Origin of the sequence: Arthrobacter sp. 'calajunan' (assembly GCF_046940185.1) — a bacterium.
GTDB classification, from domain to species: Bacteria; Actinomycetota; Actinomycetes; order Actinomycetales; family Micrococcaceae; genus Glutamicibacter; species Glutamicibacter soli.
In genome coordinates, this window is sequence record NZ_JBKZDY010000007.1 from 168,464 (window position 1) to 214,180 (window position 45,717).

Here is a 45,717-nt window from a genome sequence, read left to right on the forward strand (position 1 = left end):
TGCCCTTGGCCTTGGCCAAGTAGTCCAGCTCGCTGCCGTCGTAGTGCTCGGGCAGGGTCGGATCCAACTGGTAGGCGTGCCAGTAGACATCGACGTCCTGGGCCAGGCCGGAGGATTCCAGACCGGATTCGAAGCGGCGCTTGCCGATGAAGCACCACGGGCAGGCGATGTCGGAGAAGATATCCACGCGCAGGCGCTTGGCGTCGGCGGGATTCTGGGAAGCAGTGGTTTCACTCATGCCCGTATAACGCGCCGCGGCGCGCAGGCATTCCTTCAACGGGGCGTTGCCCGCGGCACGGGATAATGGCTTCAGGCGGGAAACCGCAGTCGGGGACGGAAAGGACGGGACGGCGTTCGGTGGCCAGGAATCTGGGATGGCGCGGAATTTTCTTCGCGGGGACGATCACCGCGATGGCGGGGTTCGTCGACGGCGTGGGCTTCATCCACCTCGGCGGCTACTTCCTGTCCTTCATGTCCGGCAACTCGACGCGTTCCTCGGCAGCCCTGCTCACCGGCGATGCCGGCGGCTGGTCCATGGCCATGGGCTTCGTGGGCAGCTTCGTGGGCGGTGTGGTGGTGGCGACCGTGCTCACCGCGCGGGCCGCGCGCTACCGCCGTCCGATCGTGATGTACCTCAGCGGTGCGCTGCTGGTCACCGCGGCGCTGCTCGGTTCGCTGGGCGAGCTGGGATTCGGCGGGGCCTGCCTGCTGGCGGCCTCGATGGGCGCGGTCAACGTCTCCTACACGCGTTCGGGGGAGGTGTCGCTGGGCCTGACCTACATGACCGGCACGCTGGTCAAGCTCGGCCAACACCTGGGCGGCGCGATCCTGGGGCTGCTGACCGGCTCGGACCGCGGGTCCGGGCGGCTGCTCTGGGTCCGCTACGCGGTGCTGTGGGCGATGATCACCCTCGGCTCGCTGGCCGGGGTATTCTCCTACCTGCATCTGGGCCTGTCCAGCCTGTGGATCGCGGCCGGAGGCATGCTGCTGTGGGCCACGCTGGCGCTGGCGGCGGAACGGCGCACCGGGCCGGAGGTCCAAGCCCCCGCCCCGGCGCGCCGCGAGATCCATTAGCTGGGAGCCGGACCGTCTAGCGGCCGGTGGAGACAGCTTCCGAATCGCGCTCGCGGCCGTCCGCCGAAGGACCGCCGGAGGTGCCGCGCACCGCGAAGCGGTAGACCACGGCAAGGATGGCCAGCCACGCAACGCCGGTGTACAGGGCCACGCGGGTTTCGGCGCTCAGCGCCAGCAGCACCACGATGAAGACCATGAACGCCATGGCGATCCAGGCGGTGGCCGAACCGCCGGGAACCGCGTACTCGCGCGGGCCCTGCGAGGCCGCCGCGGCCTCCTTCTTCTCCGCCCGGCGCATGGCCAAGTAGGAGGCGAGGATCATGATCCAGACCCATACTGTCGCGAAGGTGGCGATCGAGGCGATGATGGTGAACAGCTTTTCGGGCAGCAGCGCGTTGAGCACCACGCCGACCAGCAGCACAATGGTCATGATGAGAACGGTCATCCACGGCACGCCGTTGGAGGAGACCTTCGCGAAGGACTTCGGGGCGTGGCCCTCGGCCGACATCGCGAAGAGCATGCGCCCGGCGCCGAAGGTGTCGGCGTTGATCGCGGACACGGCGGCGGTGATCACCACGGCGTTGAGCACGTGGGCCGCGGCCGGGATGCCCAGCGCGTCGAAGATCTGCACGAACGGGCTGGCGCTGCCGTCGATCTGGCGCCAGTCGAAGAGCATCATGATCACTGCCAGCGAGGCCACGTAGAACAGCAGGATGCGCCACGGCACGGTGTTGATCGCCGCAGGCACCGACCGCGAGGGGTCGTCCGCCTCGCCGGCGGTGATGCCGATGGTCTCGATGCCGCCGAAGGCGAACATCACCACGGCGAAGGACAGCAGCAGCCCGATGAAGCCGTTGGGGAACAGCGTTCCGGCGGCCATCAGGGTGTCGATGCCGGTCGCGGTCTGCGCGTCGGGGGCGTTGAAGCCGAAGATGATCAGCGCGATGCCGCCGCCGATCATCGCGATGATGGCGCTGACCTTGACGATCGCCAGCCAGAACTCGGTCTCGCCGAACACCTTGACCTTCATCAGGTTGATCGCCGCGATCAGCAGCACCACAGCCAGCACCCAGATCCAGGTGGCGACGTCGGGGAACCAGAAGCCCATGTAGACGCCGAAGGCTGTCACGTCGGCGATCGCCACGATCGCCATCTCGAAGGTGAAGGTCCACCCGGTGACGAATCCGGCGAAGCGGCCCAGGTAGCGGGAGGCGTAGTGCGCGAACGACCCGGAGACCGGATGCTTCACCGCCATCTCGCCCATGGCGCGCATGACGATGAAGACGGCGGCGCCGCCGATCATGTAGGCGAACAGCACGGCCGGGCCGGCGGCCTGGATGGCGGCGGACGAGCCGTAGAACAGGCCGGTTCCGATGGCCGAGCCCAGGGCCATGAAGCGGATGTGGCGGGCGGTGAGCCCGCGGGCGAGGGATGCCTTGATTTCGGTCACGATGAACTACTTGGATCCTCATATGGGGGATGGGGTGCGCGTGTCCCTGCGCCGCGCTGGGCGGGCGGAACATACCAAATCGTACGTGGGTCGGCAAGCAGATGGGGTAAAAATGTGTCTGGGCAAACCCGTGGGATTGCCCACACCCGCCGGGCGCGGACCCGTCGCGGTGGAAGAATGGTACGCATGAAGCTGGGATTCGTCCGCCATGGACAGACGCAATGGAACCTCGAAGGCCGCCTGCAGGGAAGCAGCAACATCCCGCTTAACGACACCGGGCGTGCCCAGGCTGCCGCGGCGGTACAGGTGCTCGCCGGCGGGAACTGGGACGTGGTCGTCTCCTCCCCGCTGGACCGCGCGCGGCAGACCGCGCAGATCATCGCCGACGGGCTGGGCCTTGAGCTGGGCCCGAGCTACGAGCTGCTGGTCGAGCGCGACTACGCGCAGGGCGAGGGCATGATCGAGGCCGAGGCGCTGCGCCGCTGGCCCGGGAAGCTCGGCGGCGGCATCGAGCCGCTGGAATCGGTGGTGGACCGCGGGCTGCGCGCCATCGGGCAGATCATGGAGGACTTCCCCGGGAAAAACGTCGCGGTCATCTGCCACGGCACGATCATCCGGTATACGCTGTCGGATTTCGCCGGCTACACGCTGGATACCATCCGCAACGGCTCGGTGGCGGTGCTCGAGCAGGACGAGCGCGGCCGGCTGCGCCTGGAACTGGTCAACGACCACGCGCCCGCCGCGCTGTAGCGCCCGAGGGCCGGGTTAGGCGCCCGGAACCACGCGCCGCACGCTGGCGGTCAGCTGCGAGTCGTGCTGCCGGTTCTTGATCACGGCCAGCCACGATCCCAGATCCAGGTAGGCCCGGGTGCGCACCGGCGGCGCGGAGAGGAAGACGTCGTGCAGGGCGTCGGCCAGCCGCACCAGGTGCAGCTCGCGGCCCAGGTCCAGGCTGCGCTCGGCGATCTGCTGCACGTTCAGCGCGACATCAGACTTGGAGGCCGCGTCCTGCCAGCGCGGCAGCAGGTAGTCCTTGGCCGAGAGCATCACCAGCACCGGCACCTGCAGGTCCAGGCCCTTCTTGACCTTCGCCTGCGCGTCGAAGACCGCGGAGATGAACCCGGTGGTGATCTTGAAGCCGTTGACCGGGCGCCAGGCCAGATCGTAGTCCCATTCGCCCTCGAACTGGCTGGAGACCGTGCGGGTGTAGAAACCGGGGTCGATGCTGGGCAGGAAGCGGTGCGGGTTGCGCGCGCTGGAGGCCTGGAACAGCCTGGACAGCGCGGTGCGCCCCAGCTCGCTGGCCTGGAATTCCAGCCACGGGCTGTTCAGCGCGAGCGCCTCGATCTTGTGCGGGTTCGCCGCCGCGTACAGCGACGCGCTCAGCCCGCCGGTCGAATGCCCCAGCAGCACCACCCGGGTGCCGGGGTGGGCGCTGGTGATGATGCGCAGCGCCGCGTCGAACTCTTCGAAGTACTGCTCCAGGTTGTTGGTGAATCCCGGCGGGGTCTGCCCGGCCGGGTCGCGCTCGGCGTCCAGCGGGAGGTTGCGTCCGTAGTGGCGCAGGTCCAGGGCGTAGAAGTCGGCCCCGGCATCGGTGAGGAACCGCGCCAGCTCGCTTTGGAAGAAGTAGTCCGACCAGCCGTGCACGTAGAGGATCGACAGCCCGCGCAGCGGCGGGGCCAGCCGCGGGACGCGGGACGGCCGGCGGTGGCGGACCAGCGTGGCGGTGGAGCCATCGAGCATCGGCAGCGTGCGCCGGGAGAAGCCCTCGCCCAACAGGTCGGGCTCCCACAGCTGCTCGGCCGGGTTTTTGAACTGGAACGCCATGTGTTCAGCCTACCCAACACCGCAGGGCGGCCGCAGGGCGCGAAAAACGGCATCCACCCGCGGGACTGGTTACCAACGGATGAATGCCGCAATTCGTGGCCGATTCACGAGGACGACTGGTTGACAATCGGCCGGGTCTCTAGGTGCTGCCTGCCTGCGGGGCTAGCCTGCCATTTCCAGTACTGGAACTGGCATGTCCAGGTAGCGCAGGTAGGCGTTGCGGGTCATGAAGGTCGGGAAGTCGTCGCGCAGTGCGCAGGCCTCGAAGATCTCCATGGCGGATTCGAAGCGGTCTCCCTCGAAGCGCTCCATGCGGTCCATGGTCTCCTCGGCGAGCTCCTGCACCCAGCGGCGGGTGACGATTTCGCCCTCGTCGGTGATGGCCGACTGGTGGATCCACTGCCACAGCTGCGAGCGGGAGATCTCGGCGGTGGCCGAATCCTCCATCAGGTTGCGCAGCACCACCGCGCCGTTGCCGCGCAGCCACGACTCGATGTAGCGGATGCCGATCTCGATGTTGTCGCGGATGCCCTGCTCGGTGATCTTGCCTTCCAGGCCGGCCACGTCCAGCAGCGCAGTGGCGGAAACCTGAACGTCTTCGCGGGTGCGGCCGATCTGGTTCGGGTTCTCGCCCAGCACCTCGGTGTACACCTCGCGGGCCACTGCCACCAGGTCCGGATGGGCCACCCACGAGCCGTCGAAACCGTCGGCTGCCTCGCGGGCCTTGTCCTCGCGCACCTTGGCCAGATTGAGCTCGTTGATCGAGGCGTCCTTGCGGCTTGGCACGAAGGTGCTCATGCCGCCAATGGCGGTGGCGCCGCGGCGGTGGCACGCACGCACCAGCTGCTCGGTGTAGGCCCGCATGAACGGTGCGGTCATGGTCACCGAATCGCGGTCCGGGAACACGAAGCGCGGTCCGCGGGAGCGGAAGTTCTTGATGATCGAGAAGATGTAGTCCCAGCGGCCGGCGTTCAGGCCCGAGGAGTGCTCACGCAGCTCGTAGAGGATCTCCTCCATCTCGAAGGCCGCGGTGATGCACTCGATGTGCACGGTGGCGCGGATGGTTCCGCGGTCGATGCCCAGCATGTCCTGCGCCATGTTGAACACGTCGTTCCACAGGCGTGCCTCCAGGTGGTTCTCCAGCTTCGGCAGGTAGTAGTACGGGCCGCGGCCGGCTGCCATCAGGCGCTTGGCGTTGTGGAAGAAGTGCAGTCCGAAGTCAACCAGCGAGGCCGACATCGGTGCGCCGTTCACCCGCAGGTGCTTCTCCGGCTGGTGCAGTGCGCGGGGGCGGACCACGATGGTCGGCAGCTGCTTCAGGTCGTGGGTGGCCAGCTTGTACTCGCGGCCGTCCGGTGCGGTGAAGTCCAGCTCGTTGTCGAGCACGCGGATCAGGTTCACCTGGTTCTTGATCACGTTCTGCCAGGTCGGGGAGCAGGCGTCCTCCATGTCGGCCAGCCAAACGTTGGCGCCGGAGTTCAGTGCGTTGATTGCTGCCTTGCGCTCGATCGGCCCGGTGATCTCCACGCGGCGGTCTTCCAGACCCGGTGCGATCGGGGCGACCTGCCATGAAGCGTCCTCGCGGATGTTCCGGGTTTCTTCCAGGAACTTCGGGTCGCGGCCGTTGGCGATGCGGGCCCGGTTGAGCTGGCGGCTCTGCATCAGCTCGTTGCGGCGGTGTTCGAAACCCTGGTGCAGTGCGGAGAGGAAGTCCAGTGCCTCGCTGGTGAGGATCTGTTCCTGGTAGCGCACTTCGGTGGCGGTGATGGTGATGTTGTTCAGGGTGATCGGGGTGTTCATGACAGCGTCCTTAAAGCTTAAAAATGGTGGTGGTGCCGGCTGACGTCATTGTCAGCCGGCACCATCGACCCGTCAGGGTCTAATGGAATTGGCCTTCTTCGGTGGAACCAACCAGCGCCAGGGTGGAGGCGTTCGGGTTCAGCGTGGTGGAGATGGCATCGAAGTAGCCGGTGCCGACTTCGCGCTGGTGCTTCGTGGCGGTGTAGCCGTCAGCCTCGGCAGCGAATTCGCGCTCCTGCAGTTCGACGTAGGCGCTCATGCCGTCCTTCGCGTAGCCCTTGGCCAGATCGAACATCGAGTGGTTCAGTGCGTGGAAGCCGGCCAGGGTGATGAACTGGAAGCTGAAGCCCATGGCGCCGAGTTCGCGCTGGAACTTTGCGATGGTTGCGTCGTCCAGGTGCTTCTTCCAGTTGAAGGAAGGGGAGCAGTTGTACGAAAGCATCTGGTCCGGGAAGTCCTTCTTGACTGCCTCGGCGAACTTGCGGGCAAGTTCCAGGTCCGGGGTGCCGGTCTCCATCCAGATCAGGTCCGAGTACGGGGCGTAGGCCTTGGCACGGGCGATGCATGGCTCGATGCCGTTGCGGACCTTGTAGAAGCCTTCCGCGGTGCGCTCGCCGGTGATGAATTCCTGGTCGCGCTCGTCGACGTCGGAGGTGATCAGGGTTGCTGCCTCGGCGTCGGTGCGGGCGATGACGACGGACGGGGTGCCGGCGACGTCAGCTGCCAGACGGGCTGCGTTCAGGGTGCGGATGTGCTGCTGGGTCGGGATCAGGACCTTGCCGCCCAGGTGGCCGCACTTCTTTTCCGAAGCCAGCTGGTCTTCCCAGTGGACGCCCGAAGCGCCGGCGGTGATCATGGACTTCATCAGCTCGTAGGCGTTCAGCGGGCCGCCGAAGCCGGCCTCGGCGTCTGCGACGATCGGGACCATCCAGTCCTCGACGGTCTGGATGCCTTCGGAGAACTCGATCTGGTCTGCACGCTGCAACGCGTTGTTGATGCGGCGGACAACCTGCGGAACCGAGTTAGCCGGGTACAGCGACTGGTCCGGGTAGGTCTGGCCCGAGAGGTTTGCGTCGGCTGCAACCTGCCAGCCGGAAAGGTAGATGGCTCGCAGGCCGGCCTTGACCTGCTGGACTGCCTGGTTGCCGGTCAGTGCGCCCAGTGCGTTGGTGTAGCCGCCGGTCGGGGTTTCCTCGGTGAGCTGCTTCCAGAGCTTCTGGGAACCGCGCTTGGCCAGGGTGTGCTCTTCCTGGACCCGACCCTGGAGCTTCACGACGTCTGCAGCGGAGTAATCGCGGGTGACGCCTTCCCAGCGGGGGTTGGTTGCCCAGTCGTTTTCGAGGGCTGCGACGCGGTTCTCGATCGAATTCTCGTTGGTAGTCATGTTGCTGGCTCCTTCGCACAAGCTCGGTGTTCGTTCGGACCGGTGAACCTGGCGGTTTCGATCCGGTGAACTTCTTCGTGACAACAACTATTCCCTGCCTGCAACCCCTCCAACAGGGGAATTTCAGATTAAGATTCGCCGTTCTTCGTTTTTCTGGAAGTTTTGCACTTCTTGATGCTGATTGTGATCCAAGAGGCAGAAAGTCGAGATTTTGGGTCGAAATCGATGTTAAGAAATTACAGAATTCCTTGTCTGGGTGATGATGAGCAGGTGCACTCTTCGCTGCAGGGAGCGTGACACTAGGTTGACATGGCAGGTGAGAGGCGTGCTTCAGGGCTGTATCCGGGAAATTTTTAGAGGATTCGGTGTGGGTTCGGGGGTTGTAGATTCGGGTGGTTCCCATGCGTCGCATGTTGTGCGCCATGTCACTATGGCATGGAAAGTAGAAGGAAAGCGTCATTGTGCGCGCGGTTGAAGAAGTGGAGTACTTTCAAAATGCCCTATTTGCGATTGCCGGGGGCGGGTGCCTTTTGCGTCAGTCCGGGAGTTGGAAGCGCCGCCGGCCCGCCTGGGCCTAGACAATCGTGGTCGAACCGGCCCTTTAGGGGCGGCTGTGCATTGGCTTGGCGCGGACGATGCGGAGTTGGGTCCCGGGGTTCGGGTCGAGGAAGTCGCGCAGCTGGTCCGCGAGGTTACCCTGTGGGTCATGGTGCTCTTCTCGTCGCGGGGCGCCGGCAGCCTCGTCTGATTGGGGTGCTGAATCATATCGCGGGAGGGGTTCGGGGTGTAAGAACGAGAGTCGGTGCTGGACAGTGGAGATGGTCATTTCTTTGTCAGCTTGGCCCGGCGCTGGAATTTCTTGGTCGGCAGGGGCTGCAACGCATACTGGGCGGGTAACCGGGTGGACTGTGTTGCACGGAGGGTTTTTAGCTAGCCGGAAGCCCGAAGTATCGCACTCTGATACGGTGCCCGCCGCCCGGACCCGACGTTTGAAGACTGCTGCACCTGAGTTGGTGCGTACGAACCGCAACTGGTGCCGGCCGCCGCCCGCGGGCGCGCAGGAGCCGTGCTGGCGGAGATTGTGGTCTCGCCTGCGGCCGACATGGTTTGAGCGTCATCGGATAAATATTCACCATAATTCGCGCCAGTAACGGCGAATCGCAGGCAACCAAAGGACATGTGCCGTATTTTGCTGGAAATTTTGCAACTTCTTCCTCTACTCTGGTTGTGTGACTGCTACCACATGGAATCGAGATGCTCGTCCCGAGGGACCGGGCGCTGGCGTCGATGAAGAGCTCGACGTCATCGCGCTGGGGCGGCGCATTCGCTACCTGCGCAAGGAAAAGGGCATGACCCTGGACGACATCTGCGCGCTGGTGGAAACCGCGCCGAGCCACCTGTCGCTGGTGGAGAACGGCAAGCGCGAGCCGAAGCTCTCGCTGCTCAAGTCGCTGGCCGCGGCGCTCGGCGTGAGTGTGGACGACCTGCTGGGAGCCGAGCCCCCCTCGCGGCGTGCCGCGCTGGAAATCGAGCTGGAGCGCGCCCAGCGTGGGCCGCTCTACGACTCGCTGGGTCTGCCGAAGGTGCGGATCTCCAGCCGGCTGCCCATGGACGTGCTTGAATCATTGGTCGGGCTGCAACGCGAGCTGGAGCATCGGCTCGATGAGCAGGCGGCCACCCCGGAGGAAGCCCGCCGGGCCAATACCAAGCTGCGCGAGGAAATGCGCCAGCGCAACAACTATTACCAGGAGATCGAACAGGAAGCAGAGCGCATCCTCAAGGCCTCCGGGCACACCGGCGGCCCGCTATCGCACCATCGTGCTGCGGACATCGCCGAGTACTTGGGATTCAGTCTTCGCTACGTGAGCAACCTTCCGCACTCCACCCGTTCAGTCACCGACTTGAAAAACCACCGGATCTATCTGACCCAATCCGGCCGCGCGGATCATGATCCGCGATCGGTGCTGCTGCAGGCGCTGGGCCACTACGTGCTGGGTCACCAGACCCCGGCGGATTACGCAGATTTCCTGTCCCAGCGCGTGGCCACGAATTATTTTGCCGCCTCGCTGATGATGCCGGAAAAGGAGACGACCGCCTTCCTGCAACGTGCCAAGAAAGAGCGCACCTTGGCTGTGGAGGACATTCGTGACGCTTTTGCCGTGTCCTACGAGTCCGCCGCGCACCGCTTCACGAACCTGGCCACCGAGCACCTGGGCATCACCTGTCACTTTCAGAAGGTCCACGAGACCGGTATCCTGCACAAGGCCTATGAGAACGATGGTGTGAATTTCCCCGCCGATCACACGGGGGCCATCGAAGGTCAGACCATTTGCCGCTATTGGACCAGTCGCGTCGTGTTCGACGTGGCTGACAAGTTCCGCTCTTTCGAGCAGTTCACCGACACCATCAATGGCACCTACTGGTGCACCGCGCGCACCGAGCGGCATTCCTCGGGCATGTACTCGCTGTCCATCGGCGTGCCTTTCGAGCACGTGAAATGGTTCCGCGGGCGGGATACCAAGGAACGCTGCCAGTCCAAGTGCCCGGACGAGAACTGCTGTCGCCGCCCACCGGCGGAATTGTCCTCCACCTGGTTCGGCAATGCCTGGCCGGCCACGCGTGCCAACACCCACCTGCTGGCGGCGATGCCCACCGGAGCCTTCCCGGGCGTAGATGAGACCGAGGTCTACAGGTTCCTGGAGGAGCAGGCCTGAGTCCCGGCGAAGCGGCGCCCTCCATCCGTCGTCCTTGGGATGAGCCAACCGTTCTACCGTCAGCTGCGCTGCAGCCAGATCCCTGCCGGGGTTAGAGTTCTGAGGATCGCGCTGGCTATTATGGGGAAGCTGACCCGAGCACTGAGCGAATCGGGCAACGGCACAATGTAGGAACTATTCACCTGCTTTTCATTGAATCCCACGCGCGGTGCACCTCCGCGCGCGCCGACACGCAGCTGCAGCATCCAGAAGTCAAAGGGTGCGGGGTCTCCCTGAAATCGATCGCCAAGTTGTTGGTCCCGGTCCGGCGGCGCACCGCTACTTCGTCCGACTGGGCTTTTTCGTTAGCAGGTTAGGCGCCAAAGAATCGGCTGCCCAGGTCCAGGCCGAGGCAGTTTCGGGGCTCGACCGGTCCCGCTGGTGCTAAAGGCTGTCTCGGCCGGCGTAAGGCACCGTCCGGTCCCGGGACTGCGATGCCGGATAGCCAGCCAGCGAACGCAGCGCGGTTACAACTTCCGGCAACGGCTGCGAACCATCGATAATGGTCCAACTGTTCTCCCTGGCAAGCCTCAGGTATTCTTTCCGGCTGGCATTGAGGTAATCCATGGTCTCGAAGTCGTCTTCGCGTGCGACCACACGGTCGAAGGCTTCTTGCGGGTCGACATCCAAGACCACGACGAGCGGCTTCTGGATCGATGCGTGGGCGAGCCATGGCAAAAGCAGACCCAGCGGCTGGCCGCGCACGCTGCGCAGAACCAACTGGCAATACAGGTGGCGGTCCATCACGGTTAACCCGTTGATGTGGCTTGCCCGCATCGAATTGGCCGCCACGGTGGCGGTGCGGATAACCGCCTCGATGAAGTCCTGGGTGAAGGTGGGGAAGGTTATTCCCCAGGCCCGAGAGCGTCTCGTCAGCCAGCGCCGTCCAGAGACATTTGCGGCGAACTGCGCGGTGAATCCGTCGCGTTCCAGTTCGCGGGCGAACTCCTTGGCCGCAGTAGTCTTCCCCGCTCCGTCGGTGCCCATGATGACCAGTGTGCGCGGGATGTTGTAGGCAGGGTTGCCGCAGATAGCGGCCTGCTGCGTCACTGTCGCCATGGTCCTCCTTTGTGGATGGTGCATTACTCCTTCCAACGACTGGCGGTCGCTGTCTTATCCCCATTTGTCCTGTGGGTTTCATGAGTGGAAGCAAGTAGACGCCCTATCGCTTTCGGCCCGGGAGTCGACAGCAGGAAGGGCTCCTGCACGTATCTGTAACTGTGTCTCACCATGTGGAATGGGGAATGGTAGGCCATCAACGGGGTGTGATGTAGGCCATAGTTTTAGCTGATGGCCCCATCGCGAATATCCATCTTCCGGGCGGAAATGAGATTGACGATGCTTGGAGGTAGCAAGACGGATACGGGTAGAAACCCCCAAGCATGAAGGAGTCATCTCCAGGAGTCACACCACCTTCTCGGTCAATGGTCGCGAATACATTCACCAGGGCGACCCGGTTGTCGTCATCTGCATCGACGGTAGCGAGCCCGCGTACCATGAGGAAGCAATCAAGGCCGGCCGCATGCCATGGCTCAAGGAACTGCTTGAAGGCCGTGGAACCTCCTGGGGCGCCCACTGCGCTATCCCGACCCTGACCAACCCGAATAACATGTCGATCGCCACCGGGCACCCGCCAGCAGTGCACGGCATCTGCGGCAACTACATCCTGGATCCGGCCACCGGCGAAGAAGTGCTGATGAATGATCCGAAGTTCCTGCGGGTGCCCACGGTCTTCTCCGCAGCCAGCGCCGCCGGCCTGGACGTGGCCATCGTGACCGCGAAGGATAAGCTGCGTCGCCTACTGGCCACCGGCATCACCCAGCCGGGACTGGATCCGAACGGCTCGGGCGAATACGTCACCCCGGCACGCAAGGGCATCTGCTTCTCCGCCGAGAAGGCCGACACCGTCACCATGGAAGACAACGGTATCGAAAACGCCCTGGAGCTGGTGGGCATGGAGCTGCCAAGCGTCTACTCGGCAGAGCTGAGCGAATTCGCCCTGGCCGCTGGCGTGAAGATCTTGGAAACCCAGCAGCCGGATCTGATGTACCTGACGCTGACGGACTATATCCAGCACAAGAATGCGCCGGGCACCGAAGTCGCCAATGACTTCTACGCGATGGTCGACAAGTACGCCGGCCAGCTCGACGCGCTGGGTGCCGTCGTGGTGATCACCGCCGACCACGGCATGAGCCCGAAGCACCATGAATCAGACGGCACGCCGCGGGCCATCTACCTCGAAGAGGAAGTGAACAAGATCCTTGGCGTCACCGAAACCGAGGCGGCAAACGGCAGCCGCGTGATCCTGCCGATCACCGACCCGTACACCGTGCACCACGGAGCCTTGGGCTCGTTCGCCAACGTCTACCTTCCGGAGGGCGCAGACCGCCAAGCGGTCATCGACGCACTGAACGGCCGCGAAGGCATCACCTTCGTGCATGCCTCGGAGGAAGCCGCCGAGCTGTTCCAGATGCCGCTGGACCGCATGGGCGACATCACCGTCCTCTCGGACAAGAACACCGCCCCGGGTCGATACCGAGCCTGGCACGACCTGAACAATCTGGAAGTGCCACTGCGCTCGCACGGCGGTCTGGGCGAGCTGAATATCCCGTTCTTCGTCAACCGTGCGCTGCCGGCACCGGAAACCACCGCAAGCACCGGACCCTCCGGCGAGCGCGCGGTTCTGCACAACTACGACGCCTACTGGCTGGCCACGAGCTACGTCAACAGCCACAGCCCGGTAGCTGTGCAGGGCTAGATTCCACGCTCGGAACACCCACCTCGCTGAAAAGCTGGGCCCCGAAAATCTATTCTCCGGGGCCCAGCTCCATGAACCACGTTCGAAACCTCCAGGTACCCCGCCTCCGTGCATGTGAAAGGACCCCCTGTGTCCGATCTACGCAATACCACAGAACCTGACGACTCCACGATAGTCGCTACCGGAAAAGTCACCACAAAGCGCAAGGAACTGTTCAAATGGCAGATCCGGATCTTCGCGCTGTCCTTGCTCGCCTACGCTGCCTTCTACTTTCCCCGCCAGGCATTTAGTTCAGCGAAGATCGGAATCCTGGATGAAGGATTCCTCACCCGCCACACTCTCGGCCTGCTGGATTCCGCCTATCTCGCCGCCTACGCGGTCGGCCAGTTCGTCTGGGGCGCCATGACTGAACGCTTCGGTACCCGCGTCGTTGTGGGCGGCGGCATGGTCATGGCGGCCATCGCGGCGATGACCATGGGCATCGCCCCTGCCGTCTGGTTGTTCCTGCCGGTCATGATCGTCCAAGGCCTTTCACAGTCCACCGGCTGGTCCGGCCTGAGCAGGAACATCGCATCCTTCTTCACCCTGCGCCGCCGCGGCCGCGCCATGGGTTTGTTCTCCACCAGCTACGCCTTCGGCGGCCTGGTCGCGGCCCCGGTCACCGGTTGGGTAGCCTACTCGCTGTTCGACAGCTGGCGCTGGGCGTTCTTCTCCGGAGCGGCCATCATGCTCTCCGCCTTCCTAGCTTTCATGATCTTCCAGCGCAACAGTCCGCAGGAAGTCGGGCTTCCCGGGATCGCTGAGGATCCCAGCCTGCTCGACTGCGAGCATGTGCCGCGCAAGACCCGCGCGCCGATAGCGGTAGTGAAGGTCCAGAATAAGAAGTTCTCTCCGATGGAGTTGCTGGCAGCCGCCAAACACGACCCCATGGTGCTGCGCCTCGGACTGGTCTACTTCCTGCTCAAGCCGGCACGCTACGCCATCCTGCTCTGGGGCCCGGTTCTAGTGCTGGATGCGATGCCGCATCTCGACGCGGTGACGGCCATCATGGTTCCCGTAGCCTTCGGATTGACCGGAATGATCGCGCCGATCGCCATTGGCTGGATTGCGGACACGCTGTTCAAAGCCCGACGTGTCCCACCGACAGTCATCTGCTTGGGCCTGCTGGTGCTCGCGCTGGCCCTGTGGCCGGTAGTCACCTCCCAGCAGTCCATTGTCCTGCTGACCGTCCTGCTCAGCTTTGTCGGGCTGATAGCATACGGAGCCGACGCCATGATTTCCGGAGTCGCTGCGGTGGACTTCGGCACGGCCAAGTACGCGGCCGGCGCGACCGGATTCATCAACGGCTGTGGCTCGATCGGCGCCATCCTCGGCGGCCTGCTGCCGGGCTTCTTCTCCGGCACCGTCATCTTCAATCTCTTTGCAGCAGCCGCGCTGCTGGCGGCACTGATGCTCCTTCCTTCCTGGAACAGCCGTCCAGCCTCCTCATAGGGCTGTGGATGCCACCACTCCTCCTCGGATGCGGCTCAGGCCGCCTAAACAAAGGACACTCAATGAACCTCTCGACTTTGGAAACGCAACTCTCGGGCAGGGCCACTCTGGACCCGAAGCTGGGCAACAACCTCATCAACGGGGCCTGGGTTCCCTCCGCTTCTGGACAAACGTTCGCCAACGAGAATCCCAGCGACACCACCGACGTGATCGGTTTCTTGCCCGGAGAACGCCAGTGTCATCGCCGGGAGATGACAGTCCCTAGAACATGCAGGCTCTGGCCCTGCCCGGTTTCCGGGCAGGGCCAGAGCCATTGGCAGGGCATGAAGAATTTTAGTCGCGACGGCCGAGGGCGGACTCGATGAAGCGAGCCGTGGCCTGGGCAAGACCTGACCCGTCCTGCTCCGGGGTGCGCCCCGAGCGTGCCACCTTGAACGAGTGGTCTCCGCCTTCGAACCAAACCAGTTCGGTGCGGTTATTCAGCCTGGATGCCACATCCGCCATGATCTGCGGGTTGGCGAAGGGATCTCGGGTGCCTTCGAGGAAAAGCATCGGAACCTGCAACGGGTACAGGTGCTCGTCGCGCAGCTTCTCCTCTTTCTTCGGCGCATGCAGCGGGTAGCCGAGGAAGACCAAGCCTGCGGTGTCCATTCCCTCGGATACGGCCACGGATGCCATGCGGCCGCCGAAGGATTTGCCGGCGGCGAAGATGGGAAGATCGCCGGCAAGGTTCTCCGCGGCCCAGTCGCGCACGTGATTCCATACTGAGACAGCCGTCGGCGCCTTGTCCGGAAACTTCTTGCCTGCATCCATGTAGGGGAAGTTGAAGCGCAGGACGCTGATACCCAGTGCGGCGACCGCCTGCGCGTAGCCGGCCATGAACGGGTGGTCCTTGCCGGCTCCGGAGCCGTGCGCTACGACCAGCAGTGCGGTTGGATCATCCGCGGTGTCCAGCAGGGCGCTGACCGCACCGGATTCGACGGGGATTGAAATTTCGAGGCTCATGGGACCAGCGTAGATGGCCTAGCCATTGATGGACTCATCGTATTCTTCGACGCTGGTGTCTTCGCCGCCGCGTGCTGTGACGGTCAGTTTCTCCAAAGGCTGCAGACCTTCGTTCTTTTCGTTGATGCGGATCATCATGTTGCTGGATACAAACCCTGATGCCGGCAAATCGTAGGTGCCGTCCATCCATGGTCCATCCTCGAGGGTTACCACGAGTTCACCGGGCGCGGGAGATTCAACTTTGTCGATGTAGGCATGCGGATCGCTCGGAATGCACCGACGGTAGATCTTAAGGCTGGTGATTTCCGCTTTGCAGAACGATTCGTAGGTGTCGTTCATGCTGTCCAGCCATTGGACGTATTTCTCCTGCGCCCAGGCTTCGCGGTCCTCCGGATCGGCCCCGGTACGCGCGCGGGTGTAGGTGCCTGAGTACTTGTTGTTTTCGGTGGAGAACGTAATGGTTTCAAGTTCGGGCGAGTCCTTGCCGATGCTCTCGAACATGATCAGACCCATGAATCGAAGCTCATCGGTCGGCCCTTGGTAGGACTCCTGCATTCCGTCCTTGTTGAAGACCATGTCATTCGCGAGCTTGATGTCGATGACTCCGGGTTTGGGCGAGGTCCAGCCGGTCATCAAGTTGTAGGGGTACAGGAATCCCTTGGTGGACTTGATCCCGGAATTGTCCACCCACATCTGGATTTTCTCGTCGGCCCAGCCCTGCCCGGAATTCCGGAGTGGTTCCACCGATTGTTCTGCGGACTGGGCAGATGACGGTGCGACGGCCTCGGCGGCAGGGCTCGACGCGGTCGAACCCACTGCCGGGGGAGCCACCTCGGGCTGCTGTGGCGGGGTGGAGCTGCAACCAGACAGCAGGAATGCTGCGGCAACTGCAAGGCCCAGAATGCGGTTTCGGAAGACAACCTCCAAAGATATGGCAGGAGCTCCAGTCTATGTGCACGGCCGAGAAGAGCCTTCTTTGCACGCAAAAGTGAACAATTCGCCGAACGCGGCCGGAAATACGCTAGCTGGCCGGGGTCGCTGCCACCAGTTCGGCCTTGCGGAGCAGCGGGTGCTTGACCAGCTCCCCGCCCAGCGCGTCCAGCATCGCCTGCGCGGAGTCGCCGTTGAAGACGAACACCGGCCCGTCGAAGCGGAAATAGACGTCCTCATGCCATCCGATGGTGCCGTCGCCCAGCGCACGGTGCAGCGCCAGCACGGTTGCTTCCAGATCCGCATCTGATTCCTCGGCCAGACGGGTGCGCAGCAGCACGTATTCGCTGGTGCCCAGCGCGGTGCGCTCGCCGTCGACCTCGATCCATGAACCGCGCGCCAGCCCGTTGGCCACCAGCCAACCGCTCAGGGCCGCGACCAGCTTCTTCAGGTCCGGGCAGGAGACCTCGAACTGCACATCGCTGGAGAGCGGTTCCTCGTGCTCCGAGATCGCGGTTCCCGAAGCGACCACGCGCGCGGCGCACTGCTGCTTGGCCGCCGCCACTTCCAGCAGGGCCTGCTCCTGCTGCTGGCGCAGGCGGACGGTCATCGGCTGGGCGAAATGCACATCGATGCGGTGGGTTGCCGGCTGCGCGGTCTTCCTGGAGAAAAGGCCCATGAGACTAGTCCCCGTGGGGATCCGAGACGCAGAAGACGATGCCGAAGGGGTCGCGCAGCACGCTCCACCCGAAGTCGGGGTCATCCGTGTGCTCCTCGACCAGGGTGGCTCCGGCCGCCAGCAGCTCGCCGACTTCCTTGGCACGGTCGGCCTTGGCTTCAAGGTCCAGATGCACCCGGTTCTTGCCTTCAGTCACTTCGTCGACCCGCTGGAAGCCGAGCCGGGCCGGGAACCCGGGAATCGAGAGCATGGTGAAGCCGGGGTACTGGCCCGCGTATTCGCCGTGCAGCACCAGCCGCCACCAGGCAGCCGCCGACTGCTCGTCCAGGGTATCGAGAGTGATCATGCCGATATTCGCCATGGGTACCAACCTACCGGGGCGCGGGGATCTTGGGTAGGGCAACGCAAGCAATTGATCGACACGGCGAAGGGCGGCCTGCGGGACCATTGCCGGTTCCCGCAGGCCGCCCTTCGCTGGCCTGGCTGCGCTGGCTAGCTGCCGAAGAAGTCCATGACCTTTTCCTCGGCTGCCGGCGGAGCCGGAGGCGCGACCTGCTTGGCGACCTTCAGCTTCCCGTCGGCGTAGTCCACGGCGATGGTGTCACCGGCGGCGACCGCGTCGTTGATCAGCAGGTCGGCAATCGCGTCCTGGACCTTGCGCTGCACCAGGCGGCGCAGCGGGCGGGCGCCGAACTCCGGGTCGTATCCTTCGTTGGCGAGCCAGGCCACGGCGGCGTCGCTGACATCCAGCGAGAGCTCCTGGTCGGCCAGGCGCTCGCCGGTTTCGGCCAGCACCAGCTTGACGATCTGCCCGATCTCCGACTGGCTCAGCTTGCTGAACAGCAGCACCTCGTCCAGCCGGTTCAGGAACTCGGGGCGCATGAACTCGCGCACCTTGCCCATCACCTTGGCGCGGATCTCCCCGGCCTCGCTGGCCGCATTGGCCGAGGTGAAGCCGAAGTTGCCTGCCTTGTTGGCCAGATACTCGCCGCCCAGGTTGCTGGTCATCAGGATCAGCGTGTTGGAGAAATCCACGGTGCGCCCGGCCGAGTCGGTCAGCCGGCCGTCGTCAAGCACCTGCAGCAGCACGTTGAACACGTCCGGGTGGGCCTTCTCGATCTCGTCGAGCAGGATCACCGAGTACGGGTTGCGGCGCACCTTTTCGGTCAGCTGGCCGGGCTGGTCATGGCCGATGTAACCCGGAGGCGCTCCGATCAGGCGTGCCACCGTGTGCTTCTCGCCGTATTCGCTCATGTCCACGCGGATCATCGCGTCGGCCGAGCCGAACAGGTTGGTCGCCAGGGCCTTGGCCAGCTCGGTCTTGCCCACGCCGGTCGGGCCGAGGAACAGGAAGGAGCCGATGGGGCGCTGGGCGGGGGACAGTCCGGTGCGGTTGCGGCGCACCGCGCGGGCCACCGCGGCCACGGCTTCGGACTGGCCGATCACCGAGGCGTGCAGCGACTCCTCCAGCGTCGACAGGCGCGCCTTGTCGTCTCCGGAGATCCGCGAGGCCGGGATGCCCGTGGAGCGGGAGATGACCTCGGAGATCTGGGCTTCGTCGACCACGCGGGTGATACCGGCGTCGCCGGCCTGCTCCGCCGCGGCAATGCGCTCGCTCAGCGCGGTGATGTGGTCGCGCCAGGCTCCGGCGTCCTCGAAGCGCTCCTCGGAGATCGCCCGGGCCTTGTCGCGCTCTGCATCGACCAGCTCGGCGCGCAGGCCCTGGACGTCCTCGGTGTCCCCGGCCGCGATGGAACGGCGGGCGCCGGCGATGTCGATCAGGTCGATCGCCTTGTCCGGCAGGCGGCGGTCCGTCAGGTAGCGGGCCGACAGGCTCACCGCGGCCTTCAGCGCCTCAGGGGTGTACTGCACCTGGTGGTGGTCCTCGTAGGATTCGCGCAGGCCCTCGAGGATCGCCAGCGCGATCTCCTGGGACGGCTCCTCCACGGTGACCTTGCCGAAGCGGCGGGCCAGCGCGGAGTCCTTCTCCACCTTGCGGAACTCGTCCAGCGTGGTGGCGCCGATCAGGTGCAGCTCGCCGCGCGCCAGGCGCGGCTTGAGGATGTTGGCGGCGTCCATGTTGCCCGATTCGCCCGAGCCCGCGCCGACCAGCAGGTGCATCTCGTCGATGAAGACGATGGCCTGGCCCTCGGCGTCGGCGACCTCTTCCAGCAGGCCGGTCAGGCGCTGCTCGAAGTCGCCGCGGTAGCGGGTGCCTGCGAGCATGCCGGGCAGGTCGATGGAGATCAGCTGGGCGCCGCGGATCTGCTCCGGGACCTCATCCGCCACGATGGCGCGGGCCAGCCCCTCGGCGATGGCGGTCTTGCCCACGCCGGCTTCGCCGATGAGCACCGGGTTGTTCTTGGTGCGGCGGGCCAAGATCTCGATGACCTGGGCCAGCTCGTCGTCGCGTCCGATGACCGGGTCGATCTGGCCGTCCGCGGCCAATGCGGTCAGGTCGGTGCCGTAGCGCTCCAGCATCGAGACGTCGGACTCCTCGGAGTCCTGCGCCTGGCCGGACTGGGCGCGCTGGACCTGCTCCATGGCTGCCTGCTGCAGCGATTGGCCGGTGATCCCGTGCTGGGCCAGCAGGTTGCTGACGGGGGATTCCGGATTGAAGACGAAAGCAAGGAACAGGTGGTCGGGGTCGATGTAGGTCGAACCGTAGTTGCGCGCCACCTGGTAGGCGTCGAACAGGCTGCGCTGTGCGGCGGAGGAAAGCCGGGTCGGCTTCTCCTGCTGGTCCTGGCTCTGCGGCAGGTGGGCGATGGCATCCTTGGACAGGGACTCGATGTCCGTGCCCATGGCTTCGAGGTGCGAACGGATGGGTTCGGTGCGCAACAGCGCAATGAGAAGGTGGAGCGAATCGATTTCGTCATGGCCGTGCTCATGCGAAATCGAGGCTGCGGTGGTGACTGCCTCATGGGTGCGTGCGGAAAGCAGGCGGGTGATATCGATCGGCCGGGCAGCTTGAGCGCGCGAGGAAAGGAACCGGGAGAGGAATTCCTCGAACGAGCCGTTGTCGGGTGAGCCGAAGAATGCTGGCAAGTGAGCCTCCTAGTAGAAACTTGAGCGGTCTATGCTCATGTTCAACGTATTCGGCACAAATCTATTCCCGGCACCTGCCGGGAAGGCGTGTTAGGAGACCTATTTCACCATCGGCGAAGCTGCTTACTGATCGCGTGGAATCTCGATGAGGCCCATGCGCGTAGCGGCGACCAGCGCTTGGACGCGGTCGCGAACTTCGAGCTTGGAGAAGATCTTGGCCATATGCGTTTTTACGGTGGCTTCTGAAATCTTCAATTTTCGGCTGATTTCAGTGTTATTAAGTCCGTTCGCCAGAAGGTTCAGAATTTCCACCTCGCGCGCAGTGAGGCCGAGATCCTCGATCAGATCCCGGACTTCCTGACTGGTGTCCCGGTATGCCGATTGAATTGCGGAGACGAGATCCGAAGAAACCGAGGGGGAAATGGCTGCGGTGCCGTTGTGGACCGCATGGATCGCGCTGATGATCTCTGCCGGTTCGGTGTCTTTGACCAAGTAGCCTCCGGCTCCGGCAGCCAGCACGGGGACGAGGTAATCGTCCGAGGAAAAGGCGGTGATGGCCAGGATTGCAGGGCTGTTCCGAGCCGTCTTAATTTCGCGTGTGGCCTCGACGCCGTCCATGACCGGCATCTGCAAATCCATCAGAACAACGTCGACTTTATTGTCCCGGCAAAATTCAACCGCTTTTAATCCGTTATCTACAGATTCAAGCGTTACAATTCTCTGATCCGTTGCTAGGATTGTGCCCAGCGCATTCCGAATTAAAGGCTCGTCGTCGACGATGAGCACTTTGATCTGCTCCATCAGTTTCCTTAGAAAGATACTGCAGGCCAGGTCCGGACTGCTCACTCGAAACTATATATAAGAATACTCAAACATGGGGTGTGTTATGAAGGCACTGAAGATGCTCGCGGTAGCGGCATTGGTACTCGCGCCGGTTACTGCAGTTGCAGCTCCGGCATCGGCCGCAACCGCTGGCAGCCAGCTGATCTCGAAGGGTGGCGCAGTTGCTACCCCTGCTGGTTGGGGTACCGACCTGTCGAACTGGTTCTGCAAGAACTACGGTCTCGCCTGCGGCTAAGCTAGCCCGCTTGACTTCACGACTCCGTCAGTGAAGTATTCGGCCTATGAAAGCAAGACTTAAAGACACCCTGACCAAGCAGTTTGCTGGTCGGGGTGTCATTATTTGGGCGGGAATTGCAGCGCTGATTGCAATTTCAGCAACCGAAATAATTACCATCCTCCAAGATGGATTCACCGGATCCCCAGGTACTGCAGTTCGTGGTGCTCTGGCGGGGGTTGTTCTTTGTATTGCGCTGGTCATCGGGCGACGTTGGATAAGTGCTTCGCTCGGGATCTACATTGCAACTGCGTTCTTTTTCTTCGGAAACGGAACGTTGCTGCTGTGGATGGTGCTTTCTGCCGTCATTTTTTCTGCTCTGGCGGCAACTTCGGAATCTAAACACGTTCGAGTCTGGTACCTGACATTCCTGATCGGCTGGATGATTCAATTCATCATTCGTGCCGGAGATGATGCGATTCTGATAGTCCTCATCGCGCCGTTTGCTGCGTTGTCGTTCGTGCTGACACGAAGCATTTTCGTGCTCCGTGAACGCAACTATAGAGCTGTCAAGGATATGCAAGAGGCAGATGAGAGGTCGCGTCAGGCGATTGAAATTGAACGCAAGAACATCGCACGCGATCTTCATGACATCGTGGCTCATGACATCACTGTGGTTGCGATGCAATCCAAGGCGGCAAAATTCGCGAATGACGGGCAGATGGCGTTGGACGCCATCGACGTCATCGCCAAGCTCAGTACCGAAACGCTTCACGATCTACGCTTGATGCTCAACGTTCTGCGTACCGATGGAACGATGGCGGACCCAGCAGTGAGTGCTACCGACAAGCCGGCGGCAACTACGGTTTATGCGGTCCAGGGCGTCGAGCTTTTCTCCCAACGGCTACGTGAGGCGAATTTTGTTGTGTCCTCGCACACCGAGGAAAAAATTTCCGACCTCCCGCGCTCGGCGCAAACCGCGCTCTATCGAGTCATGCAGGAGGCGACGACCAACGTCATTAAGCACGCATTGCCTGGCGGTGAATGCTCCATCTCTCTGACCGTTCATGGCAACGAGGCACGGCTTAAGATTACTAATCAGACCACGGATTCGAGCTCTGGAAAATCTTCCTTGCCAATCGGCGGCAGCGGCCTTATCGGCATGGAGGACCGCATGAAGGCTTTCGGCGGAAGGTTCAATACTTCAGAGCGCAATGGGCGCTGGATTTTGACGGCCAGTATCCCGTTCTAGGCCTACCCTCCTACTAAAGTATGATTTCGCAATTCTTGCAGACACGATAAGTTATAGATGTATCGGTGAAGACCGATCACCGGTTAGGTACTTGGTGGTGTTTTGCGAGTGGCACCACGAAGGACCAAGGGTGATTAAAAGGTACGTTGCGTTACTGAGCGGACGATCTTTCATCGGCGTTGTGCCCCCATCGCACGCCGTTGTCCGCAAGTGACGTAACGTACCTTTTATAACGCAGGGCTTATGCGCATTCTAGTGACAGTGTTCACAAAGCGGCAATAGCGGCACGGGAACTTTATATCCTATTCACCAAGGATCCGTGAAAACTGCGAAAGCGAGCCCATGACCATTCAAGCTGAATCCAGCATCTACGAAGCACTTTCGATCGATCCGGCTGCCGCCGATCAACTTTTCTTCGAAGCCCGCAGCGCGAATTCATTCAGCGATGAGCCAGTATCCGATGAAACCCTCGATGCCATCTACGACGCGATGAAGATGGGTCCTACGCTGATGAACAATCAGCCGCTTCGCATTACCTGGGTCAAATCGGACGAAGCACGGCAAACCATCGCTGGAACCATGTCGGGAACGAATGCGCAGAAGGCGCTGACCGCTCCTGCGCTGGCGGTGCTGTCCTTCGACACCGAGTGGCATGAAGAATTCCCGAGCTTCTTCCCCCACGCTCCAGAGCGCAAGTCCATGTTCGAGAATCCCGACGTGCGCACCGCGGTGGGCAACAACAATGCCTGGCTCCAGGCCGGATACTTCATCATGGCCGTGCGCGCCGTCGGCTTGGCTGCCGGCCCCATGGGCGGTTTCGACAAGGCTGCTGTCGACCAGGCCATCAACGCGGACAACAACCACAAGTCGTTCCTGATCGTGAACGTCGGCAAGCCAGGCGAGAACCCGTGGTTCGACCGCCTGCCGCGCCACTCAAGCGAGCTGGCAACCCGCAGCATCTAGCGGATGGGTTGTTCAAGGAAATAAAGGCTGAAGGAGTGCGACGCATCTGTCGCACTCCTTCAGCCTTTAAGGTTTTCCGCGATGCGCCCTATTTGACCACATCGGCCTCAGCATCCTCGGATTCCGCGTTGCCGCCAAGTACGTGGTCGGAAACCTTGGCGAGCGCACGTTCCAGCGCGGAGCGCAGAGCGACAGGCACGGTGATCTCCTCGTCGATCACCACAAGCCCTTCGCGCTCGAAATTGCGCAGCAGGCTTTCGACCTGCGGGATGACAATCTCAAGGCTCGGGATCAGGTGGTGTTGCTCTTCCGGCAGGTCGTCGGTGGTTGGAACCTGCAGCGCGAACTCCGTGCGCGGAGGCGTGCTGGAGGCCGCGTTGCTCAGCACGCCGGCCGTCATTTCCGCGATGGTCGACTGGCCCGGGGTTTCCAGCGTATTGATCAGCACGTGCGAGAAGAGGACTTCCGCGATGAGTTCCTTGACCAGGCGTGAGCCGGGGCCGGTCGAGCCGAGCAATGCCTGGGCCAAAGGCTCGGTCGGCATGGCGTTCGGTGCCTGGTAACGCAGCATGGCGGTGCCGATCAGCGCGTCCCAGTAGGCCGAAAGGCGCGGGACTTCGGCCAGGCTGGATACGGTTGTGCCGTCTTCCGGCTCCCAGAGGACCGATCCGGCCGCCGCGGGTTCCGCGCTCTCGTCGACGGTGATCAGCAGGCCCAGTGCGGACGCCGCATCCTGAAGGGTCTGGCCGGTCAGCACGCCTGAAGGCGAAGTGGGTTTGCCTTCGCCGACCCAGTTGACCAGCTCGCGGGCGGCATAGACGTACGGCATGGATTCCAGCGCGGCGTTTGCCTCGTCGTCTTCGAGGAACGGTGCGATGATCGGCGAATCGCCGGCCATGCGGGAGAGGAACTCGAAGGTCTGCTTGAAGTCATCCACGCTGCCGCCGAAGTTGGCGGTGGTGCCCAGGAAGGTCAAATAGTGCTTGAGGATCGCCGCGCTGGCCTCGGCAACTTCCTTGCCCAGTGACGACAGATGGCCCAGCTGTTCGCCGAGAACTTCAGGGTCAAGCGTCTTCACGTCCACGGACTTGCGCAGCTGGGCGTGCACGGTCAGCAGCGTGGTCAGCCCTTCCAGCGCCGCACGGGTTTCGCTGGCAGGACGGCCCTCTTCCTGGAAATGGCGGAAGAGCTGGGACTTGAAAGGCTGCAGATCCTGTCGGACCTCGGATTCAAAGGGAACCGAGCTTGCGCCTTCACGGCGGGCTGGATGGCCCTGCGACTGCTTTTTCTTGGCTGGTTTGCGTGATGCCATAAGTTTGCTGATTTTCCTTAGCTAGGCAGGAAAGATGATTCCACTCCAGTCTACGCAGGCAGCGAAATCCTCGACCCACAACTGTGCGAATCAGTGGTGCTCCGGAGGCTTTTTATCCGTCGAAGCGTGATTGGCCGAAATAAATACGGCGCTTGAGTTTGATCTCCGTATAAAACGCAGATCACAGGTTGGTGTGTCCTCGCTCACCGTCGAATCCTCAGGACTCGTTGATTTTCGCCCTGTTTCACGCAAAAGTGAGTTGCGACGGCCCCGTGTGGAGGGGCTCTGAAAACTTAGGAGTGTGGATCATGGGTGCAGCTGTTCCTGATCATGTTGTAGTTGTCGGCGCAGGTTTCGTTGGCCTGTCGACCGCTTGGTACCTGCAGGAAGCCGGCGTCAAGGTGACCGTCGTGGACCGCGGCGGCGTGGCCTCCGGCTCGTCGTGGGGCAATGCCGGCTGGCTGACCCCGGCGCTGACCCTGCCGATCGCCGAACCGTCGGTGTTCTCCAACGGCCTGAAGATGATGCTGGATCCAGCTTCGCCGCTCTACATTCCGCTGAAGGCCGATGGGAAGCTGCTGCGCTTCCTGCTCGGCTTCGCCTGGCACTCGACCCCGAAGAAGTGGGAAGAAGCCATGCGCATCTTCTCCGAGGTGGGCCACACCGGCCTGGACGCATTCGACGAAATCGCCGAAGACACCTCCGCGGGACCGGGCGCCCGCGAGCTGACCAAGCCTGCAGACCCGTTCCTGACCGGCTTCGTTTCCATGAAGGACCGCGACGCGCTGCTGCATGAGTTCGAGATGATCCACAAGACCGGTGGCCATGTCGACTTCGACCTGCTTTCCGGGGACCAGCTGCGCAGCATCGAGCCGACCCTGTCGGACAACGTTGCCGCCGGCATCGCCATCAAGGGCCAGCGCTACCTGAACCCGCCGAAGTTCATGGAATCGCTCGCCGAGTCTGTGGTCGCCCGCGGCGGCGACATCATCGGCGCCTTCAACGTCACCGATGTGCGCGACAACGGTGGATCGGTCACCGTGATCGGTTCCGAGGGCCGCGCCATCACCGCCGACCACGTGGTGCTGGCAACCGGCGCATGGATGACCGACCTGGCGGCCAAGTTCGGCGTCAAGGTGGTTGTCCAGGCAGGCCGTGGCTACTCGTTCACCGTGGAACCGGAGAGCATGCCGACCCACCCGATCTACTTCCCGTCCCAGCGCGTGGCCTGCACCCCGCTCGGCGACCGCTTCCGCGTGGCCGGCACCATGGAGTTCCGCGACGTCAACCACAAGCTGGAACCGAAGCGCATCGAGGCCATCGTGGCAGCGGCCACCCCGGTCTACAAAGGCATCAACTGGGAGAACCGCAAGGAAGAATGGGTCGGCGGACGCCCGTGCACCGCTGACGGCCTGCCGCTGGTTGGCCAGACCTCCTCCTCGCGCGTCTCGGTCGGCGGCGGGCACGGCATGTGGGGCGTCGCCCTCGGCCCGCTGACCGGCAAGATCCTTGCCGCCCAGATCACCGGCCAGGCCGCGCCGGCCATTTCCCGCCATTTCAACCCGCTGCGCAAGGGTTTCTAGCCCGTTTCGGTCCACACCCGGAACGTGAAAAGGCGAACCGGCCTGCACGCACCCATTCGGGTCGTGCAAGCCGGTTCGTTTACGTTTAACCGCTGCTCAGGGGTGGCGCGATGATTCCCCGGCCAGCACCGAGCGGTAGCCTTCGCGGTACCCGGGGAATGCCAGCGTGAAGCCGGTGGACAGCAGCTTGGAGTTATCGATCCTGCGGTCCGCGGCGCGCCGGGCGGCGGGTTCGGTGGCCGCAGGGGGAATCGGCAGGTCCAGCTCGCCGGCCAGGAAGGTGAAGATGTCCTCCAGCTGCGCCGGTTCGTTGTCGGTCACCAGATACAGCTGCTCGGCGAGGTCGCCCAGTTCCGCCACATGGACGATGGCCCGGGCCAGGTCGTCGCGGTGGATGCGGTTGGTCCAGTGGGATCCGAAAGGCAGCCGTGCGGTGCCGTTGCGCACCTGGGTGATCAGGTGGTTGCGTCCCGGGCCGTAGATGCCCGATGCGCGCAGCACCGTCACCGGCAGTCCCGAATCGAGCAGTGCCTGCTCGGTGCGGGCCAGCACCACCGAGGTTTCGCGGTTGGGTTCCGAAGGGGTTGACTCGTCCACCCAGTCTCCGTGGTCTCCGCCGGAGACCGCCGAGGAGGAAACATAGATGATGCGCTCAAGCTGCGGCGCCTGCTCCTTGAGTGCGCCGACCAGCTTGCCGGCCACCTGCAGGTAGGCCCGCTCGTAGCCCGGCACGTCGCGGCTGGCAGGCACCGGGGTGAGCACCGCGATCCGGGTTTCCGGGTCGATCCGCGGCCAGGGCTCGTCGCCCTGCAAATCGACGTCCTGGCCGTGCATCGGCGCGGGCAGCTTGGAGCTGTTCCGGCGCCATCCGGTCACCTCGTGGCCGAGGGCGGCGAAGCGCAGCCCGGCTTCGGTGGCCACGTCGCCGCAGCTGATCAGCAGAATTTTCACGGTACTCCTTGGCTGGAACGGTGCGGGCTGCGGATGCCGCGCTCTCCCAGCGTAGGTGCAGCCGTGTGCCCTGGCCATTTTTGGGCTTCACAAATAGTCGTCGGCACGGTGTCGATCAAACAGGGTACAATTCCAATTGTTCGAAAGTTTATGCGAATAAATTCTCCGTGGGATGGATCGAAGCAGGTGAGAAAGCGGTGGCAGATGCGCAGCCGTACGTGCCGGAAGGCGCCAGCCAGGGGCCCGTGCAAGCGGTCTCCGCGATGGGCTTTCCTTCCCCCGCCCGCGACTATTTCGACGGCGGATTCGACCTGAACCGCCTGCTGGTCAAGGACCGGGTATCCACCTTCATCATGCGCGTGGGCGGAGGATCCATGCAGTCCGCCGGAATCTACGACGGCGACGAGATCATCGTGGACCGCTCGATGCCGGTACGCCACAACTCCGTGGTGGTCCTGACGCTCAACGGCCAGCTGCTGGTGCGCCGCTGGCAGATCGACGGACAGCGGGTCGGGCTGCTGTGCGACGAGTCCACGCTGCCGGTGGTGCTCGCCGAGGGGGACGACGTGAGCGTCTTCGGAGTGGTCACGAGGTGCCTGCACCATGTCCGGTGACCACGTCGCGCTCGTCGACGTCAACAACTTCTACGTCTCCTGCGAGCGTGTTTTCGACCGCTCGCTGATGAACCGGCCGGTTGTGGTGCTCTCCAATAACGACGGCTGCGTGGTGGCCCGCTCCCAGGAGGCCAAGGACCTGGGCATCGGGACCGGCGAGCCGTTCTTCAAGGTGCAGCGCTACATGCAAACCCACAACCTCGCCGTGCGCTCAAGCAACTACGAACTCTACGGCGACATCTCGGCGCGGGTCATGGAACTGCTCGGCCGCTTCGGCACCTGGCATGAGGTGTACTCCATCGACGAATCATTCGTCGGACTGGAGGGCGGCCTGGAACAGGTGCGTACCACGGCCGCGCAGATCCGTTCGTCCATCGACCGCCTGATCGGGGTCCCGGTGTGTGTCGGGGTGTCCTCGACCAAGACGCTGGCCAAGTTCGCCAACCACGTCGCCAAGCACAATGCGAACCTCGGCGGGGTGTGCGTGCAGGACCTCATGGACCCGGACGTGCTCGCACGGATCAAGTCGCTGGTGCCAGCCACGGATGTCTGGGGCGTCGGGCGCAAGACCGGCGCCAAGCTGGCCGGCATGGGCATCGAATCCATTGCGGACCTCGAAGCAGCCGATCCGATGCTGATCCGGCGAAAATTCTCGGTGGTCCTGCAACGCACGGTGTTCGAGCTCAACGGGCAACGATGCATCGGCCCGGTCGAGGAGCGCAGCGACAAGGGGCAGGTCATGTTCACCCGATCCTTCTCCTCCCCGGTGCGCACCCGCGAAGCCATGGAAGAAGTCATGTCCATCTACGCGCAGAAGGCCGCCGCGCGCCTGGCCAAGGAAGGCCGCTATGCGTCGCTGCTGACGGTGATGGCCGGGACCAGCCGCTTCGCCCAGGGGGAGGCCTCCTTCCCCAGCACCCAGGTGCGGTTACCCAAGCCCACCCGCGACCCGATCCTGCTGACGCGTCTGGCCGTGGCCGCCATGAACGGGCTGATGCACACCGGCGTGGACTATGTGCGCGGCGGAGTCATCCTCTCCGGGCTAAGCGACTCCCCGGGCGAAGCGCAGCTGGACCTCTTCGGCCAGGGCGGGAATGATCCGGAGCACGAACCGGTGAACGTCTCGGGCGTGGTGCAGGACATCTCGGCGCGATTCGGGGCCAAGGCCATTGGCCTTGGACGCGCGGGGATCGCGCAGGCTCCGGCATGGTCGATGAAGCGCGAGCACATCTCCCAGCGCTACACCACCGAGTGGGACGAGCTGCCCCTGGTGAAGGCCTGAGATTCCCGGCCCGCCAAACCAAGTTTCCTCGCAGGATCGAATGGAAGAATGTTCCCATGACACCTCGTACGCGCCGGCTTGTTTCGCTGGGTATGCTTTCCGTCCTGGTGCTGGGCGGCTGCAGCGCCGCCCAGCCCGGCAACCAAAACCCCACCCCCAGCGCGTCCGCAACGTCTGCACCGGGGGTGGGCAGCTCAGCGTCCGCAAGCCCGCAGCCGTCCTCCACTCCGACCGAAGGCCCGGAGCAGAGCTCAGCGCCATCCAGCCAGGGCACCGAGTCCTCGACGCCCGGTGGCGGATCCGGCGTGCGGGAGCAGGCCGAGGCGCTGGTTGATGAGATGACTCTGGATGACCAGGCGGCCAGCCTGGTGATGGCCGGTGTTCCAGCCACCGGCGCCGGCGCAGCGCAGATCGCCGCGCTGGAGGAGCAGGGTATCTCGAATGTCTTCCTGCGCGGACGCTCGCAGCTCTCGGTCTCCCAAACTGCGGCGCAGGTCCGCAAAATCACCGGCGCCCTGGACCGGAATGTCCCGGGCAAGCTGCCGGTATGGGTGGCCACCGACCAGGAAGGCGGCTTCGTCCGGGTCCTGCAGGGCCCCGGGTTCACCGAACTGCCCACTGCGTTGACACAGGGTGCCTGGTCCCAGGCCACGCTGAAATCAAGGATGTCCGCCGTTGGCGGCGAACTGGCCGAGGCAGGCATCAACGTGAACCTGGCGCCAGTGGCCGATGTGGTTCCTTCCAGCATCGGCACGGCCAACGACCCGATCGGCTACTTCGGCCGCGAGTATGCGAACAACGCCGCGGATGCCGCCGCGGACGTGCTGACGATCAACCAGGCGCTGGCGCCCGAAGGTGTCCAGCCGGTGGTCAAGCACTTCCCGGGGCTGGGGCGAGTCACCGCGAATACCGACACCTCAAGCTCCGTCACTGACACATCGGTCGGCACCGGGTCCCAGGATCTTGAGCCCTTCAAGGAAGCGATCGCACAGGACCTGTCCTGGGTGATGGTTTCCAACGCCCGCTACACTCAGATCGACGGGAAGAACGACGCGCCATTTTCGTCCAAGGTGATCACCGGGTTGCTGCGCGACAAGCTGGGATACGACGGACTGGTCATCTCCGATGACCTGTGCGAGGCGAAACAGGTGTCGAGCGTTTCGGTGGGGCAGCGTGCGGTGAAATTCGTTGCGGCCGGCGGCACCGTGCCGCTGTGCGTGAATACTTCGGACGCCGTCACGATGGCCGCGGCACTGGCTCGTGAAGCCAAATCGGACAAGCAATTCGCTGCTCAGGTCCGCGAGGCGGCGGTGATGGTGCTGGAGGAGAAGCTGGAAGGAAAATAGCCAGACTGCACCTCGGGGGAATCGTTTTTAACAGGCGGCGGCCCGGACGACTTCTTACTCGCGAAGAAGCCGTCCGGGCCGGTCTATTGCTGGGACGCTGGCTGGGAGCCTGCGGTCCTAGCGGATTTTGAGCACCTGGGCACGTTCGCCCGACTCATTGTGCAGGTGCAGCAGCAGCGCCTTGGCATCCTTGGCGTTGCGGGCAACCGAGACTGGCAGGCGGGTGTCGTCCAGGTCGGTGAACAAGGTTCCGGTTGCGCCGAAGTCGACCTTCGGAGCGGTCACATTGAACTTGACCCATCCGGTCTCGTCAATCGGAACCATCGAACCCTCCTCGTTGGTGTTGTACCAGGAGTAGCTCGCCACGCGGTAGGAGATGTCCGACGACTTCTCGGTCAGGCCCAGAGCAGCCAGCGACACCGGGAGGATTGCCGTGTTGGTGTCGAAGCTGTTGGTGTCCACATCGCCCAGTACGCCGTTGACCGGCTGCAGGTCGACCTGCTGGAGGGTCTTCAAATCGAAGGTTGCCACCAGATCGAGATCGATCTCGTCGATCGCGGTGGTGAAGCTGACAAAGTCGGCCTCGCCATCGTTGTTGGTGTCGATCTCGACATCAAGCTCGGTTCCGCCGGCCAGGTGAGCCCAGTTGGCGTAGGTCGAAATACCGACATTCAGCAGACCGTCGGCGACACCGGTGCGCGGAGCTGTGGTCGAGGCACCGACGTGCTGCAGGTCCATCGACCGTGCGCCTGGAATGGCGTCCAGCGAGGACGGGCCGCGCTTGCTGCTAGCGCCCAGTTCAAAGGCTCCCATCAGGGAGAAGACTTGGCTTGGGCCCTGGCCCGCGATGACGTCATCACCCTTGAGCGAAAGTTCCAGAGCCGAATCGTGCTTGCCGTTCTTGACCTTCTTGACCTTGGCCGACATGTCGGCGACTAGCTTCGGAGCAGCCTGGACAGGCACGCGCAGGGTTGGCGCGGACTTGCTGGTCAGCTCTACGCGTCCGGTGGCGTCTGCCAGCCACGCGCGGTCGAGGCCCGACTGCTGGGCGTCCATGGTTGGATCCATGGTCTTGGCCCAACGCTTCGGATCAACCTGCAAGGTGACCTTGACCTTGGTGCTCTTGCCCGGGGCGACAGTCACCGAACGGCGGTCGAGGCTGTAGGTGGCACCCGGAATCTCGGTGGCAGGTACATACTTCACCGCGTAGGTCTGGGTCTTCTTGCTGGTGTTCTTCACCGTGATGTCGCGGCTGGCCTTGTACTTCTTCTTGCCCTCAAGCTCGACAACTCCGAAGACAACGCTGGTCAGATCCGAGTCCTTGGACGCGTAGGCGTAGGCCGGAGTGGAGATGGCCTTGTCTGCCATGACGCGGCCGGCGCCCACGCGGTTCGGACCGTAGACGTCGCCGTCGGCATCCTTGATGTCGGTGGCGGCGGTGTTCATCACGATGCTCTTGGCCTGGGCCGGCGTCAGATCCGTGTCCTCAAGCACCAGTGCTGCAATGCCGGCAACCAGCGGGGTGGCCATGGACGTACCGGACATGACGGCGACGCCGTTGCCGGTGCCCACGCCGACCGAACCGATCTGGGTACCCATGGCGGCGACATCCGGCTTCACGATGCCGTTGGACCCATGCACGCCTCGCGACGAGGACGAGTTCAAGGTATCGAGCACACCGGAAGGGCTGGAAGCCGCGCCGGCGAAGTCGGGGGAGAGGGTGACCTTCAGCGTTCCGGCCTCGGCGGCAGGGCGCAGCTTGGTGGAATTATCCAAGGTCAGCTGGGCGCCGGGGATGGTCGTGTTGCCGGCGATGCCGGCGTCGAAGACGTTGGCTTCGGAATCCAGCAGGACACCGGTGGCGCCTGCAGCCTCCGCGTTATTGAATCGAGCTGCGGAACCGCAGGGGAATTCGCCGTTTTCACTCCACTGCAGCCAGACCCACTTGCCCTTCAGCGAACCGGGCTCGAACGGGCTGCAACCGAAGGCGTTGGACGAGGGGGCCATAACAACTTCGCCGGTCAGCTCGGCAGGATCTGCGTTGGTGTAATTGAAGTTCGCAGAGTACTGGCCAGCCACGTCACCGGCGACATCTGCCGGGGCGTCGACGCGAATCTTGTCCATGGTGAGCTTCGAGCCGACCGAGTTTGCCACGGTGAGCGAGCTGCGGGAGTTGCCCGGCGAGCCGCCCACATCGGTGACGTCGCTGGCGTTGCCGGAGGCCACCACGGAGAGGATGCCTGCAGCCGACAGCGCATCGACGATGTCATTTTCCGGATCTTCCACTGGGGAGTGGTCCGAACCGAGGGACATGTTCACCACGTCGGCGCGGTCGGAGAAATCGCCGTCGCCGTTGGGATCAAGCACGTAGTCAAGTGCCTGGCCCACCACGTCGGATGAACCGGTGCAGCCGAAGACGCGGATGCCGATCAGCTGCGCCTCCGGGGCGGAACCGGGACCGACCTTCATGCCCATGACGTCGTCAGCCTTGAGCTTGGAGTAGTCGCCGGTGAAGGTGGTGCCGTCCGCGTTGACGCCGTACCCGGCTGCGGTGCCTGCCACGTGGGATCCGTGCCCGGCGAGTTCGCAGTCCAACGGGTTGGGATCAGGATTCGGGATCGGCTGGTAGTCGTCGGCATCCGGGTCGGCGTTGTAGTTGTCTCCGACCAGGTCCCAGCCGCCGATGAACTTCTTCGGGTCCAGCAGGCCAGAATCCGCAGCGGGAAGGCCCTTCGATGCCTGGGCTTGCTTGTAGCCCTCCAGGGTTCCGGGGCCGCCGAAGCTGGCGTGGGTGTAGTCGATGCCGGTGTCCAGCACCGCGATCTTCACCCCGTCACCGGTCTTGTCCAGTGCCGTCCACGACTCCAGCGCGCCGGTATCGATAACCGACCCGCGGTTGGATGGTTTCTTGGGAACAATGGCGCTGATCTTGGCAACATCCGTGCGCTCGGCCAGTGCCCGGAGCGCGTCTGCGTCACCGGTCAATGCCACGCCGCGCACGGCGTTGGACGTCGAGTAGATGACCTCGGAATCCGCCTGGGCGGCGAGCTCCTTGCCCTTCTGCTTGACCTCTGAGCGGATCTTCTTGACCTTGGCCGCATCCTTGGACTTGCCGGACTTCTTGACCTCCTGGAAGGCTCCGTCGCCTTCCAGCTGGACGAAGACCGAGACTTCTCCGCTGGCTTTGGCCAAGGGCTTGGAAACCTTGAGATTTGAAAGGGTATCGCTGCGGGTGACGGACAGCGAAGCTGCCTCATCCCCGTCCGCAGGTTGTGGAATATTGACTGCGCTTGCCGGACCGCCGATGGTGACCGCCAATGCCAAAGCAGTGGCTGATCCCAGCAGCAGGCGCGGCAGTGTGCCAGTGCGCCGTGTGACCATGATTCTCCTAGCCGAGCTGGACAGCGGAAATGCTCCCGAGGCCGGGCGGCCGATACGACAAAGCGGTGCGTGCCATGATGATCGTCCAGGGGCCGACGTCCGCCGAAGCATCAAGCCCCTAGTCTGGAATCATAGGTGACGCACGCCATATATCAAGGGGATATTGAACAATTATTGCGGGCCCGGCGGGCGGCCCGAATCCGCCTTTCATATTCAGTTGGCGGAAATTTCAACGGAGAATCGCCGATAGGTCAACGTGCGAGAGCCAAAATTTTTAGATTATTCCGTTCCGGGGCACGCGGCCTGTGACGGAAAGTGCATCGGCAGGGGAGGCGATGCCGGCGGAACAAGGCATGTTTCCCTGCTCCGCCGGAGGCTAGCTAGACGCGTTGGATGAAGCTGTCCACGCGCTCATCGAGCTGGATGATGCGCTGCGCAACGACCGCCATGGGATCGGGATTGATGGGGTCCTTCGGCGGAGCGATGCGTACGTTGGCGGAGCATTCGAAACGGGTGCAGAGCAGGGTGCCCAACGTGTCCCCGTCGCGGCCGGCCTGGCCGGAGCGGCGGGTGGTGAACATTCCCACCGCGCACGGCAAGGTGACGTCGCGACACATCTCGCACATGGCGGCGCTGCCACCCTTGCGCGCGCCGTCGGTGGCGCGCAGCAGCAGGCCGCGGGTTTCCCCTGCGGTATTCGTATAGATCATGTAGCCGCGCTGCGGCATCTTGGGATCGCGCCATCCGAGGTATTCCAGCGACTCCCAGTCGAGGCTGTTGAAGTTTTCCGGCAGGGTGAGTTTTTTGGCTTCCTGGCGGCTGGCGTTGATGAAGCTGGCGCGGATGGTTTTTTCGGTCAATGGCTGCATGGTAATTCCTTGGAGGTTCCGTCCGGTGCCCGGCGGGAATGCCGGACGGCGCGCCAAAGGCGCTGAATAGTGGGAAGGATCGGGTCCCGTTTAAGGCGCGGAAACGATGCAGGGCAGCAAGGCATTGGCCGTCAACGCTGGAGTTGAAGCCGTGCTATTTGCCAGTTGCCCCGTCCGCCGCAGGGACGAACGGGCAGAGCGTCAAAGTGGCGTGCATCGCCGACCGCCCTTTCCCGTGCCCAGGCACGCAACAAATTGAGATACTTCAACCACTTTAGCAAGCCAGCCCGCTTGCCCCCAAGAACTTCTGGTCAGGTGGCTAAATACAGACGCCGAGGAGAACGGTGGTTTTCCTCGGCGTCGGCGGTTCCGCGTGCGGGGCGGACTAGCGGCGGCCGCCCTGCCACAGGGCGTCGAATGGAGTCTTGCCGGCGACGCGGTTGCGGATGCCTTCGGTGACGAATGCCTTCGCGGTGCGTGCAGCCTCAAGCGGGGTCGCGCCCTTGGCCAGTTCGGAGGTCACTGCGGCGGCCAGGGAGCAGCCGGCGCCGGAAACGGCGACTTCGCCGATCTTCTTCTCGCGCAGGATTTCGAGGGTCTCGCCGTCGTAGAACACGTCCACGGCGTCGTCGCCCGCGATGCGGACTCCGCCCTTGGCGAGCACCGCTGCGCCGGAGATTTCATGGATCTTCTTGGCCGCGGCCACCAGATCCTCTTCCGAGGTGATGGTCAGCCCCGAGAGCTGTTCGGCCTCGAAGTGGTTCGGGGTGACGAAGGTGGCCAGCGGCAGCAGGTTGGCCTTCAGCGCCTCGTCGGTGTCCAGGGCATGGCCTGGCTCCTGGCCCTTGCAGATCAGGACCGGATCCAGCAGGATATTGTCCCACTCCTGGGACTTCAGTGCGGTGGCGACGGTGTTGATCGTGGCAGGCGAACCCATCATGCCCAGCTTCACGGTGCCGAGCTTGCCTTCGTAGCAGGTCTGGATGGCTTCGAGCTGGTCGGCGATGACCTGCTGATCCACTGGCACGAAGCGGTGGTTCCAGGAATCCTTGGGGTCGAAGGACACGATGCAAGTCAGCGCGACGATGCCGTAGGTTCCCAGTTCCTGGAAGGTCTTCAGGTCGGCCTGGGCACCGGCGCCGCCGGTGGCCTCGGAGCCTGCGATGGTCAGGGTGAGCGCAGGGCTGCTTCCGGTGTTTGTATTAGTCATAGTCCCATGAATGGTTGTGCGTACTGGTGGTTACTTTTAGCCCTGTTGCCAGAAGCTGAGGTCGGTGGCCTTGGACCAGCCTTCGGCCAACGTTCCCGCATTTTCGCTGGACGCGACCAATAACAGCCATGGTATACCGTGCCCATAGGCAGCTCCGGCAAAGTTCGCGAGAATCGCCCGGCGGGCGGTATCGGGGTCGCTGGGCGCATGCAGGTCGGGATCCGACAGCAGGCCGAAGTTGGAACCGTAGTGCATTCGGCCGCGGGCAACCGGGCGATCGAAGTCCGTGACCTCGACGACGTCGTAGTCGTTCATGGGGGCTTCGAACAATGCCGAGGTGTCGGGAAGTTTCACGACCTGTTCGACGTCCTCCGGCTTGCCTGCCAGCAGCGACATCTTCGCGGTTTCCTTCCAGCCTGCATCCTGCAGGCCTGCCGCGGTCTGTTCGTCGACAGGTCCGAGGAAGATAAGTCGCTGGGCATCGGCCGGAGCGGTCCAGGAGGCATCCGGCCAGTATCCGAGGACCTCGACATCTTCGCCGTCATGGTTAACCGAACGAATCTCGCCGGGAGTGGGAAACGAAGCGATGCGGTCCCGCAGGAGCGCGTACGCCTCGGTCCAGGCTGGCAATTCACGTCGTGTTCCGCTCATGTTGTATCGCACTCCTTCGAAGCCAGTGTCACCGGTTGTCACTTCCGACTTTACGCCCAAAACATGGCACCGCCAGAATGCGAACCGTGAACGTCCTGTGCGAGGCGTGGAGCTCCGCTGTCGCTTGCCGCGCAGGGGCCCGAATCAAGAAGCTTTGGAAACCTTCGGATCCGATGCTTGGCCTTCCTCTTGATCCCGAATCGAGTTTCCCGAATCCATGAGGGACAGGACATCTTCGAACAAAGAGCGCACCACCGGCAGCCTGCAGAGCACCGCGAACTTTGCGACCACGGGCGCGGCGTTGTTCATGAGCAGCATCGAGCGTCGCTGGTTGGCTGACTGGTCGTAGGCCCAGGCGGAGAACAGCTGCCGCGACAGGAGCCAGAGGAATTTCGGCAGATCCCTACGGATGCCCAATGGGGGCAGCGGCCGTGCGCCGGAAACGGCTTTTTCCCAGAGGGAGAATTCCACCGCGGAAAGTTCGTTGTCCATCAGATCCTGGGACAGCAGAACCTTCAGGAATGCGGGCCCGAACTCATGGTAGGGCTGCATGACATCCAGGCCCGAGGTGAAAACTGAACGGATGTTGCTTTCGAGTGTGTTTCCTTCATTGAGTGCGGCGTGGCATTGATCGAATTGCTCGGTGCGCAGATTCAGCAACAGCCGGGCGACGATGTCCTCCTTGGAGGAGAAGTAGTAGTAGGCGTGGGAAAGCGAGACCCCGGCGCGCGCGGCAATGACACGCATGCTGGAGGCTTTATACCCTTCGGCGGCAAAGCAGTCCAGCGCCGTGTGCAGGAGTTTGGCTTGGGTTTCCTGCCCTTTGAGCGTGCGCGGCTGAATGGTCATGTGGACGATTCTACCGAGTTTTTGAACGCGTTCAAAAACATGTCGAGTTCATGCGGAAGTAGGGGAGGCTCGTCACCAGGCTTCTTCGTACCTCGATTTCATGTTCCAAAGAAGTTCAAGTGAGATGTCTCTTTTGCAACTCTTGAATACGCGAATCATTGTTACTATGAAGTAGGTCACTCGGCGGGGCGTGCTGGTGCATGGGATACTTGCTGGGTAAGTGCTAATACAGCGGGACAGCATGCTGAACGCCCTGCGCATCTCGAACCACGTACCGTGGCGAGGCGGCATCGGCCAAGGGCGGTCCTGGCGAACCACTTTGACAAGGAAAATAATCATGGGCGAATCCAACGCCAAAACCACTCTGCCCCCATCTTCAAAGGCGGTTTTCGCCGCTGCGGGGTCCCCGTACTTCTCCACCGTTCTGACCCTGATGGGAGCGGTGGTCATCCTCTCGAACATCGGCGCTTCCAAGGGCGTCACCCTAGGCCCGCTGGTGACCGATGGCGGGTTCTTCCTGTTTCCACTGGCCTATATCCTCGGCGACGTCATTTCCGAGGTCTACGGGCTGAAGGCGGCGCGGCGGTCGATCATCACCACCTTCGTGCTCGCATTCTTCGCGGTGGCCTGCTTCTGGATCATGATCCAGCTGCCAGCCGCCGACTTCTACGACGGCCAAGAAGCCCTTGAGCGTACGCTCGGACCGATCTGGCAGATCGTTGCCGCCTCGGCCGCCGGTTTTCTGGTGGGCCAGCTGGCCAACTCGTGGGTGCTGGTCAAGCTCAAGGAACGCACGGGCGAACGCGGACTGGTCGCGCGCCTGATCGGTTCCAGCGGCGTCGGCGAGCTGCTGGACACCATCATCTTCTGCGCCATCGCAGCTCCGGTCATCGGCATTGCCGACGCCCCGACGTTCATCAACTACGTGGTGGTCGGTTTCCTCTACAAGACCGCCGTGGAGATTATTTTCGTCCCCGTCACCTCGTTGGTGATCCGCTGGTTCAAGAAGCGCGAGCCGGGATACGGGCGGCTGGCGGCCGGACAGGAGTAATCCTCCAAGTCATCATTTCGAGCGACTCCCTGCCGTGCTCGCGCTCGATACGCTGGGCAGATGGCGACAGAATCAGAGACCCGGACGCATCTGGAAGCCCGCGGGCTGGTCATCGGCTATCCGGAGCGCACAATCTGCGGCCCCCTGAACCTGAAGATCGGCACCGGCGACGGGCTGGGAATCATCGGTTCCAACGGCAGCGGCAAATCCACTTTGCTGGCAACCCTGCTCGGACGCACCCCGGCCCAATCCGGTGAAACAGCGTTCCGCGGCCTGCCCCTGGACGAGGATTCGCTGGACTTCCGCCGGAACGTTGCCGTGCAGGTCAGCGACGGCGCGTTCTTCGAAGAACTGAGTGTCGCCGAGCACCTGGAAATGGTGGCACGGGGGCATTCGGTGCCCGGCTGGGAAAAGAAAGTCCAGAACGAGCTGGAGTTCTTCGAGCTCACGACGGTCGCCGGCCACCTTCCGGGGGAACTCTCCTCGGGACAACGGCGCAAGCTGCTGCTCGCCGCGACGCTGATCCGCCCGGCCGAGCTCCTGATCCTCGACGAGCCCGAACAGCGCCTGGACCTGAGGATCCGCCAGCAGTTCTACGAGCGGCTGGCCGGGCTGCGCCGCGAAGCGGTCAGCATCTTGGCGGTGACGCACGATCCTGCCATGCTGCGGCTGTGCCTGGACCAGGCGCTCCTGCTGGACGGCGACACCGGGGAATACCTGGAGTCCGAGCGCGGAGCGCAGTGGCTTGAACGCTAGTCCAGGCATGCCATCGGCCACCAGTTACGATCCGCGCGAGATCCTTCGACGTGTGCGTTCGGCGCGCAGTTTTTCCGAACGCTTCGACTCGTTCTCCGACATCTACGTCTGGGTGCTCGCCGCCATCGTGGCCCTGACCTATCTGGCCAGCGCCCTCTATGGAACGATCTTCGTGCTGCTGGGCGAAGGCGTGCCGCACCTGGAGCTGGCCAGCGCGCGCTGGAGCCTTGATGCGGTGGTGCTGTTCCTGCTGCCGGTGCTGCTGTTGTTGGTCTTCCGGCTCATGCTTTATCTCGGTCCCAACGCTGTGGGACCCCAGCAGGCCGACTGGTGGTTGCCCCTGCCGGCGGACCGCCGGGTGCTGCTGCTCCCGGCTTGGCGCCGTGCACTGGGGCTGGGCGCCGCTGCCGGCATTTTCCTCGGGCTGCTGTGGGTGCTGGCGCTCTTCGCGCTGACGGGTACCTCGTCCCCGCCGCTGCTGTTATGGGCAGTGGGCTTTTTCGCGCTGGCCGGGCTCGGCTCGGCGGCAGCGGCCGGAGTGCTTCAAGGCGCCGGACGCCAGCAGGCCGCGCGGCGGTTCTGCTCCGCAGGGCTGCGGGTGCTCGCGGCCAGTTATGTGCTGCTGTGGGCGTTGCAGCTGTTCGGGATGGGCGCAGCCGACGCCGGGCAGGTGGCCTGGCAGCAGTCGCTGCTGGAGGTCGGGCTCTGGATGATTTTGTGCAGCGGCGCCCTGGCCGCCGCCGTGCCATGCATTTTCTGGTCATCGCGGCGGCTTGCCGGAACCCCCGGGGCGGCGCTGCGCGAGGGCGGGCTGCGCCAACAGCAGCTTGCCGGAGCGATCATGCAGGCCGATGCGCGCGGCGTGCAACTGGATGCTGGCCGCAGGCGGAACCGCGGCAGTGGCCGGCTTGCCCGCGGGCTGCCGGTGGCCCTAGCGGTTATCGTCCTGCGCTGCGTGCGCGGAGGCTACTGGAAGCCGGCGCTGGGGTTCAGCGCGGCGATCCTGGTGCTGCTGCTCAGTGTCCGCGCTGCGGCCAATCCGCTGGCACTGGCCGGGGCTCTGGCAATCCTGTTGGTGGTCCTGGGCACGAGCCTGGCCGAGGTGCTCCGGCCCACCGCCACCCAGCCGGAGCTCGGGCTAATGCTCGGGGTGGCCCGCAGCCAGATGGAGCGCGCAATGACCGTGGTCGCTGTGGGACTGTCGTTGGCGGTCCTGGGCTTCTGGAGTCTCGGGCTGTGGGGTATCGGAGCGCTGGCGGAGGCGACCTGGTGGGCTTGGGCCGCGGCCGTGCTGTTCGCCGCGCTGGGCCTGGCCTCGGCAGGCTTGGCGCACGCGCGGCGTGCGGAGCGCGACTGGGAAGAAATCTTCGCCGGAGCCGCGAATGAGATGTCCCTCGTGGCGGTGCTCATCCCGCAGGTCTGGACCCTGTTGCGCGCAGCCGCCTCGGGAGCTGCGCTGTATGTCCTGATCCTCGCCCCGGCGGCCGCCGTCTCGTGGGGGATCTGGGCGGTGTGCCTGCTCAGCGCCGCCCCGTCGCTTAAAAAGATCGCCGGGTGACGAACCCCGAATCCTGCGGAGGTTCGCCGCCCGGCGGGTGGTGCGCGGCTCCTACTTGGCAGGCTGCGCTACCGGCTGGCCCTGCGGATCCGGTGCGCCGGCGTAGTAGCTGGCCAGCACCCGCTCCTTGAGCTGGAAGAACGTTCCGTCCTCGATCGCCTGGCGGGCTGACTCGACCAGGCTCACGGTGAAGTGCTCGTTGTGGATCGAGATCAGCGTGTGGCTGAGCAGCTCCTTGGCCTTGTACAGGTGGTGGATGTAGGCGCGGGAGAAATTCTGGCAGGCGTAGCATTCGCAGCCGTCCACCAGCGGGGTGAAATCGCGCTTGTACCGTGCTCCGGAGAGGTTGAAGCGGCCCCACGGGGTGTAGAACGCGGAGTTGCGCGCGACGCGGGTCGGGGAGACGCAGTCGAAGGTGTCAGCGCCGTTCTCGATCGCGGTGAAGATGTCGTCCGGCTCGGAAATGCCCAGCAGGTGCCGCGGCTTGTCCTCGGGCAGCTCCTCGGCGCACCAGCCGACGATGGTTCCCAGGTTCTCCTTCTCCAGCGCGCCGCCGATGCCGAAGCCGTCGAATGCCATGGCGCCGAGATCCCGGCAGGCCTTGCGGCGCAGGTCTTCGTACTGCGCGCCCTGGATGACCCCGAACAGCGCCTGGTAGTCCTTGCCCTCGCGGGAATCGGTCAGCGAGAAGTGCTCGGCAATGCAGCGCTCGGCCCAGCGGCGGGTGCGCTCCAGCGACTCGACCTGGTAGCCGCGCGAATTCTGCAGCGTGGTCAGCTCGTCGAAGGCGAACATGATGTCCGCGCCGATCTGGTGCTGCACGCCCATGGAGATCTCGGGGGAGAAGCGGTGGCGGTTTCCGTCCAGGTGGGACTTGAACCAGACGCCGTCCTCGTCCACGTTGGCCAGGCGTTCCTTGCCCGGGGCGACCGCGTCGTCCGGGCCTGACTGGTCCACGGACTTCATGTCGATGACCTTCTTGAAACCCGAGCCCAGGCTCATCACTTGGAATCCGCCGGAGTCGGTGAAGGTCGGGCCGTCCCAGCCCATGAACTTGCCCAGACCGCCGGCCTCGTCCAGGATGTCGGCGCCCGGCTGCAGGTACAGGTGGTAGGCGTTGGACAGCACCGCCTGGGCGCCGAGCTGCTTGACGTGCTCGGGGGTCAGCGCCTTGACTGTCGCCTTGGTGCCGACGGCGATGAACGCAGGGGTCTTCACTTCGCCATGCGGCGTGCGGATCACGCCGGTGCGTCCGAGCATCGGGGTTCCGTCCTCGGCAGTCAGTCGGGTCCCGACTTCAAAGCCGAATTCTTGCTGGCGCGGGTGGGGGGCACTGGGATCAAAGTTCATATCGGGCACGTACCAAGTTTGCCGTATTAAAGAGCCGGTGAGTAAAACGACAGTGTGATCCGGCCCCGAAACCTAGGCTTTCACATGGGAAAGAGCGAATAATGGAGGCTGTCTTGTTGTGTGCAACGCGACGGAAGGAAGCTGTGGGTCTAGAGCAATTGAAAGAATCCGCGAAGTCATTGATCACGCTGGGCCCTGCCCGCAAGGACCACTGGATCGGCCTGCGTACCGCCGTCGGCGTTTTCGCCCCGCTGATCTTCCTGATGGCCATCGACCGCCTGGACCTGGTGGTGTTCGCGGTCTTCGGCGCCTTCGTCGGCGTCTACGGCCGGGTGGACGGCTACTGGAACCGCCTGCGCATGCAGGTGCGTTCAAGCGCGCTGCTGTTCGGCGTCATCGCCGCGGCGCTGGCCGCTTCCCACCTGTGGATCGCCCACGACCAGCCGGAGCTCAAGGCATGGCAAATCGTCGGCGCCACGACGCTGGTTGCGGGGCTCTGCTCGGTGCTCGCTGGATTCCTGCGGCTGCGTCCGGCCGGTTCGCTGTTCCACATCTTCGCGTTTGCCGCGATTGCCTCCATTTCCAACCCGGTCCCGGCCTGGCAGGGACTGCTGGTGGCGGTGCTGACCATGATGCTGGCGCTGGTGATCGGCGCGGCCGGAGCATTAGGCCAGTGGTCGAGCCTGTGGCAGCGCACGCCGCTGCCACCGCTGTCGGACAACGTCCGCTCCGCGATCTGGTGGGAAGGGCTGTTCTACATCCTGACCGCCGGCATCGCCGGAGCCCTGGCCAACATCGTGGGAAGTCGGCTGGAAGCCGGCCACAACTACTGGGCCATGGTGGCCGCGGTGGTGCCGCTGGTCGGGCACACCACCAAGCTCAGGATGCGCCGCGGCATCCACCGCGTGCTGGGAACCCTGGTCGGGCTGGTGCTCATGGCGCTGCTGATCGTGCTGAATCCGCCGTTGTGGCTGCTGCTGACGCTGATCGGATTCTTCCAGTTCATGGCCGAGATGCTGGTCATGCGCAACTACTTCATGGCGCAGATCTTCGTCACCCCGCTGGCGCTGGTGGGCGTCTCCGTGATGTCGGGACTGTCCACGGCGCTGCTCTACGACCGCATGGTGGAAACCGTGATCGGTTCCGTGGTCGGCATCCTCGGGGTGCTCCTGGGGAGCTGGTTTGGCGGGATCAAGCGGCGCCAGGCCGGCATCGACCCGCCAAACCCGGGCAAGCAGTTCTAGATATTCACTCCGACGTGGGCTAATGCCTGACGGAGAATATTTTCGCGGCCTCCGGCGAACTCGCCCTGGATGTCGCTGCTCAGCGCTTCGGCAGGGGTGAGCCAGGTCAGTTCCAGCGCGTCCTGGCGTGGCGAGGACTCGCCGCGCACCGGCACGATATAGCACATGGAGACCGCATGTTGGCGGTCGTCGGTCAGCCCGGTTTCGCTGGGCGCCGGGAAGTACTCGGCCACGGTGAACGGCACCGGGGACGCCGGGAGCTGCGGCAGCACCATGGTGCCCAGATCCTTCTCGATGTGCCGGATCAATGCGGCACGGATCGTTTCGCGGTACATGACGCGTCCGGAGACGAAGGTGCGCGACATGCGCCCGTCGTTGTCCGCGGTCAGCAGCAGGCCGACCTCGTTGACGTAGCCCAGCGGGTCCAGGCGCACCGGTATGGCCTCGACGTACAGCATGGGGAGGCGCTGGCGGGCCTCGTAGAGATCTTCCTCAGAGAGCCATCCAGGGTAGGGATCAGGCGTGCGCACGTTCATGGTTCCATCTTGGTACACAAACACCTCTTAGGCCATGAATCTGTATCCGTGTTGCGCAACTCACCAATCTGTTGCGCCCGCGCCCTAGTATCGCGCCGAGGCGCTCTGTAGAATTGATTGGGCTATCCCAATCAGAATGCATCTGACCCTGGATCGGCCGACCATTCCCGCACTTCTCTTGGAAGCAGACCTGTTGTGTCACACGCTCCGGACCGCTTGAGCAAACAAAATTTCACGACGATTGCCGTGCTGATCGTCTCCAGCTTCGTTGTCATCCTCAATGAAACCATCATGAACGTGGCACTGCCCGTGCTGATGGAGGAATTCAACGTCACCGCCGACGCCATCCAGTGGCTCGCCACGATCTTCATGCTGACCATGGCGGTGGTCATCCCGACCACCGGATTCCTGCTGCAGCGGCTGAGCACCCGCAAGGTCTTCGTGCTGGCCATCGGCCTGTTCACCCTGGGCACCGTGCTGGCCGCGGTCTCCCCGGGCTTCTCAGTGCTGCTGGTCGCCCGCGTCATCCAGGCCTGCGGCACCGCGATCATGATGCCGTTGCTGATGACCACGATCCTCGACCTGGTGCCGCCGGCACGCCGCGGGGTGCTGATGGGCAACGTGTCGATCGTGATCTCGGTGGCCCCTGCCATCGGCCCGACCCTGTCCGGCATCATCCTGCAGTACCTGTCCTGGCGGTTCATGTTCATCGTGATCATCCCGATCGCCGTGGCGGCGCTGCTGATCGGCACCCCGCGCCTGTCCAACGAACCGGGCGACAACTCCGCGCCGCTGTCCATCCCGTCGCTGATCCTGGCCGTGCCGGGCTTCGGCGGCCTGGTCTACGGCCTGAGCGGCCTGTCGGCCGGCGTGACCCCGCTGGGCCTCGGGATCCTGGCGGTCTCGGTGCTGTGCCTGACCGCCTTTGTGCTGCTGCAGGTCAAGCTGCAGCACGGGGACAAGGCCCTGCTGGACCTGCGCTCGCTGACCTACCGCGACTTCACGCTGTCGCTGGCGCTGATGATGTGCGCGATGATTTCCCTGTTCGGCGTGATCATCCTGCTGCCGCTGTTCTTCACGACGGTGCTGGGCATCGAGACGCTGACCACCGGCCTGATCATGCTGCCCGGCGGCCTGCTCATGGGCCTGCTGGCCCCGCTGGTCGGCAAGCTCTACGACAAGGTCGGCGCCCGCCCGCTGATCGTTCCGGGCTCCATCATCCTGCTGGCGTCGCTGTTCGGCTACGCGCTGATCCTGAACGCCGCCACCCCGATCTGGCTGCTGGTTCTGCTGCACCTGGTCATGAGCCTGGGCCTGGCCTTCATCTTCACCCCGGCGTTCACCACCGCGCTGAACCCGCTGCCGCACCACCTGCACTCGCACGGCTCGGCGCTGCTCTCCACCCTGCAGCAGCTGGCCGGCGCCATGGGCACCGCGCTGATCGTCGGCGTGGTGGCCGCGTCCACCGCCTCGAAGATCGCCGCAGGCACGGACGTCGTCACCGCGACGGTTCAGGGCTTCAAGCCCGGCTTCCTGGTGGGCGCCGCGTGCAGCATCGGCATCCTGGTCATCGGGATCCTGCTCGGCGGCAAGAAGCAGGAGACCCAGCAGCTTTCCGACCAGGCTCCGGTGGCATCCCACTAGCCAGAGCGGAATTCTCCGGCTTTGCCGCGCAGCCCGGCACCCTCGTGGTGCCGGGC

The 45,717-nt window shown here is 63.8% G+C and carries 38 protein-coding genes (1 of these 38 running past the window's edge); 17 read left to right on the plus strand and 21 right to left on the minus strand.

The window, feature by feature from the left end:
* Positions 1-238, minus strand: the 5' portion of a protein-coding gene (locus RF641_RS12675; protein ID WP_053797264.1) for a DsbA family oxidoreductase. 455 nt of this gene lie to the left of the window's left edge; only the first 238 of its 693 coding nucleotides appear in the window; it begins with the start codon at positions 236-238; its stop codon lies beyond the left edge, outside the window.
* Positions 239-357: 119 nt separating this feature from the next.
* Here RF641_RS12675 and RF641_RS12680 point away from each other — a divergent pair, with 119 nt between their 5' ends.
* Positions 358-1,074 (plus strand): YoaK family protein, encoded by a 717-nt coding sequence (locus RF641_RS12680; protein WP_082123767.1) that lies wholly within the window; start codon positions 358-360, stop codon positions 1,072-1,074.
* Positions 1,075-1,090: 16 nt separating this feature from the next.
* Here the strand turns inward: RF641_RS12680 and RF641_RS12685 are convergent, their stop codons facing one another.
* Entirely contained in the window at positions 1,091-2,467 is a 1,377-nt protein-coding gene (locus RF641_RS12685) for an amino acid permease (protein ID WP_424573342.1), read from the minus strand.
* Between the two features lie 243 nt (positions 2,468-2,710).
* Between RF641_RS12685 and RF641_RS12690 the strand changes: the two genes are divergently transcribed.
* The gene (locus RF641_RS12690; RefSeq protein ID WP_424573322.1) at positions 2,711-3,274 is read left to right on the plus strand and encodes a histidine phosphatase family protein; all 564 of its coding nucleotides are present in this window, start codon (positions 2,711-2,713) and stop codon (positions 3,272-3,274) included.
* 15 nt (positions 3,275-3,289) lie between these two features.
* On the opposite strand, the gene RF641_RS12695 is transcribed toward RF641_RS12690, so the two are convergent.
* The 3 genes from RF641_RS12695 to aceA form a co-directional block, all read right to left on the minus strand.
* On the minus strand, positions 3,290-4,354 hold the full coding sequence (locus tag RF641_RS12695) for an alpha/beta hydrolase (protein ID WP_424573323.1): 1,065 nt from the start codon (positions 4,352-4,354) through the stop codon (positions 3,290-3,292).
* A 162-nt stretch (positions 4,355-4,516) separates the two neighbouring features.
* A complete protein-coding gene (gene aceB / locus RF641_RS12700; protein ID WP_424573324.1) occupies positions 4,517-6,154 on the minus strand; it encodes a malate synthase A in 1,638 nt (545 codons plus the stop codon).
* A gap of 79 nt (positions 6,155-6,233) precedes the next feature.
* Positions 6,234-7,538, minus strand: a complete 1,305-nt coding sequence (gene aceA / locus RF641_RS12705; RefSeq protein ID WP_120991506.1) for an isocitrate lyase — start codon at positions 7,536-7,538, stop codon at positions 6,234-6,236.
* 1,229 nt (positions 7,539-8,767) lie between these two features.
* Here aceA and RF641_RS12710 point away from each other — a divergent pair.
* Entirely contained in the window at positions 8,768-10,252 is a 1,485-nt protein-coding gene (locus RF641_RS12710; RefSeq protein ID WP_197413544.1) for a helix-turn-helix domain-containing protein, read from the plus strand.
* A 423-nt stretch (positions 10,253-10,675) separates the two neighbouring features.
* Here RF641_RS12710 and RF641_RS12715 read toward each other — a convergent pair whose 3' ends face one another.
* Complete coding sequence (locus RF641_RS12715) at positions 10,676-11,341, minus strand: dTMP kinase (protein ID WP_424573325.1); 666 nt, start codon at positions 11,339-11,341, stop codon at positions 10,676-10,678.
* Positions 11,342-11,633: 292 nt separating this feature from the next.
* Here RF641_RS12715 and phnA point away from each other — a divergent pair, with 292 nt between their 5' ends.
* Together phnA and RF641_RS12725 are read left to right on the plus strand one after the other, a co-directional pair.
* Positions 11,634-13,049, plus strand: a complete 1,416-nt coding sequence (gene phnA / locus RF641_RS12720; RefSeq protein WP_424573326.1) for a phosphonoacetate hydrolase — start codon at positions 11,634-11,636, stop codon at positions 13,047-13,049.
* Between the two features lie 129 nt (positions 13,050-13,178).
* Positions 13,179-14,540 carry an MFS transporter gene (locus RF641_RS12725; protein ID WP_424573327.1) on the plus strand — a complete coding sequence of 454 codons (1,362 nt, stop codon included), beginning with the start codon at positions 13,179-13,181 and terminating at the stop codon, positions 14,538-14,540.
* Between the two features lie 333 nt (positions 14,541-14,873).
* Here the strand turns inward: RF641_RS12725 and RF641_RS12730 are convergent, their stop codons facing one another.
* From RF641_RS12730 to RF641_RS12755, 6 genes are all read right to left on the minus strand, one after another.
* Positions 14,874-15,545: an alpha/beta family hydrolase gene (locus RF641_RS12730; protein WP_424573328.1), complete on the minus strand. Its 672-nt coding sequence runs from the start codon at positions 15,543-15,545 to the stop codon at positions 14,874-14,876.
* 18 nt (positions 15,546-15,563) lie between these two features.
* Positions 15,564-16,289, minus strand: coding sequence for a hypothetical protein (locus RF641_RS12735; protein WP_424573329.1), 726 nt, complete (start codon positions 16,287-16,289; stop codon positions 15,564-15,566).
* Between the two features lie 277 nt (positions 16,290-16,566).
* Entirely contained in the window at positions 16,567-17,154 is a 588-nt protein-coding gene (locus tag RF641_RS12740; RefSeq protein ID WP_424573330.1) for a hypothetical protein, read from the minus strand.
* Between the two features lie 4 nt (positions 17,155-17,158).
* A complete protein-coding gene (locus RF641_RS12745; RefSeq protein WP_424573331.1) occupies positions 17,159-17,500 on the minus strand; it encodes a VOC family protein in 342 nt (113 codons plus the stop codon).
* Between the two features lie 146 nt (positions 17,501-17,646).
* Positions 17,647-20,202: an ATP-dependent Clp protease ATP-binding subunit gene (locus RF641_RS12750; RefSeq protein WP_424573332.1), complete on the minus strand. Its 2,556-nt coding sequence runs from the start codon at positions 20,200-20,202 to the stop codon at positions 17,647-17,649.
* Between the two features lie 123 nt (positions 20,203-20,325).
* Positions 20,326-21,003 carry a response regulator transcription factor gene (locus RF641_RS12755; RefSeq protein WP_161448480.1) on the minus strand — a complete coding sequence of 226 codons (678 nt, stop codon included), beginning with the start codon at positions 21,001-21,003 and terminating at the stop codon, positions 20,326-20,328.
* Positions 21,004-21,088: 85 nt separating this feature from the next.
* Between RF641_RS12755 and RF641_RS12760 the strand changes: the two genes are divergently transcribed.
* The 3 genes from RF641_RS12760 (at position 21,089) to RF641_RS12770 (ending at position 23,474) form a co-directional block, all read left to right on the plus strand.
* Positions 21,089-21,280, plus strand: coding sequence for a hypothetical protein (locus tag RF641_RS12760; RefSeq protein ID WP_424573333.1), 192 nt, complete (start codon positions 21,089-21,091; stop codon positions 21,278-21,280).
* A gap of 46 nt (positions 21,281-21,326) precedes the next feature.
* Positions 21,327-22,511, plus strand: a complete 1,185-nt coding sequence (locus tag RF641_RS12765) for a sensor histidine kinase (protein WP_424573334.1) — start codon at positions 21,327-21,329, stop codon at positions 22,509-22,511.
* Between the two features lie 342 nt (positions 22,512-22,853).
* On the plus strand, positions 22,854-23,474 hold the full coding sequence (locus RF641_RS12770; protein ID WP_047118049.1) for a malonic semialdehyde reductase: 621 nt from the start codon (positions 22,854-22,856) through the stop codon (positions 23,472-23,474).
* 88 nt (positions 23,475-23,562) lie between these two features.
* On the opposite strand, the gene RF641_RS12775 is transcribed toward RF641_RS12770, so the two are convergent.
* Positions 23,563-24,786 carry a hypothetical protein gene (locus RF641_RS12775; protein WP_424573335.1) on the minus strand — a complete coding sequence of 408 codons (1,224 nt, stop codon included), beginning with the start codon at positions 24,784-24,786 and terminating at the stop codon, positions 23,563-23,565.
* A gap of 308 nt (positions 24,787-25,094) precedes the next feature.
* Here RF641_RS12775 and RF641_RS12780 point away from each other — a divergent pair, with 308 nt between their 5' ends.
* On the plus strand, positions 25,095-26,369 hold the full coding sequence (locus tag RF641_RS12780) for an NAD(P)/FAD-dependent oxidoreductase (protein WP_047118047.1): 1,275 nt from the start codon (positions 25,095-25,097) through the stop codon (positions 26,367-26,369).
* Positions 26,370-26,465: 96 nt separating this feature from the next.
* On the opposite strand, the gene RF641_RS12785 is transcribed toward RF641_RS12780, so the two are convergent.
* Entirely contained in the window at positions 26,466-27,320 is an 855-nt protein-coding gene (locus RF641_RS12785; RefSeq protein WP_424573336.1) for an NAD-dependent epimerase/dehydratase family protein, read from the minus strand.
* A gap of 167 nt (positions 27,321-27,487) precedes the next feature.
* Here RF641_RS12785 and RF641_RS12790 point away from each other — a divergent pair, with 167 nt between their 5' ends.
* The 3 genes from RF641_RS12790 to RF641_RS12800 are packed head-to-tail and all read left to right on the plus strand — an operon-like array spanning position 27,488 to position 30,562.
* Positions 27,488-27,934, plus strand: a complete 447-nt coding sequence (locus tag RF641_RS12790) for a LexA family protein (protein ID WP_231736011.1) — start codon at positions 27,488-27,490, stop codon at positions 27,932-27,934.
* Entirely contained in the window at positions 27,924-29,216 is a 1,293-nt protein-coding gene (locus tag RF641_RS12795; RefSeq protein ID WP_047118045.1) for a Y-family DNA polymerase, read from the plus strand. Before RF641_RS12790 ends, RF641_RS12795 begins: the two co-directional genes overlap by 11 nt.
* A gap of 56 nt (positions 29,217-29,272) precedes the next feature.
* On the plus strand, positions 29,273-30,562 hold the full coding sequence (locus RF641_RS12800; RefSeq protein ID WP_424573337.1) for a glycoside hydrolase family 3 N-terminal domain-containing protein: 1,290 nt from the start codon (positions 29,273-29,275) through the stop codon (positions 30,560-30,562).
* A gap of 117 nt (positions 30,563-30,679) precedes the next feature.
* Here RF641_RS12800 and RF641_RS12805 read toward each other — a convergent pair whose 3' ends face one another.
* The 5 genes from RF641_RS12805 to RF641_RS12825 form a co-directional block, all read right to left on the minus strand.
* Entirely contained in the window at positions 30,680-33,943 is a 3,264-nt protein-coding gene (locus RF641_RS12805) for a S8 family serine peptidase (RefSeq protein ID WP_424573338.1), read from the minus strand.
* A 380-nt stretch (positions 33,944-34,323) separates the two neighbouring features.
* Positions 34,324-34,812 carry an FBP domain-containing protein gene (locus RF641_RS12810; protein WP_047118042.1) on the minus strand — a complete coding sequence of 163 codons (489 nt, stop codon included), beginning with the start codon at positions 34,810-34,812 and terminating at the stop codon, positions 34,324-34,326.
* A gap of 385 nt (positions 34,813-35,197) precedes the next feature.
* Entirely contained in the window at positions 35,198-36,022 is an 825-nt protein-coding gene (locus tag RF641_RS12815; RefSeq protein ID WP_113607643.1) for a hydroxymethylpyrimidine/phosphomethylpyrimidine kinase, read from the minus strand.
* Positions 36,023-36,058: 36 nt separating this feature from the next.
* Positions 36,059-36,673, minus strand: a complete 615-nt coding sequence (locus RF641_RS12820) for a hypothetical protein (protein WP_147407293.1) — start codon at positions 36,671-36,673, stop codon at positions 36,059-36,061.
* Positions 36,674-36,817: 144 nt separating this feature from the next.
* Entirely contained in the window at positions 36,818-37,522 is a 705-nt protein-coding gene (locus RF641_RS12825) for a TetR/AcrR family transcriptional regulator (RefSeq protein WP_120991487.1), read from the minus strand.
* A 337-nt stretch (positions 37,523-37,859) separates the two neighbouring features.
* Between RF641_RS12825 and RF641_RS12830 the strand changes: the two genes are divergently transcribed.
* The 3 genes from RF641_RS12830 to RF641_RS12840 are packed head-to-tail and all read left to right on the plus strand — an operon-like array spanning position 37,860 to position 40,887.
* Entirely contained in the window at positions 37,860-38,573 is a 714-nt protein-coding gene (locus RF641_RS12830; protein WP_047118037.1) for a queuosine precursor transporter, read from the plus strand.
* Between the two features lie 60 nt (positions 38,574-38,633).
* Positions 38,634-39,329 carry an ABC transporter ATP-binding protein gene (locus RF641_RS12835; RefSeq protein ID WP_047118036.1) on the plus strand — a complete coding sequence of 232 codons (696 nt, stop codon included), beginning with the start codon at positions 38,634-38,636 and terminating at the stop codon, positions 39,327-39,329.
* 7 nt (positions 39,330-39,336) lie between these two features.
* Positions 39,337-40,887, plus strand: a complete 1,551-nt coding sequence (locus tag RF641_RS12840; RefSeq protein WP_424573339.1) for a DUF6297 family protein — start codon at positions 39,337-39,339, stop codon at positions 40,885-40,887.
* Positions 40,888-40,938: 51 nt separating this feature from the next.
* Here RF641_RS12840 and tgt read toward each other — a convergent pair whose 3' ends face one another.
* Positions 40,939-42,237, minus strand: coding sequence for a tRNA guanosine(34) transglycosylase Tgt (tgt, locus tag RF641_RS12845; RefSeq protein WP_047118034.1), 1,299 nt, complete (start codon positions 42,235-42,237; stop codon positions 40,939-40,941).
* Positions 42,238-42,380: 143 nt separating this feature from the next.
* Here tgt and RF641_RS12850 point away from each other — a divergent pair, with 143 nt between their 5' ends.
* Positions 42,381-43,481 carry an FUSC family protein gene (locus tag RF641_RS12850; RefSeq protein WP_244910908.1) on the plus strand — a complete coding sequence of 367 codons (1,101 nt, stop codon included), beginning with the start codon at positions 42,381-42,383 and terminating at the stop codon, positions 43,479-43,481.
* On the opposite strand, the gene RF641_RS12855 is transcribed toward RF641_RS12850, so the two are convergent.
* A complete protein-coding gene (locus RF641_RS12855; protein ID WP_424573340.1) occupies positions 43,478-44,017 on the minus strand; it encodes an NUDIX hydrolase family protein in 540 nt (179 codons plus the stop codon). The genes RF641_RS12850 and RF641_RS12855 overlap by 4 nt on opposite strands.
* 216 nt (positions 44,018-44,233) lie before the next feature.
* Here RF641_RS12855 and RF641_RS12860 point away from each other — a divergent pair, with 216 nt between their 5' ends.
* Positions 44,234-45,661 carry an MDR family MFS transporter gene (locus RF641_RS12860; protein ID WP_424573341.1) on the plus strand — a complete coding sequence of 476 codons (1,428 nt, stop codon included), beginning with the start codon at positions 44,234-44,236 and terminating at the stop codon, positions 45,659-45,661.
* Positions 45,662-45,717: the final 56 nt, after the last annotated feature.

Excerpts from the sequence above, each read along its gene's own strand:
- RF641_RS12685 (WP_424573342.1), bottom strand. The coding sequence starts at position 2,467 with ATGGCCCTGGGCTCGGCCATCGGAACCGGCCTGTTCTACGGCTCGTCC.
- RF641_RS12690 (WP_424573322.1), top strand. The coding sequence starts at position 2,711 with ATGAAGCTGGGATTCGTCCGCCATGGACAGACGCAATGGAACCTCGAA.
- RF641_RS12695 (WP_424573323.1), bottom strand. The coding sequence starts at position 4,354 with ATGGCGTTCCAGTTCAAAAACCCGGCCGAGCAGCTGTGGGAGCCCGAC.
- aceB (WP_424573324.1), bottom strand. The coding sequence starts at position 6,154 with ATGAACACCCCGATCACCCTGAACAACATCACCATCACCGCCACCGAA.
- aceA (WP_120991506.1), bottom strand. The coding sequence starts at position 7,538 with ATGACTACCAACGAGAATTCGATCGAGAACCGCGTCGCAGCCCTCGAA.
- RF641_RS12730 (WP_424573328.1), bottom strand. The coding sequence starts at position 15,545 with ATGAGCCTCGAAATTTCAATCCCCGTCGAATCCGGTGCGGTCAGCGCC.
- RF641_RS12740 (WP_424573330.1), bottom strand. The coding sequence starts at position 17,154 with ATGGGCCTTTTCTCCAGGAAGACCGCGCAGCCGGCAACCCACCGCATC.
- RF641_RS12745 (WP_424573331.1), bottom strand. The coding sequence starts at position 17,500 with ATGATCACTCTCGATACCCTGGACGAGCAGTCGGCGGCTGCCTGGTGG.
- RF641_RS12755 (WP_161448480.1), bottom strand. The coding sequence starts at position 21,003 with ATGGAGCAGATCAAAGTGCTCATCGTCGACGACGAGCCTTTAATTCGG.
- RF641_RS12760 (WP_424573333.1), top strand. The coding sequence starts at position 21,089 with ATGAAGGCACTGAAGATGCTCGCGGTAGCGGCATTGGTACTCGCGCCG.
- RF641_RS12765 (WP_424573334.1), top strand. The coding sequence starts at position 21,327 with ATGAAAGCAAGACTTAAAGACACCCTGACCAAGCAGTTTGCTGGTCGG.
- RF641_RS12770 (WP_047118049.1), top strand. The coding sequence starts at position 22,854 with ATGACCATTCAAGCTGAATCCAGCATCTACGAAGCACTTTCGATCGAT.
- RF641_RS12775 (WP_424573335.1), bottom strand. The coding sequence starts at position 24,786 with ATGGCATCACGCAAACCAGCCAAGAAAAAGCAGTCGCAGGGCCATCCA.
- RF641_RS12780 (WP_047118047.1), top strand. The coding sequence starts at position 25,095 with ATGGGTGCAGCTGTTCCTGATCATGTTGTAGTTGTCGGCGCAGGTTTC.
- RF641_RS12795 (WP_047118045.1), top strand. The coding sequence starts at position 27,924 with ATGTCCGGTGACCACGTCGCGCTCGTCGACGTCAACAACTTCTACGTC.
- RF641_RS12800 (WP_424573337.1), top strand. The coding sequence starts at position 29,273 with ATGACACCTCGTACGCGCCGGCTTGTTTCGCTGGGTATGCTTTCCGTC.
- RF641_RS12805 (WP_424573338.1), bottom strand. The coding sequence starts at position 33,943 with ATGGTCACACGGCGCACTGGCACACTGCCGCGCCTGCTGCTGGGATCA.
- RF641_RS12810 (WP_047118042.1), bottom strand. The coding sequence starts at position 34,812 with ATGCAGCCATTGACCGAAAAAACCATCCGCGCCAGCTTCATCAACGCC.
- RF641_RS12815 (WP_113607643.1), bottom strand. The coding sequence starts at position 36,022 with ATGACTAATACAAACACCGGAAGCAGCCCTGCGCTCACCCTGACCATC.
- RF641_RS12820 (WP_147407293.1), bottom strand. The coding sequence starts at position 36,673 with ATGAGCGGAACACGACGTGAATTGCCAGCCTGGACCGAGGCGTACGCG.
- RF641_RS12825 (WP_120991487.1), bottom strand. The coding sequence starts at position 37,522 with ATGACCATTCAGCCGCGCACGCTCAAAGGGCAGGAAACCCAAGCCAAA.
- RF641_RS12830 (WP_047118037.1), top strand. The coding sequence starts at position 37,860 with ATGGGCGAATCCAACGCCAAAACCACTCTGCCCCCATCTTCAAAGGCG.
- RF641_RS12835 (WP_047118036.1), top strand. The coding sequence starts at position 38,634 with ATGGCGACAGAATCAGAGACCCGGACGCATCTGGAAGCCCGCGGGCTG.
- RF641_RS12840 (WP_424573339.1), top strand. The coding sequence starts at position 39,337 with ATGCCATCGGCCACCAGTTACGATCCGCGCGAGATCCTTCGACGTGTG.
- tgt (WP_047118034.1), bottom strand. The coding sequence starts at position 42,237 with ATGAACTTTGATCCCAGTGCCCCCCACCCGCGCCAGCAAGAATTCGGC.
- RF641_RS12855 (WP_424573340.1), bottom strand. The coding sequence starts at position 44,017 with ATGAACGTGCGCACGCCTGATCCCTACCCTGGATGGCTCTCTGAGGAA.